The sequence below is a fragment of the Comamonas sp. Z3 genome (genome assembly GCF_008121565.1).
Classification (GTDB): Bacteria; Pseudomonadota; Gammaproteobacteria; order Burkholderiales; family Burkholderiaceae_C; genus Comamonas; species Comamonas brasiliensis.
Window position 1 is genome coordinate 967,253 of record NZ_VOQU01000001.1, and the last position, 43,894, is coordinate 1,011,146.

The window sequence follows — 43,894 nt, forward strand, 5'->3', positions numbered from 1 at the left end:
AAGGCGTGAGCGTGCACCGCTGCGATTGCTCGAATTTCCGCGAGATGATGGCCAAGAGCCCCGAGCGTGTCATCGAGGTTGACTGGGGCACCCCCAAGAATGTGGACAAGGGCGGGCCGGTTTATCCCGTGGACGTCGCAGTCGAGGCAGCCGACCGTCAAGGCCTGCTGCGCGACATCTCGGACGTGTTTGCACGCGAGAAGACCAATGTCATCGGCGTACAGACCCAGTCCGTCAAGGGGACGGCGTGGATGACTTTCACCGTGGAAGTGGCCGACTCGGGCCGCCTCAACAAGGTGCTCGGCATCGTGGCCAGTGTCTCCGGCGTTCGCTCGGCCAGAAGGCGCTGATGTAAGTCCCAATTGCAGCTGGCAGCGCTCGATGACAAGAAAATGTTAGCTCTCAAAAAATGAGTGAAAAACCCGTGCTACAATTGCTTCATCGAACAGAACAACAGGCGCGTAGCTCAGCTGGTTAGAGCACCACCTTGACATGGTGGGGGTCGTTGGTTCGAGTCCAATCGCGCCTACCAAATGTGCAGATAAAACCAGAGTCTGCAGCAAAAAATGCCCGCTGAAAAGCGGGCATTTTTGTTTCCGGCGCGTAGGACATCTGCGATGAATCTTCCGTGCGCAGGCATCATGGGCACTCTTCAAAGTCTTGAGCGCCCTTTCTGGTATGCATCGCCGAGGCTGGATTGTCGAGTGTCGTATTGGCAAGCCCTTGTCATTCCAAGATTACCGGGAACCTGGGCTCACCATCTGCATGCTTTCGTCACTCAATAGCTGATTGCCTGTTGCATCTCATCAAGAAGCCACTAAGCCAGCAATCGATGTCAACCAAGCCTCTTCGGGCTTGTCCTCTGTGTGCTCAGACGGGACCTTCTCAGGCCTGGCTACCAGGTATGCGCATAGCTGATTCGAACGACGGTGCCAGCTGCGGGAAGGCGGCTGGTGTTGTTGTTGCTTCGAAGCAGCTGGCTGTACAGCGGGAAGTAGTTGCGGTTGAACAAATTCTCCACGCCCAGTGAGACGCGGTTCTTCGGGTCGATTTTCCACTGGCTGATCAAATCTACTGTGGTGTAGCCCGTGGTGTCGTAGCGGCCGAAGCTTGTCTTGCCGTCCAGGCGATAGTCTCTGGAGGCATAGGAGGTGGCCTGGACTCGATGGCTCCAACTGGCACTGGGGCGATATTCCACGTATGCGGTCAGTTTGAGGGGCGGAATGCGGTAGCCCGTCATGCTTTGATAGGAGCTTGCACCCTGTGGGAGCTCGCGCCCTTTCATCCAGGTAAAGCTTGCGCCGGTAATCCAGCGATCGTCGTCGCTGAAATAGTCCAGGCTGGCTTCGAGTCCATGGATTTTTTCCTTGGTTCGCAGGAGTGTGAGGCCGTTGTTGAAGCTTTGCACGGCACCGAGGTCGGACTGCGATTGAAAGGCTCCCAGGTTGGCGATGACATTCGAGAACTTCCCGCGCCAGCCAATCTCTACGGTGTCGGTTTTGACAGCCTGCAGATTGGAGTTGCCGATGTTGAAGCCTGCCGTGGCATTGCGCACCACGACCCCGATGTCCGGCAGCTCGAAACCCTGGCTGTATGAGGCATAGAGTTCATGTCCCTTGGCCGGTGTGAAAACCGTGCCCAGGTTATAGGTCCACGAGCCATATTTCACGGTACCGCCTGCCACGGTTTGGGGGCTCGGCAGCTTTGATTGCGACAAAGGGCTGAAGTCGCTGAAGCTGGCTTGGGCGCGGTCGTAGCGGGCACCGCCTTCCACGGACCACTTGTCGCTGAATTTGTGCTGCAGCTGGGCAAAGGTGCCAATGCTGCGCGTGGTGACCGGCGGCATATAGATCAGGCGGCCGATCTTGTTGAACACCAGTCCTTTGCTGGCGTCATAGGCTTTGGGATCAAAGATATCGATCGGCATGTCGGTGCGCTCGTGATTGAAGTCCGCGCCCCAGATCAGCAAGGAATTTTTCTCCTGTCCCAGCGGCGTCTTGATGGTCAGGCGTCCACCGAAGACATCGGAGTTCTGCATCGATTGATCGACGTTGGCACCCCGAACCGCGACGGCTCGGGCGTCGAAGGGCGCAAAGCGCGTGTAGAAATCCCGGTAGTAGAGCTGAGCCGCGAGGGTGCTGCCTGCGAGATCGCGATTCTCGTAGTCAAGTCCCAGCATGGTGTTCTTGATCTGGTTCTGGTCTGCAAGCACCAGACCTTTGATCGGCCTGGCGGCAGCCGTGCCGGCAGGCAGGCGCGCCACCGAGGGGTCGGATGCATAGTCGGTGTCCTGGCTGGCGTTGTAGTGGCTCGCCGAGAACTGCAGCCGTTGATTTGCATCCAGCTTGAAGCCAATCTTGGCCGATGCGTTATAGATGTTGGAGTCGAACAAGTCTCCCTGGCTAGGCTCCGGGGCGATGCGGTTTCCCTTGGCATCGAATGAGCCGCCTGCCTGTTTGGCGCCCAGGCTGACCGAATAGTCGACGACGTCGCCGCCGCCCGACAGGTAATGCTGGACTTCGGCTCCAAGCCCTGCTGCCTTGGGCCTGAACAGCGGTGACGATCCGGTCACCACTGTCTCGGCCTTGGTCTCACCGGAGGGGCGCTTGGTGCGCACGGAGACGATGCCGCCTGCGGCACCACTTCCATAGATGGCGCTGCTGCCGCGCAGCACCTCGATCTGCTCGATGTCGGCAGGATTGATGTTGGCGAGGTTTCGGGAGGAGTCTCGGTTGGTGTTCAGTGGAACACCGTCGACCAGAATCAGCATATTCCGCCCGCGCAGTGTCTGACCATAGTCCGTGATGGTGTGGCTGGAGTCGGCCATGCCCGGAACCACCTTGCTGAGCATGGTGGCCAGGCTGTCGGAGCCTTGCCGAAGCTGTTGAACTTCTTCGCCTTCGAGCAGGCTGATCTGACGTGCCGGGGCCACGAGATTATTCTGGGTACGAGCTGTCACCGTAACGGCGGCAAGCTCCGGTGCGCCTGACTGGTCTGCGGATGCGGAGGCGTCGCTCCGAGGTGTGGAGGACGCCGTAGCCGCCTTGGCAGCCGGTGCAGCTTCCAGTGCGTAGTTGCCCGCGCCCAGCCGGCGGACATGCAGCCCCGAGCTTTCCAGCAAGCGCGCAAAGCCGCTATCGATGGTTTGGGGGCCCGACAGACCGGGGGTGCGCAGATTCTTGAGCAGGTCCGGGTCCATGCTGAGGTTGATGCCTGCCTGAGCGGCAAACTCCATCAGTGCGGGACCGAGCAGGCCGGCGGAGATCTGATAGGTCTGCTGCGCGGGACGGGCAATGGGCTCTGCCGCGTACGTCGCAGGCGCGTACAGGCCCAGGGTCGCGGTGCCAAGGGCAGCGACCAGAGCGCCTTTGACGGCAAGGGTGACCGGATGCAGCGGCACCGCAAGAGAATTTGTGTGGGAGTGCGGCGAGCGCAGTGCAGGCATGTTTTCAGTCCTCGTTGGCTGTCAATGAATGGGTCTTGATGTGCTTGACAGGCGAGCTGGAAAAACCGGACAGTGATGAGATAAAAAATTTGCGCTCCTGTCCGGGAACCATCGATACCGGACGGTGCAGCAGAGCCGCCTCAGGAGGATGTGACCGTCACCCAGTAAGCGGTGCGCTCTTGGGTGCGTATGGGGAGGGCCTGCGTCAGCAGCTCCAGAATGCGGTCCGTGTCGCGTAGCTGGAATACGCCGGAGACGCGTAGTTCGGCGACGCCGGGGTCGCATTGCAGGACCCCCAGGCGGTAGCGTTGCAACTCCGCCAGGAATTCGACCAGGCGCATGCTGTGCGCATGCAGGACGCCTCGGGTCCAGGCGTCTGCATGGGATGGCAGCGGGGTGACGGTGCCTGGATTGCGGACATCGAAGCTCACTTGCTGGCCAGCTTGCACGACCAGAGTCTGCGTGGAGTGGCTGGGCATCACCTGGACCGCTCCTTGCAGAACGGACAGCGTCGTGCTTTGCGCATGCTTGCGCACGATGAATCTGGTGCCCAGCGCCTTTAGTTCACCATCGCTTGTTTGGACGATGAACGGCAGGGCCTGGTAGGCGCTCGTGTGCGAGGTCTCCACCAGAATTTCACCTGCGTAGTGATGAAGCCGACGTGCTTCGCTGTCGAACTGTGCGCTGATGGCAGAGGCGGTGTTCAGCAGTACATGGCTGTTGTCTGCCAGTGTCACCTCGCGTGTCTCGCCCGTGGCTGTCCTGAAGTCCGCATGCCATATCTGCCATGGCAGATAGCGGTATGAGAACCAGCCCAGCATGGGAGTCGCCAAGGCAAGTGCCGTCGCGCGCAGCATATGCCGGCGATTTCCGGCTGAGCGTGGACGATCGAGTACGGCCATGCCAACTGCCGGGGGGACGCTGTCCATGCGAAATTGCAGCTGCTCGATGCGCTGCCAGATTTGCTCGTGCCTCGCACTTAGCTTGCGCCAGCGGGCAAGCTCGGCATTCTCCGTTTCGCTGAAGTCCGAGGCATGTCGGCGAGCCAGCCATTGGGCTGCCTCATCCAGTAGGCGGGTATCTGTTGCAGGCATTTCAGCTATCCAGCATTACACGCAGGCATTGCCGGAAGCCCTGCGCCATATAGCGGGTGACCGTGCGCACACTCAATTGCATATGCGATGCAATCTCTTCGTAAGAGAGCCCTTCCAGCTGGGAAAGCAGAAATGTGGTGCGAACTTTGGCCGGTAGCTCGCCGAGCAACTGATCCAGCTCCTCCAGAGTCTCCAGCAGGATGGCGCGAGCCTCGGCAGACAGTGCTGTTTCTTCGGGCAGCAGATGCAGGGATGCCAGATAGGCCTGCTCAAGCGACCTGCGTTCCAGGTGATTGATCATCAAGCGCCTGGCGACTGTGGTCAGATAGGCCTTGGGCTCGCGGATGTCCTCGATGGCTTGCGATTTTGCAGTCGCCCAGATGCGCGTGAATGTGTCCTGAGCGATGTCTGCTGCATCGTGACGATTGCCCAGCTTGCGCTGCAGCCAGGCGGTCAGCCAGCGGTTGTGCAGTGTGTAAATGCTGCCAAGTGCGTCACTGGCGATGCTGTTGGCAGGGGATGACACAGGAATCTCTCGGGATTGGAAATCCGCTGATTCTACAAAAATGATACCCATTCTCATTCATTGGGGCTTGCCAGGCTAACAGAGGCTGGTGTTTGAGTGTGCAGACAAGCGGTGGCGACGAATGGGCTCAGCGCATGAAGCAGTGGGCGTAGCGTCAATCCAGATCATCCGACGTGGCTATATGCGCTCTCAAGGCTTCTAGGAACTGGGTCTCGGCAAGCTGTCGATCTGCGCCCCTGCGTAGCGCGACGTACATATTGAGGTGAACGGCTGGTTCGGTCAGCATCGCAATTTTCAAGCCGTGCTGCTGGCATTCCTCCCTCATGAAAGAGGGTATGACTGCATTGCCCAGACCCGCTTTCACCATGGCAATCATGGTGCCCAGAAAATTCATTTCTGCCCGCTCATCCTGGCTGGCCTTGGCGCTGGGAAGGTGCTTGTCAATCAAGGCCTGAATCGGGTTGGAGATCGGCAGAGCGATCATGGGCAGGCCATCCAGAGACTTCCAACTGCGGCTCTGGATCGGTTTGCTGCGCCGCCTCTCGCCCGGGCTGATGCTCATGAGCCGGAACCGGCACACCGACTCTCTGAGCAGGCCTGCGGCTGGTTTCACAAAAAAGGCCATACCCATATTGGCATGTCCTTCCAGAACGGCTTGCCGAACGGTATCGAGGCTGCCATCCATGACCTGGATTCGTACTTCGGGATGCTTGCGTGCAAATTCGGCAACAACCTTCGGTAATAGGCAGGTGGCGATCACAGGCGTCGCAGCAATCGTCAGGGTCGACCGAGAGGCCGAGGAGCTGCCTTGCAAGGCCAGACCCAGTTGCCGCAGTTCCGTCACCACCCTCTCGGCATAGGGCTGCAGCAGCCGTCCTGCGTCGGTCAATGTCACTGCGCGTGTGGTTCGCTCGAATAGCCTGACTCCCAACTGGCGCTCCAGTTCCTTGACCAGCATGCTCACTCCCGACGGAGACAGGTGGATGCGCTCTGCCGCCGCAGCAAAGCTGCCGCACTTGCATATCTCGAGAAACGCCTGCAGTTGACGGCTCCCGACATTAATCAGCTTTACTGATGAATTCACCAAAAATTCCCGTTTGATTCAAATCAATGGACGCGGTGCAATTGCAGCACAAAACACAAGGAGACACCATGCTTGCACCTTCAGCAGGAGGCTTGCCCCTCAGCCGCCGCAAGGCTCTACTCACCGTGGCTGTCGCAGCAGCTGCGGGCTCCTGCGGGCTTTCGGCATTCGCGAATACGCAGGCTCCCGTGCGGCTGGTTGTGCCGTTCACGCCAGGCACAGGCATCGATCTGATTGCCCGAGTCATCGGTCCCAGGCTCTCGGAGCGCTTTCAGCGCCCCTTCATCGTGGACAACAAGCCTGGGGCATCGGGCAATATCGGTACCCTGGAGGTAGTCCGGTCAACTCCCGACGGCACGACCTTGCTTGTCACCGTGAATACGTTGGTGATGAATACCGAGCTCTACCCCAAGATGGGATATAGCCCGGTTCGCGATCTCAGCGCCATCAGCCAGACCAGCGTAGGTCAATTGGTGCTTGTCACGGGCTCTCAATCCAGGATCACGGATCTGAAGGAACTCATCAGCTATGCACAGAAAAATCCTGGCGTTCTGAACTATGGCTCGCCCGGTGCCGGAACCCCCCACCACCTGGCAACAGAGCTGCTCAAGAGCAAAGCCAGGATATCGCTCACACATGTCAGCTATCGCGGCACGGCCCCGGCCTTGACGGACTTGCTGGGCGGGCAGATTGACCTGATGTTTCTCCCTATCCACGTTGCTTTGCAGCACATCAAGGCAGGCAGGCTCCGTGCGCTTGCGATCAGTTCAGACGCGCCGTCCCCGCTCCTGCCTCAGGTGCCCTCGCTGAGGAGTCTGAACCTGGGCGATATGAATGTGGACATGTGGTATGGCTTGCTGGGCCCCAAGGGACTGCCTCCCGAGTTTGTACGCAGCATCAACGAAGCCCTGAAGAGCATTCTTGCTCAGCCTGAAGTTGCCAAAGCATTCGAGTCCCAGGGCATGACTCCCCAGCACAGCACTCCCCAAGCCTTCCAGGCCTTGATCGAAGCCGATGCCAGGCGCTGGGGCAATCTCATCAAGACCCAGGGCATTACTGCCGAATAAGCCAGCCATAACAAGAAGATCAAATGAACATGAATATGCAAGTCAATCAGACACCAGCGCCAGGCAAGGATGCAGATGTAATCATCGTGGGCGGCGGCCCCGTGGGTATGGGGCTGGCGATAGAGCTGGGTCAGCGCGGCGTTCGCTGTATCGTCGTGGAACGCTACGCCAAGCCGCAACCGATTCCCAAGGGGCAGAACCTGACCCAGCGCACCATGGAGCATTTCCACGCCTGGGGTGCGGAAAAGCAGCTTCGCGCAGCTCGTACCATTCCGCCCGAATACGGCATAGGAGGCCTGACGGCCTACAACACATTGCTGGGGTCTTATTCTTACGACTGGCTCCAGCGCGATCTCGTCAAGCCTTACTATTTCACGGCGAACGAGCGCCTGCCTCAGTACGCCACGGAAGCGGTTCTGCGGGATAGAGCCGCCGAGCTGCCATCTGTTGAGACCTTTTACGGCTGGAACTTCGATACCTTGCAGCAGGACGACGAGGGCGTCTGCGTCACGGTATCCGAAAAGAACGGATCGGATCGCAGGATGCTGCGCGCAAGCTATGTCGTCGGCTGTGATGGAGCCCGATCGGGCGTGCGTCAGCAGGCAGGCATCACCCAGACCAAGACCGACCATGATCGCCTCATGGTACTGCTCGTGTTCCGCTCACAGGGACTGCACAAGTTGCTCGAGCGCTTTCCTGGCAAGTCCTACTACAACGTGCTTCAGCCTGAGCTCAAGGGCTACTGGAAATTCTTCGGTCGCGTCGATCTGGGCAATACCTGGTTCTTCCATGCGCCAGTGCCACCGGGAACCACGGCAGACAACTTCGACTTCCAGGCCTATCTGGAAGATGCTGTCGGAGCGCCTTTCGATGTCGAGTTCGAGCATATAGGCTTCTGGGATCTGCGCTTCATGCTTGCCGACAGTTACCGCTCAGGCCGGGTCTTCATTGCTGGCGATGCAGCGCACAGCCATCCTCCCTATGGCGGCTATGGCGTGAATTCGGGACTGGAAGATGCACGCAATCTCGGGTGGAAGCTGGCAGCAGTGCTGAAAGGCTGGGGCAGCGAAACATTGCTGGACTCCTATGACCAGGAACGCCGCCCGGTATTCAGATCCACCATTGACGACTTTATTGCCAAGTCCATAGAGACCGATCACCAGTTTCTGGACAGCTTTGATCCAGAAAAGGATAGAAGTGCTTTTGAAGCCGCCTGGAGTCAGAGGGCCAATGGGGCAGCAGGCGAGGTGCATGCTTTCGAGCCCAACTATGAGGGCTCTCCCATTGTGCGCAGCACTCGGGCGTCGGCCGTCGGCGATTGCAGCGCCAAGGGCTCACATATATTCACCGCACGTGCCGGTCACCACCTGGCTCCGGCCGCGCTCGGCGATGGCCGGAATATATTCGAGCATCTGGGGCAGGGCTATACGCTGCTGGCCGCCGATACGCCCGCGCAAACGCTTGAGACATTCCGCTATATTGCCGACACCAATCGGCTGCCCCTGAGCATTGTCGAAACTACCAAAACGGATGAGTTTGCGCGCTATGAATCTGACCTGATACTGATTCGACCGGATGCATTTGTGGCCTGGACGAGTGGCGAGAAATTCCTGTCGAACGAGGAGGTGGAAAGTCTGCTCAAGGCTGTCGCCTGAAGGATCGAGGGCCGCTCGATGCCCTTCGCCCGAGTCGCTCCCGGGCCTGTGCGAGGAGCCGCCTGATGCCAGGACTGGCGTCCCGGCAGCAGGCGGCAGCGCACAAAGGACTGCCGGCCTGCAAGGCGCCTGGAAGTGCCCGGCCAGAGCGGGCAGGGTTCAGGCAATCAGCGCGCGGGTCAGCAGGTCGACTCCTGCCAGGAAATCGTCTATGTCCATGGCCTCATGCGGATTGTGAGAGCCATTTTCGTTGCGGATAAAGACCATGGCCGAGGGTACGCCGGCATTCGCAAACACTGCCGCATCATGGCCGGCTCCGCTGGCCATGCGCTCCGGTTTCATGTCCTGTCCGGCGGCTGCCTCCAGACGGTTCAGCCAATCGGCATCCATGGTGGCGGGCTCCGTGAACAGGCGCTCGTCGAACTCGAAACGCACGCCGCGGGCGCGCTCTATGGCCTGGCACTCTTCGCGCATCAGGGTATAGAAGCGCTCCAGCGTCTGGGTGTCCTGGCTGCGTACCTCGAAGCTGAAGGCCACTTCGCCGGGAATCACGGAAACTGCATGCGATTGCGCCGAGGTGGAACAGATGCCCGTGGTCATCACCATGTCCATGCCCATCTGCAGCAGCACGCGCCAGTGTTCGTCCATGCGCGACAGCAACTCGGCAACCGCCAGCAATGCATCCTTGCGCAACCAGCGCGGCACGGCGCCCGAGTGGCCGGTTTCACCGATGCAGCGGATCAGGTTGTGGCGGACGTTGCCTCGGATGCCGGTGACCAGGGCCACCGGCCAGCCCCGATTGACCATGACCGGACCCTGCTCGATATGCAGTTCCAGATAGGCTGAGACATTGGCGAGATCCAGCAGCGGCTCGGCGCGCTCAATGGCATCGACATCGGCTCCGCAGCGCGACATGGCTTCGCTCAGGATGCCGAGGCCATCGCGGTGAGGCCTCTTCAATGTGGCGGCAGGCAACTTGCCCAGCAGGGACAGAGAGCCCAGATAGGCCTTGCCGTACCAGGCGCTTTCCTCGCCACGCAGGGCCAGCACGCGCAGCGGGGGCGCCTGTTCGTGGCGGCCGCGCAGCTGAAGCAGCATCAGCATGCCGGCGACAATGCCTGCCAGTCCGTCGAAGTTGCCGCCCTGCGGCACGGAGTCGGCATGCGAGCCAACCACGACAAAGGGCTCGGCACGGTTTTCTTCTGGCAGGCTCAGCCACAGGTTGCCGGCTCTATCCCATTCATGGCTCAGGCCCAGATCTTCGGCCCGGTCCTCAAGTATGCGCAGCGCAGCAGTCTCGCCTTCGCCATAGCTTTCGCGGGTTACGCCCAGGCCGTCACGGGTGGCTTCGCGAATTTCCGAGAGCAGGGCTTGCGCCAGTGCGCTGATATCCGTCAGGGTGTTGCAGGCCATCATGCTCCGCTACCTCCGTGGCGGATGGACCAGTCCACAGGCGAGGCCGAGAAGTCCGCCAGCGTGGCTTTTTGCTCCGCATTGAGCTGTCCGCTTGCCAGCAGTGCTTCGTGCAGCTGATTCCAGGTTGCCAGGGCGTGCAGGGACAATGCGTGGTCGGCCAGCGTGCCGGCCTGGGGGGCATAGAGCGCATAGTCGAGCAGAACCAGTACATCCTCGATCACGGGGCCTGCGCGGCGCAAGGCGGCAACCGTACCGGCCTTGGAGCGGCCGTCGGTGGTGACGTCATCCACCAGCAGGACCTTGGCGTTGTCGGGCAGGCGACCTTCGAGCTGGGCCGTGATGTCCCAGCCGACGGGGCGTTTGCGCAGATAGAGCATGGGCAGCTCCAGGCGCTCGGCCAGCCATGCGGCAAAAGCAATGCCCGAGCTTTCGGTTCCCACGATGGCATTGATGCCGCGTGCAGCAATCAGAGGGCGCATGCAGCGGGCCGCGATGTCCATGATTTCACCGCGCAGTGCGACATCGGACATCAGGACTTGCGCATCCACATAGACCGGGCTGGCCCAGCCCGAGGTATAGATAAACGGTTGATGCGAAGCAATGCGTACAGCGCCGAGGCCGACCAGGGCCTGGGCAACGCGTGGCGCGTCGGAAGCGGAAAGAAGCATGTGAGTGTGTGTTTGCAAAGCGGGCATGTTAAGTAGCCAGGCCTGCGGCAAGAAGTGGCTAAAATTCCTCGAGCCGTTCCAAAACGAGATGGCTCGTGCTTTGTGCCTGGGCGTGACCGGGTACCTTTTGCCGAAATCCCCGGCTGCGCCTTCAAATGCCCGCCGGCCATTGACCATGTCCGACTTCACTTCGCCGCGCAGCTTTCTGCGTCAGATCGACCTGTCATCACTGGATCTGTTCGTGCTGATCTGCGAATGCGGCAGCATTGCGCGTGCGGCCGAACAGGGCGGCATGGTCGCGTCGGCCGTGAGCAAGCGTGTTGCCGAACTGGAATCCCTGGCGCGCACTCCCTTGCTGTTGCGCCATGCCCGCGGAGTGCGTCCGACTCCTGCCGGAGAGTTGCTGCTGGCGCACGCCCGCACGATTCTTCTGGGGGTCGAGCATCTGCGCGACGACCTGGGCGAATATGCGCGCGGCATACGCGGGCTGGTGCGTCTCAGTGCCAATGCCTCCGCCGTGGAGCAGTTTCTGCCCGAGGATATTGCGATCTTCGTGAAACATCATCCCGACATCCGCATCGATCTGCGCCAGGCGACCAGCCGCTCGGTGGCACGCGCCGTGCGTGATCACATGGCTGATCTTGGCGTCTGCAGCCCCAGTGACGAAGTCGAGGGGCTGGAGTCCATGCCGTATCGGCGCGAGCGCATGGTGCTGATCATGCCCAGTGATCACGCTCTGGCCCGGCATCCGGAACTGGCCTATGAAGAAGCGCTGGACTACGCCCAGATCGGCTTGCGCGACAGCAGCATCGTTCAGGAGATGCTCAATCGGCAAGCCCGCGCCGGCAGACGCATGCTGCGACAGCGCATCGAGGTTGACAGCCTGAGTGCCATGTGCCGAATGATTGAGTGCGGACTGGGCGTGGGCGTCATGCCCGAAGGTGCCTACCAGCGGCTGGGCGAGGCACGCGCTCTGCATGCCGTGCCGCTGACCGATGCCTGGGCAGAGCGCAGCCTCAAGCTGTATGCCAGCAGCTTTGCCGACCTGCCTGCGCCGGCCAGACATTTTGCCCAGGCCCTGATGCCCAAGGACTGAGGCCGGGCTGACATGGTCAGACGGCGCAGGCAGCCCGGTAGGTAGAGGACTGCCTAGCGTGTGACAGCCAGGTCTCAGCTTGTCCTTGTCGTCCACTGCTGCTGCGCCCACATGCCGACCAGCATGGCGGCGACAAACAGCCAGACCTGTGGTGTGAGCGTCGCGAGATTCATCAACGCGGGGCCGGGGCAAAAGCCCGCCAGTCCCCAGCCTATGCCGAACAGGGCAGAGCCCGTCAGCAGCTTGCGATCAATGACGGTGCTGGCAGGCAGCTGCATGGGTTCGCCCAGCAAAGCCGTGCTGCGGCGCTTGGCCCAGGTGAAGGCAATCAGGCCGACTGCGATGGCGCCGCCCATGACGAAGCCCAGAGAGGGATCCCAGCGACCGAAAAAATCGAGGAAGTTCTGTACCTTGGCCGGGTTGCCCATGCCCGAAAGAATCAGGCCCAGACCGAACAAAAGCCCGCAAGGCAGGGCTGCAATACTGGGGATCATGATGGTCCTTTGTGGCGACTCAAGCGATGACATGGCGCATCACGAACACGGTGATGGCGCCCGTGGCGATAAAGCACAGCGTGGCGGCCAGCGAGCGCACTGACAGGCGCGATAGCCCGCACACCCCGTGACCGCTGGTGCAGCCCGAGCCCATGCGCGTGCCAAAGCCCACCAGCAGTCCTGCGGCGATGATGATCGCCGGGCTGGATGGCAACTCCATGGCTGGCAGTGGGGCAAACAGCGACCAGAGCAGCGGAGCGGCGACCATGCCCAGGATGAAGGCCAGGCGCCAGCCCCAGTGCTTGACTGACGACCAGGTCGGCAACTGCAGCAAGGCTGCGGCGATGCCGCTGACGCCGGCTACCCGGCCCAGCAAGGCAATGAGCAGGGCGGCAGAAAGGCCGATCAGCAGGCCGCCGGCCAGCGATGCCCAGGGCGTGAACTCGCTCCAAAAGATATTCATGCGGTCTCTCCCGGTTGGCAAAACAGTTGGTACAGGGCTTGCATCAGTTGCAGGGCGCGGGCATCGGTCAGCTGATACCAGATGAACTTGCCTTCGCGGCGCGTGCTGACCAGGCCCTCGCGGCGCAGAATGCCCAGTTGCTGGGACAAGGTGGGCTGGGACACGCCGGTCAGCTGCTCCAGCTCACTGACCGTGCGCTCCTGCTGGGCGAGCTGGCACAGCAGCAGCAGCCGGTCTTCGTTGCCGAGCAGCTTGAGCATGGCCACGGCCTCGCCCGCATGGGCGCGCATGGCCTGCAGATTCAGCGCGGCTGGTGCTTCGTCAAGGCTTGATGAGGACATGACTTCTTTCGTCAAAATATTTTCATATATTATATAAAAAAGTATATTGATTGCCGAGTTTCAGAATTTCAGTTGTGCCGTTCAAGGAGTTGCCATGTCAGTCAGCGTGATGCATATCGAGCCGTTTTTTGATACCGCTACCGGCACCCTGAGCTATGTCCTGGCCGACACGGTCAACGCTCAGGCTGCCGTGATTGACCCGGTGCTGGATTTTGAACCGAAGTCGGGCACCCTGAGCAGCCGTTCAGCGGATGCACTGATCGACTATGTGCGCGGCAGAGGCTGGCAGCTGCAGTGGATACTGGAAACCCATGCGCATGCGGACCATCTCTCGGCGGCCCAGCATATTCGCCACCACCTGGGCGGCAAGGTGGCGATCGGTGCCCATATCTGCGATGTACAGGCCGTGTTTCGCAAGATCTATCACTTCGAGCGCAGCTTTCTGCCCGACGGCAGCCAGTTCGACCATCTGGTGCAGCATGGCGAGCGTCTGCCACTGGGTCAGCTGGAGCTGCTGGCCATGCATGTGCCCGGCCATACCCCGGCCGATATGGCTTATCTGGTGGAAGATGCCGTGTTTGTTGGCGATACCCTGTTCATGCCCGACGTGGGCACGGCCCGTGCCGACTTTCCCGGCGGCGATGCGTCGACGCTCTATCGTTCGATCCGGCACATTCTGGCCCTGCCTGAGCAGACCCGCATCTTTGTCTGTCACGATTACCCTCCGGCGGGGCGCAAGCCGCAATGGCAGACCACGGTGCAGGCCCAGCGCAGCGGCAATATCCATGTGCATGATGGCGTCAGCGAGGCGGAGTTCGTACAGATGCGCACTGCACGCGACGCCACGCTGGAGATGCCCACGCTGATTCTCCCTTCGGTGCAGGTCAATGTGCGGGCGGGCAAGTTGCCGCCCGCACAGGATGATGGCCGTACCTATATTCAGCTACCCATCAATGCCTTTGCCAAGAATGGGCAGCTGCCGCAGGGTCTACAACAGTGATTAATGCGCTGTGCTGCTCTGACTGGCGTTGGCCGCGCGTTTGCTGTTCAGCTCATTGAGTCTGAGCTGCAGGCGCACCATGTGCTCGGCATAGACCAGCACTTCCTGCGTGGGCAGAGGCTTGGCGACACGGCGGGCATAGACATTCAGCGCCCCTTGGGCCACCTCGGGGTCATCGCTGTCCGCATACCAGGCCCAGTCGGCCAGATGAGAGGCCAGCTCCGGATTGCTGTCTGCCAGCGCCACTGCACGCTGGATCACCTGCCTGGCACCGCCTGCCAGCTGCACCAGCTCCCTGGCTTCATGGTCCAGAGGCGCCGGGCGCCAGTGCGATGGAATATCGTCCCACCAGCCACTGTATTCGCTGACCACCATGCGGCCGATGTCCTTGGCCGAGACATAGAGCTCGCGTGCATCGCTGCGCTTGGCCAGCTGCGGCGGTAGCGCCACTTTTTCAATGACCTGATCGCGGCGCGCTCCGCTGTTCAGGCCGGCCACCACCTGGCTGGAGATGCTGTCCAGCATCTGGGCTTGCGCCGGCAAGCGATCCTGGATTTCTTCAGGCCTGGTCATGGCTGGGCCATGAGCGGGCAGCAGCAGCCGGGGCTTGAGCGCGGCCATGTCGCGCAGGGCCTGAGCCCACTCCTCGGGGTAGCGCTGGCGGCGCTTGCCATTTCCCGCATTGGGCAAAAAACCCTGGAAGTAGTCGGCACTGGCCACAATGCCGCGACCGGGTACAGCGACCCAGATCTGGTCTTCGGTCTCGCCGCGCGCATGGGTCAGCACAAAGTCTTCGCCGCCTATGGTGAGCGTGGTCTTGTCCTGGAAGGTCTGTGTGGGGCGCACTGCATCGGCCCAGGTGCGCGGCACGTCGGCCACGCTTTGCTGGTTGTTGCGCGCGATCAGACCGTTGCTGCGCATGTCCAGCTCCATCTGGGCGATGAAGCGCTGCTCGGTCACCACACGCGGCTTCTGCTCCATCAATGCCCAGGCGCCAAAGGCATGGTCGGCATGAAAGTGCGTCAGGATGACGGTGTGCAGCGGCTTGTGGCTGAGCTGCTTCAGCGTCTCGGCCAAGGCCGGGCCTGCGGGGGCGTAGCCGCTATCGACCAAGACCAGGCCTTCGTCGGTCTCGAAGACCACCACATTGACGATGGGAAAGCGCAACAGCCAGGTACGCGGAGCCACGGCCTCGACCTTGAGTCTGGCTCGGGCCTCTGCAATGGCTGTCTGGTCGGTTCGGCTGTACATGCTGTTGGCCACTGCATACGACAGCTCGGTGCCAAAGCCACCGCCTTCCATGATGGATTGGACCATCTGCGGATTGGCCTTGAACACCTGGGCGCGGGCAGCAAGCACGGCGGGGCTTTTCGCTCCCGAGCCGCCGCGGTCATCCTGATCGTGGGCGTTGGCCGTGCCCGTACCGAGCTGGCCCAGCGCCAGGGCCGTGACAAAGGCGTATCGGTAGAGACGAGATATTTTTTTCATGTTTGCCATCACTGCATTCATTGGGCGTTGATCCGTTGCACCGGCTCCAGAATCCACGAAGGATCCAGCACCTCTGGCCAGGGCTGGTAGGCGCGGGCCATCAGATAGAACAGGTTCTTCTCGGGCGTGGGCAGCCAGTTGGCACGCTTTTCAGGGCCCGGGTCCGCGGGTTGCAACCAGATGTCCAGGCTGCCGTCGGCGTTGAACTTCATGCCCTTGGTGCGGTCGCCAATGGAGTAGCGGTTGATGGGGTTGTCCACCATGTATTGGCCTCCGGTCACGAATTCATAGAGAGAGATGGACCAGAATGCATCGGCAGGCAGACGACCCTGGGGCAAATGCAGGCGATAGGCTCGGCCCTCGCCCAGTGCCTGGTGGTTGCCGTCGACGCTGGCGGCAAAGTAGGTGGCTTCCGCAGCCGCCAGGCCAAGGATGCCGCCCGACATGGCTGCCGACTGGGCACGCATGGCGTAGTTGTTGCCAAAGCCATCCGGCAGGCGATAAGGGGTCCAGCCGTTCCTGCGTCCAGGCTCAGCCGTCTTGCGAGCGGCATTCAGGCGATTCTTGAGTTCGTTTTTCTCGATCTCGGGCGCCAGGTTCAGCCAGCGCTGCTGCACGGCCTCGGGCAGCTTGTCCCAGCTGCAGGCCTTGCCACAGATGCCCACGCTGGCAAAGCGCTGCAGCAGCGCGTGTTCCGTGCCGGGAGGCGGGTTGCGGGCCAGGGCCTCATTGCTCACATCGACAAAGCGCCCCCAGTCCTGGGCTTGCGGCTTGATCTGCGGACGGTCTGCGCCGGTCCTGAGCACAGGCTCCATGCGAAAGCCGTCCTGCACGGCATGAGCGCTCTTGAGGTCATCTTCACCGGTGACCAGCACGCGCAGATTCAGATAGACATCCCGCGTGGGTGCGCGCACGATCTGGTCGACCTGAGGGATCTTGCCGCTCCAGCGCGGGCCGACCAGGGCTACCTTGCGTGCCTTGGTGCCGCCAATGCGCCGGCCCACGTAGGAGAAGGTGTTGAGATCTGCACCAATCATGGCGATCACGTAGTAGCGGCCATGGGTTTCGGGTAGGGACAGCACCAGGGGAGATTCCTCGAGATCCAGCCAGGCGGTGGAGTAGAAGGTGTCGCGAATAGGGCCGTTGGCCCAGCGGTCCTTGGGCGTGGCCAGGTGGCGCGAGTGGCGGAAGTGGTTGAGCGTGGTGGCGGTGGGGGAGTCCTTGACCTCCAGTGCTTCATGCCGCATTTTCATGAATTCCTGATAGGGGTAGGCGTAGAGCATGGCCTCGCGGATCAGGCTGTCCAGAGCCTGCTCTTCGGTGGCGGCGGGCGTCTGGGCATAGGCCATGCCCAGGCAAAGGCCCAATGCCGCAGCCGCCATGGCGCGCAGCCCGGCGCGGTTCAACTTTGACATGAGATTGAAATGGTGTGGTGGTGTTGATGACCGGGGCCGGTGCTTTCTTCATCCCGGCCCAGGCCTTTTTTGCGGCGAGCACCGCGTGCAGCGTGTGTCAGCGGCTCATGGAGGCGGCAGCTGCTCAGGTGCCGGCGTTGCGCGTGGCTTCAGGGGTGAACATGGAGGGGTTCATGTCTCCCTTGTTGAGCACGGGGCCCTTGGGGCGCTCCTGGAATAGGTTGTAGGCCACATAGCCGCCGCCGACCAGGTCATGGTAGAAGGCCGTGCCTGCATGCCAGGCGCTGGAGTCGAACGCGTAGTAGTAATTGATGAGGCCTTGCTGCCACAGATTGCCGCGTGCATCGTAGAAGTCGCTCATCACGGCGTGGCCGGTGTCTTCGTCAAGGAAAAGCACACGCTTGCCATAGAGATGGCGATAGCCTTCCTTGAGCGTGGCTTCCAGCACCCAGACGCGGCGCAGCTCGTAGCGCATGTAGTCGGGATTGGCATGGCCGGGCTTGAGCAGATCGGCGTACTTCACGGTATTGGCGTGAATCCTGTACGCGTTGGCGGGAATGTAGATTTCCTTCTTGCCCAGATTCTTCCAGTTGTAGCGCTCGGGAGAGCCATTGAAGAGACGGTCGGAGTCAATCGTCATCTTGGCGCCCACGCCGCCGCCCATGGGCTGGTCAAAGCCGTACTCGGGGATCTGGCGCACCCGGCGTGTGCCCGGGTCATAGCTCCAGCCCAGGCGCTTGTCCTTGCCGAAGTTGACTGGCTCACGGCTGACGCTGACCCCGCCTTTCTCGCGCTCGGGCAGCTTGACCGCATTCATGCCCTGGGCCATGGTGCCTTCCAGCGGCTTGCCGGCCTGCTCGGGGGAGTTCAGCAAGCTCATGCTGCGGTTGTCGGCGCGGCCAAAGACGGTGGAGCCGTCCTGCATCACATAGGCATTGTCACGCAGTGTGTGTTCGGTGAACGAGCGCAGCGGAAACAGGTTGTTGAAGGCCAGTTCCATGCCGGTCTTGGGGAAGGGGAACGGTATGGCTCCCTTGACCGCGTTGTCGGCACCCATTCCGTCGGCGCTGATCACGGCGTTCTGCGCATTGGCTTTGGCAGAGGCACAGGCAAAGTCCGGATAGCGGAAGTCGCGGTGGCCCGGATAGACGGGAATGCTGAAAGTCTTTGGGTAGCGCGCAAACAAGGCCTTCTGGCCTTCGGTCAGATTGGCGGCGTACTTGGCGACATTCTCGGCCGTGATGGAGAACAGGGGCTTTTCATTGGCATAGGGGTCCACCGGGTGCTGGCCTGCATGCGGCGTGTACTGAACTCCAGGCGGCGTTCCCAGCCATTTGCCCGTGTATTCGGGTACGCCGCTGGCGGTGCCGGCCTTTTCGGCACCGATACAGGTCAAGGACTTGCCCAGCTTTTCAATTTCTTCGGGGCTGCCTTTGGCGGCGGCTGCACCAGCCATGACGCCGGTCACGGTCAGCGCGATCAGGGCGCGGTAGCTCAGGTTGCTTTCCATCACGAATCCTCAAAGATGTATGTGTGCAGCATTTGCACTATCGATCTGCCCGCGAATCGGGCCAAGGTCTAGTCCAGGTCAGCTAGTCGCTGACTTGACGCCTGTCGATGAATTCAATGTTCAAGCGAGCTTTGCTGCTCACCATCGCTCGTTTGGACTAGCCCCTAAGGCCTAGCGAAGTCACCTCAGAGACAGACTGCCGCTCCAGCCCTGCGTTGACTCGCTTGGGTAAGGGAAAACCTGTGGCATCCGACCTCGGGAAAACCAAGATGAAAATGCGCTCGAGGGATATCGGGCGTATTGCTCTTGAAAGCAAAAGGCCGCCATGGGCCGGGCGACGTAGGCCGCAAGGACTAGCGTTGTCTGAAGACCCAGGTGGCGGAGTGCCTGCTTTGCTGTCAGGCCTTGCCGGTGCGGGAATCAGCTGTCGGGCATGCCAAACAGGTCATGCGCATCCAGCAGGGCCCAGGCAATCTCGGGCCTTCGCTCCATCCCCTTGCGGATGGCTGCGGGAATGCTCTGACGTGTTTTGCGGCATAGACCCGGCAGGTCGCCAAGCTCGATCTGGATGCCGCGCATGGTGCGCACCTCGTTGTTGCCGGGGGTGATACGTATCTCCAGGCCCAGGAGCGCGTGAATGCGTTGCTGCATATGCTCGAGATCGACCAGGCTGCTGATGCTCTCCAGACGCTGCAGCAGCTTTTTCTCTTCCTCGCGCGTGAGCTGCAGAATGCGCAGATCCGCATCCGGCGTGCTCAGCAACTGCTCGCGCCGGCAGTCGCAGGCACCGGGCGGGCATTCAACACGGATGGGCAGAGGGGGCGGCTGCATAGGGCGGCAGAGAAAACCAGGGGCAGATGCAAGCATGCTAAGGCCTGCAAGGCCGTGCCGCCAGTGGGGGCAGGCCCGGGCAGGGTCTGCGTTGGAGGGTGCGCCGGCGGTGCCATAAGTGAATTCACTTGTCCCAGTTGCTCTCAGGTTTGCCTAGACTCAGGCATTATTGAGGGTTACTACTAAAAGTAGGCTGGCTTGCTCTGCCGGCATCTACCAGAACGAAGGCCTGCATTGCCCGCTGCCAGGCAGCGCTGCGGCTGGGATGGGATCAATCACTTTTTATAGCGTCAAACGCATTGTTCATGCGTGATTCGCAATATTTTTCATGATAGAAATTCGGGATTTATCCCTGACATACCAAGGCCCCAAGGGCCCGGTGCACGCCTTGCGTGGCATCAATCTGGAAATCGCTTCGGGCGAGGTGTTCGGCATCATCGGCCGCTCCGGCGCGGGCAAAAGCTCGCTGGTGCGTTGCCTGAACCTGCTCAACCGCCCCACGGAAGGCAAGGTCATCGTCAACGGACGTGACCTCATGCAGCTGTCCGTCGGCGAGCTGCGCGCCGCGCGCCGCGACATCGGCATGGTGTTCCAGCACTTCAATCTGCTGTCCTCGCGTACCGTGTATGACAACGTGGCCCTGCCGCTGGAGCTGGCCGGTGTTTCCAAGGACGAGATTTACCAGCGCGTGACGCCGCTGCTGGAGCTGGTGGGCCTGGATCATCTGGCCGACCGCTATCCGGCCCAGATTTCCGGCGGGCAGAAACAGCGCGTGGGCATTGCCCGGGCACTGGCCAGCAATCCCAAGGTGCTGCTCAGCGACGAAGCCACTTCGGCGCTGGATCCCGAAACCACACGCTCCATTCTGGATCTGCTGCGCAAGGTCAACCGCGAGTTGGGCGTGACCGTGGTGCTCATCACCCACCAGATGCTGGTGATCAAGCAGATCGCCGACCGCGTGGCCGTGATCGACGGTGGCGAGATTGCCGAGCTGGGGCCCGTGATCGACGTCTTCACCCGGCCACAGCAGACGATCACCAAGAGCCTGATCGATGAAATCGTGCCCCAGCAACTGCCCGAGTCGGTGATGAAGCGCGTGAACCAGCTGGCCGCCCTGCTGCAGCCTGGCCAGCAAGGCCAGCTGCTGCGCCTGTCCTATGCGGGCGAGAGCGCCTATCAGCCGATTCTCTCGCACCTGATTCGCGAGCTGGGTCTGGATCTGTCGATTCTGCACGGGCAGATCGACGAGATCCAGGAGCAGACCTTTGGCTCGCTGGCGGTCTACGCCAGCGGCGAGGCCGCCAAGATTGATGCTGCCGTGGAGCACCTGCGTGCCAGCGGTGTGCAAGTGCAGATCGTGTCCAGCAAGGATTGAGAGCGATGTTTGAGAATTTTTCGGAAATGATGCTCCAGCTGCTGCTGGATTCCTTCTGGGAGACGCTGATCATGGTCGGCATCTCGGGCCTGATCGGCGGTCTGATCGGTATTCCGCTGGGCGTCTTCCTGCGCCTGACCGACCATGGCGGCATCTTGCAGAACGGTCCGGCCAACAAGGTCGTGGGCTGGATCGTGAATGCGCTGCGCTCCACCCCCTTCATCATCTTGCTGGTGGCCATCATTCCGCTGACGCGCCTGATCACGGGCTCCTCCATCGGCACCTGGGCGGCCGTGGTGCCGCTGACGATTGCGGCGGCGCCGTTTGTGGCCCGTCTGGTGGAAACCGCCTTGCGCGAGGTCGATGGCGGCCTGATCGAGGCGGCCCAGTCCATGGGCGCAACCACCGGCCAGATCGTCTGGAAGGTGCTGCTGCCCGAGGCGCTGCCCGGCATCGTCGCGGGCCTGACCATTAGCTTCGTCAGCCTGACCGGCTACTCGGCCATGGCGGGCGCCATTGGCGGCGGCGGCCTGGGCGATCTGGGTATCCGCTACGGCTACCAGCGCTTCTTGCCCGACGTGATGCTGGTCGTGGTGATCATTCTGATCTTCTTTGTGCAGGCCATTCAAAGCCTGGGCGACTGGGCCGTGCGACGCCTGAGCCATCGCTGAGCCGCGGTGCACATTACCAAAAATTAAGAAAAGGGGGGCTGCCCGGAAACAGGCTGCCCCCTCTAAAATGCAGGTTCAAGATTTTTTGAAAGGCCGCTCTTGATCAAGGGTGGCCATGATTTTTTCTGGGTAGATAACAGCAAATGATGGATGGTTTGATAACCGGCCGACTCACCGGCGTTCCCGAGAGTCGCGTAGACCGCAACCGCCGCCCCTATATGGTGGCTCGCATGCGGGCCAACGCAGGCGACGGCTCCTCGATTCCCGTGAATATCGTCGCTTTCGACAACGCACCTTGCGCCGTGCTGCGCAGTCTCTCCGAAGGCGATGCGATTGCCCTGCGCGGCAGCTTCACGCCCAAGGTCTGGATCGACAGGCAGGACGAGTCCCATGCCGTGCTCGACGTGGTGGCACAGCAGGTGCTGGCTGCGCCCTCGATGTCCGACCTCTGATGGCCTGCACCGCGCCACACAAGCCCGCTACCGTGAAGGAGCGGGCTTTTTTGTGGGCGCTCTGCCTGCTGCAGTCAGCGCATCCGGGCTTGCATGGCCAATCCGTAGTTTGCATCTGAGCAATCTGTCTAAGAAACAGCGCTCGGGCAGCTGAAACTGGCGCTACAGTCTTAGCCACTCTCAATCTTCCGTACAAGGAATCTGCATGTTGAACAAGCGCTCGCTTTTGCGCACCACATTGGCCGTGGCTGCTGCGGCCACGCTGGGCTTTGCCGCCCAGGCCCAGGACAAGACCATCAAGATCGGCGTGACCGCCGGTCCTCACGCGCAGATCATGGAAGTGGTGAAGAAGGTCGCCGCCAGGAACGGCCTGAACCTCAAGGTCATCGAGTTCGGCGACTATGTCCAGCCCAATGCGGCACTGGCCGCCGGCGATCTGGATGCCAACAGCTACCAGCACCGTCCCTATCTGGATGCCCAGATCAAGGATCGCGGCTACAAGATCGGCTGGGTGGCCGACACGGTGAATTTCCCCATCGGCATCTATTCCAAGAAGATCAAGGCCTTGTCCGAGCTGTCCACGGGCGCCAAGTTCGGCATTCCCAACGATCCCACCAATGGCGGCCGCGCGCTGCTGCTGCTGCAGACCCAGGGTCTGATCAAGCTCAAGGAGGGCGCGGGCCTGAAGGCCACACCGCTGGATGTGGTCTCCAACCCCAAGAAGCTCAGGTTTGTCGAGCTGGATGCGGCCCAGCTGCCACGTTCGCTGGACGACCTGGAGGCCTCCACCGTCAACACCAATTTCGCGATCTCTGCCGGTCTGAATCCCAAGAAGGATGCGATTGCGCTGGAGTCGGCCAAGAACCCCTATGTGAACATCATGGTGGTGCGCGATGCCGACAAGAACCAGCCCTGGGTCGCCCAGCTGATCAAGTCCTATCACTCCGACGAGGTGCGCCAGTTCATCGACAAGGAGTTCAAGGGCTCGGTCTTCCCGGCGTTCTGATGACCTCCTGAGGCGCTTTGCGCCGGCGCCTCCGAGGGGGACGACAGCCTCGCTGCGCGGCGGCGCTTGCAGGCTGTCTCCTTGATGGGGCGGTCGGGCATCGAACCAGGCGCTGCACTTGCAGCGTTTTTTTACTGCTCTTCATTGCATAGCTGCTAACGCCTGTTGTTATTGGGTTTCAGGTAGAAAACAAACTGAAATCCTTTACTGGATTGCGTTGGCTGCTCATTTATTCAAGAGTCTGAAACCACTCGGCGATAGGGGCACGGGTCGTGCGCGTCTGGTTGACGGGGGCGGACTCGTCGGCCCAGCCCAGGGCCAGGCCGCAGACGATGTGCTTGCTGTCGGCCAGGCCCAGCACGCGGCGCACGGTGGCCGGGTACGAGGCCAGGGCGCCGATGGCGCAGCTGCCCAGGCCCATGGCGGCGGCGGCCAGTTGCAGGCCGTAGAGCGTCATGCCCAGGTCCATATAGCCGCCGGGGCCGTAATGGGCGTCGATGGTGACGACCAGCGCCACGGGCGCATCGAAGAAACGGTAGTTGCGCGCAAATTGCGCTTCGCGTCCGGCGCGGTCGTCGCGCGCCACGCCCAGGGCGCCGTAAAGCGCCTGGGCCGAAGCCACCTGGCGCTTACGCAGCTGCATGGGCATGGGGCGCGGAAAGTAGGCGTAGTCCTCGCATTCGGGCACCTGGCTTTCAACGTCCTGCAGCAGGGCGGCAGTGAGTTGCTCGCGCAGCTTGCCACGCACCGCGATCAGCTGGCCTGGCTGCAGATTGCCGCCGCTGGGCGCCTGGCGCGCCGTCAGCAGCAACTGATGCAGCAGCGCATCTGGCACGGCATCGGGCAGGAAAGCACGTGTGGAGCGGCGCTGCTGCATCAGCGCCATGCCTGCCGGCAAGTCGAAGTCTTCAGATGTTTTTGCGACTGAACCGTTGCTGGACATGAGGTAATAGCTATCAAAAATGAATTCAGGAAGAGGCTTGCAGCCATTGCACCAGGGTTGCCGCGCCAATGCCGCCGGCTCCGGCAATGGCCGCCAGGCCGAGTGTGGCCTTGGGTGTCGATGACTGGGCCTGATACTCAAGCTGGGCCAGGCAGCGCACCAGAGCAATCGCGCCTGACGCGCCGATCGGGTGGCCGCGCGCCAGGCCGCCGCCCGCGCTGTTGATCTGCTCGGGCGCAATGCCCATGGCGGTGCAAAAAGCCAGGCCTTGCACGGCAAAGGCGTCATGCAGTTCGATGGCCGACAGCTCTCGCGCCAGCAACGGTGGTTTGTGCGACCCGGCCAGCGCATGGCTGCCTCGGGCCAGCACCATCTGGGCTGCTGCAATGGCGGCCAGCAGTGGAGTTTCCGGCGCGGCGCCCACGCTGGCGCTGGCCAGCCATTGTGCGCGGGGCTGCAGATTCCAGCGGGCGCAGGCCTCGGGCGTGGCCAGCAGGACCAGGGCCGCACCATCGGCCTTTGCAGAGACGGTCAGGGGGCTGAGGGCGTGGGCGGTGATTTCGTCGACACTCGCACCCTCATGGCTGCCCCGGGCCAGCACCGGCATGCGCGCGGCACGAGCGGGCTGCAGCGCACGCGGATAGGCGTCGGCCGCAAGCCCTGCCACAGGCACGATTTCCTGGGCGAGCTGCGCCTGGGCCGCCAGGGCCCGGCTGTGGCTCAGCAGCGCATACTGCTCCTGCTGGCTGCGGCTGAAGCCATGCGTGAGCGCATAGTCGGCCGCCGATTGCAGCATATCGGGATCGCGCTCGGGATCGGGGGCAAAGGGAGGGCGCTCGTAGCCCTGGGGTTGCTCGCCGGGGTGCAGCGGGCGGGTCTGGCGAATAGGGGCGCGGCTCCAGGCCTCGATGCCACCGGCAATCATCACCTCGGCCTGACCCGATTGCAGCAGACCCACAGCCATGGCCACCGCATCCAGGCCCGAGCAGCACTGGGTATCGATGGTGTGCGCGGCGCAGCCGTCGGGCAGGCCGGCGGCCAGTGCCAGCATGCGTGCCGGGTTTCCGCCAGCGCCCAGAGCGTTTCCGATCACGACCGCGTCGACGGCGTGGGCCGGCAAGCCGCTTTGCTGCAGCAGTGACAGCAGCAGCGGCCGGCCCAGTTCATGGGGGCTGAGCCGAGCCAGGGCCGAGCCGATCGGTGCCACCGGGCTGCGGGCCCAGGCAATGATGGGGGTCGTGCTTGGCATGGGCCTCAACTCTGCCACGGCCGCAATGCGGGGAGCCGGGCAGGGGATATGCCAGCGTCGGCAGGCGCTGTCATCCGGGCGCGCAGGGCCTGGGCCAGCTGGCCGTGGTCGGTCTTGCCGCTGGCTGTCTGTGGCCAGTGCTCGCAGATCCACCACTGGCGCGGCACCTTGAAGGCTTCGGTGCGCTCGCGCAGCCACTGGTTCAGCTCCAGGGCCGAAGGCGCCTCGGTCTGGGGCCTCCATTGCAGCACCGCGTGTACCTGCAGACCGCGCAGCGCATCGGCCTGGCCGTGCAGCGAGACCTGGGCAATCGCCGGGTGGCTGGCCAGCAGGTTCTCCACTTCCTCGGGAAACAGGTTCTTGCCCTGGGTGACGATCATGCGGCTCTGGCGTCCTGCCAGGCACAGCATGCCGCGTTCGTCGATATGGCCCATGTCGCGCACGGACAGCCAGTCACCGTCGCGCAGCACGGCCGTGGCGTCATGGGCATCGCCCACATAGTCCATGAACAGCATGGGGCTGCGGATATAGATCAGGCCGTCGCTGGCGTGGCTGGTGCCATGCTCGGCCAGCGCATTCTCGGCGGCATCGCTGCCGGTGGGGCGAATGGATAGCTCCACATTGCTGAATGGCCTGCCCACGGCCTGCGGGCCGCTGGCTTCGTCGGCATCCATCCAGGCCACAAAACTGGCCTCGGAGGCTCCGTAGAACTCGATGATGCGGGCCTGGGGGAACAGGGCGCGCAGCGCCGGCGTGTGGGCGCGCATCCAGCGCGCGCCGCTGATGGTGATCAGTTCGACCTCGGGAATGGGTGCGAGCTGGCGATGCTCCGCCCATTGCAGCATCAGCAGCAACTGGCTGGGCACGGCGACAAGGCAGGGCGTATCCCCGCCCGCCAGGGTCGCGAGACAGCGCGAGGCAGAGAACTTTTCCTGCATGACGGCGCCGCAGCCATACCAGATGCCTTGCATGGCCCCGAACAGAAACAGCGAGTGCGAGATGCGCCCTGGTGCCAGCGTGCGCTGGGCGACGACAGGGCCGAAATCCTGCAGGCCGACGCGAAAGCTTTCCGTCCACGACAGATGGTGGCGCTTGAAGCCCTTGGGCAGGCCGGTGCTGCCCGAGGTAAAGCCGGTATAGAAGGCGGCTGTCGGTGCTGCCGATTCCAGCTCACAGGGCTGCCCGGGCAGCCAGCCTTCAATGCGCTGGCGCACGGCCGGCTGCCAGTCGGGGTCGGCGACCGCCGCGCAGCGGCCGCTGCGGATCACGGCCAGAAAGTCCACCAGTCGCTCCAGGGTGGAGCGGCTGGCATCCAGCAGCAGCATCTGCGGCGCGCGTTGCGCCACCAGGCGTGCCGAGCGCAGCTCGACCTCCGTGTGCAGCCGGCCAAAGGTCCAGGAGTCGGCCTCGCTCTGCAAGGCCACCACATCGGGTCGCTGCTGCGCCCAATAGGCCAGCGGGCCATGCACCAGTTGCCAGAAGCCTTGCAGCGGCGCGGCAGCGGACAGCGCCTTCATCGGCGACCGCCAAAGCGCCAGTCCGGCAGACCGCGTGCCACTGTGTGAACAATCAGTGCGCAGAGAATGCATTTGATGAAGTCGCCGGGCACAAAGGCCAGCGTCACGGCAAAAGCCTGGTTCAGGCTCATCTTGGCGATCAGCATCAGGCCCAGCACGCCAAAGGCATGCAGACACAGCAAGCCACCGAGCACGGAGGCGATGAAGGCGCTCAGTGCCGTGCGGCGCGGCGTGCTTTGCGGCAGGGCGGCCATGATGGCGCCTGTCACGGCGGCGGCCAGCGCATAGCCGATCAGATAGCCGGCAGAAGGTGCCATGAAAACGCCGATGCCGCCGCGGCCGCCCGACAGCAGGGGCAGGCCCACGGCTACGGCCGCGAGAAACAGCACCATGGATTGCATGCCGCGCCAGGGTCCGAGCATGACGCCTGCCAGCATCACGCCCAGCGACTGGATGGTGATGGGCACGCCGAACGGCAGGTCGATCTTGGGAATCAGGCCCATCACGGCCATCAGCGCCGCAAACAGCGATACCTGGGCCATGGAGCGTGCGCCGCCGCGCGATACGGTGTGAGAGGGAGTGGTGGTCATCAACAGTCTCCTAGAAACCCAGTCTTGCCCAGAGGGCGTCGGCTACACGGCGCGTGGCCTGCAGCATATGAATCGTCAGCGGTGCAATCAGACGCAGGCCGCCGCTTTTGCCGGTGCGCAGCCGGTATGCTTCGTCCAGCTTCTTCCATTGCACAAAGAAATGCTCGGTAAAGCGCAGCATCAGCGCAAGCTGCATGGCCACGCGCTCGGTGGGGATGCCCAGGCGGGCCAGCGGGGCCAGCAGCCATTCCAGCACCTCGACCAGATCGCTGGGGCGAGTGGTCACGGTCAGCACAATGCCCAGAGTCGAGGCGCAGACCAGCCGAAGGCTGCTGACGGCCGCCAGCACCGGATTGCCCATCAGCACATGAAAGCCCGCCACCAGCAGCGCCGCGACGATGACCGAGCGCATCAGCCGGCGTGCCACCTGGGTGGCCTGGCCCAGCGATATCCAGAGCAGCAAGCAGGCTGCGCCACAGCCCGCCAGCACCCAGGGGCTGGCTATCAGGAACAGCAGCGTGCCAAAAACCGCCAGCAGCAGGAGCTTGAGGCCGGCCGACCAGCGATGCAGCCAGGTCGCCACTTCGCTGTAGAGGCTACCCATGCAGGTCTCCGTGGGAGGTTTTCTGCATCAGCTGCTCCCGCACGGAAGTCTCGTAGGCGCTGCAGATGTCGCGGCCCGGGCCGTCGCCGCGCAGCCGGCCCTGCTCCAGCCAGATCACGCGTTCGAAGTCGCGCACATGATCGAGCACATGGGTGGAGACCAGCACCTGTTGCGGTGCGGCAGCGATATCCTGGGCCAGGCGGGCCTGACCGGGCAGGTCCAGGCTGGCAAAGGGCTCGTCCAGCAGCAGCAGCTGGGGGGCGGCAATCAGCAGCGAGAGCCAGCACACGAGCTGGCGCTGGCCCTGGCTCAGGCTGCTGACGGCCCGCTCGGCCCAGTGGGCCAGACCGCGTGCGGCCAGCAGCTCGCGCGCCCTGGCTCTGGCCTGCTGCTTGTTCAGACCCTGGGGGCGCAGCCCCAGCGCCAGTTCTTCCTCCACGGTGGGGAAGATGATCTGATCGTCCGGGTTCTGGAACATCAGGCCGATCAGGCCCGGCCGGTTCTGGCGCGCCTGCAGCAAGGGCATGCCATCCACCAGCACCTGTCCGGCCTGAGGCAGATCGAGCCCGCAAAGCAGGCGGAACAGGCTCGATTTGCCTGCGCCGTTGTTGCCGATCACGCCGATGCGCTTTTGCGTCAGGCTCAGGTTCAGGCCGTCGAACACCTGGGTCTGGCCGCGCTGCAACCGTATGTCGACCAGCTGCACGCCCTGTTGGGTGGGGCTTTGCAAACTGTCGCTCATGCGCCAGCTCCTGCTGCAGCAAGGGCAGGGCTGAAAGACGCCGGGCTGGAATGTGGATGGCAAGGAGCGAAAAGGGCTGACATACGGGGAGAGTCTGAAACTGTGCCTCGGCTTCAAACATGCGAGGCAGCGTTGGTGGCGGATTCTAGCGCTGTGAATTTGCTTTCAAAAGACTGCCATCTGAGCTCTTTTTATGTGAATTTCCTATAAGAAATGATTTCTTTACCTGCGGCGGCTGTCTGTTTCCATTGGGGCCGCATTTCGTCGCAGTTGTGTGCCTGATGACAGCGTGTTGCAGAGTGAAGAGTTCTGCGTGCCGTTCTTGCCTGCTTCAGAGGCTAACTTCGCTCAAGCTGCGCGAGCGCTAGCGAGAAGATTCATGAGGTTGGCCGTGGATAGCCATGTTTTGGCGTGGTTTGCACTGCTGATGAGCGCAAGCTGCAGTGGGCCGTTGCCGTGAGGCAATCAAGCCGGCGCGAGATTGGCGGTTTTCGGACTCAGACAGGCAGATTGCCAGTACCCAAATTTTTCTGAAAAAAATCGCTTTTGAGCCGCCCGGATATAAAAAAGCGGGCACTAGGCCCGCTTGTTGCTGTCCGACTATGCGGATGACCTGCCTAGAACTGGTAGCTGAGGCTGGTTCCGGCCATCCATTGGCGCCCCGGGGCCGGTTCGTAATAGCGTCCGTTGCCTTCGTTGACGATGACCGAGCCCACATAGTTCTTGTCCGCCAGATTGTCGATGCGGGCAAAAGCACTGAGTTTCCAGGCGCCCAGGCGCTTGGTGTAGCCCACGCTCAGGCTGGCCACGTTGTAGCTGGGGGCGTAGACCTGGTTCTTGTCGTCAGCGGCAATACGGCCCACATGACGCCAGTCCAGGCCCACACGCCAGTCGGTGGCGGGAAGCCATTCCAGTTCCAGGTAGCCCAGATGCCTGGCCGTGCCGGCAATGCGGTTGCCGGAGGGAATGCAGTCCTGGCCTTTGCTGTCGCAATAGCCGCTGCGCAGGCTGGCGTCGAGCAAGGTCAGCGCGCCGTTCAGGCGCAGCTGGGGCATCAGCCAGGTGCTGGTGCTCAGCTCCATGCCGCGGCGGCGGGTTTTGCCTGCGTTCTGATAGGAGGCGCGGCCACTGTCGTTGCTGGCCACCACGATTTCATTGTCGGTCTGGGTCTGGAACAGCGCGGCAGACCAGTCGCCGCGCAGGCCGGCCACATTGAAGCGTTGCTTGATGCCCAGCTCGGCACTGGTCGATACCGCAGGCTTGAGGCCGAAGTTCAGGCCGCCCACCAGATCGGGGCGGTACGAGATCTCGTTGAAGGTCGGTGTCTCCATGCCGCGACCCAGAGAGGCATAGATATTGGTGTCCTGGTTGAGCTCGTGCTGCAGCGAAACCACCGGTAGCAACTTATGGAATCCGGCATTGCCGCTATCGTCCTTGTCGGCCAGGAAATGGTCGCGCGACTGGAACTGCACATTGCTCCAGCGCAGGCCGGCATCGAGTTTCCAGCGCGGGGCAAAGGCCCAGGAGGCTTGCAGATAGGGGTCGATGCTGGTGAGGGTATTGCGCTCGTCGCGCACCAGCTCGCCGACCACGCCCAGCTGGTTGCCCACAAAGTTCTTGTAGCCCTGGCGATCTTCCCTGACGGTGTTGGCGGACAGGCCGGCAATCAGGCCCAGGCTGCCGCTGCCCAGCTCGTACTTGCCGCTCCAGCGTGCATCGATGCCGCCATAGTCGCGCTTTAGGCCGATCACCCCGCCTTTGTACTTGTCCTCAAGTTTGCTGCTGGGAGGGATAGACTGAAACTGCATCATTTCACGCTGACCGGCATAGGCCATGAGGCGCAGCGCCTGGCCTGCACCAAGCTCGCGCTCATAGGTCAGGCCGGCCTGGGTCTGCTTCACGCTTTTGCGCGAGTTCATTTTGATCGCATTGGCGTTGACGTCCTTTGGATTGAGGGCCCATTCGCTGGGTTTGATGCCGCCGGGGTCCTTGGCGTCGATGTCCACATGGTTGGCGACCAGGGTCAGCCGGCTGTATTCGTCGGGCCTGACATCGATACGGGCGTTGAACAGGTTTTTGTCCGCTGCGCTCTGGGCCCGGTAGCCGTCGGTGAGAAAACGGCTGGCGCTGAGTACATAGCCAATCCCATTGGCTTCGCCCTTGGCTTTAAGGCCCAGTCGCTTCTGGCCGTCGCTGCCCAGCGCAAAGCTGCTTTCCACCGAGGGCGCACCCTCGCCACGTTCGGTATAGGCATTGATCACGCCGCCAGAGGCGTTGCCATAGAGCGCGGAATAGGGGCCGCGCACCACTTCTACGCGCTCCAGCGAGGCGATATCGATATTGTTGGTCTGGCCCTGGCCATCGGGCATGGTGGAGGGGATGCCGTCCACATAGATCTGTATGCCGCGCACGCCGAAGGTGGAGCGTGCGCCAAAGCCGCGAATCGACAGCTGCAGGTCTTGCGCGTAGTTCTGGCGGTTCTGCAGTTGCAGGCCCGGAGCTGCGCCCAGGGACTCCGAGAGATTGACCTGCAGATTGCGCTCGCGCATGCGCTCGCCATCGAGCACGGTGACGGAGGCTGGGGTCTGCTCCAGTGCAGACTGCTGCAAGGTGCTGCGCACGGTGACTTCGGACAGCTGGGGCAGGTCCGGCTGGGCGGCGGCTTGCTGGGCCAGTGCGGACTGTGCCGTCAGCAGCAGTCCGGCGGCGGCCACAGGCCAGCCTGCCAGATGGCAAAGACGCGAAAAATGCATGTGAATATCTCTGGGGCTTGGGGTGGGCGTTGGCTGCCCTGGATGATTTGCAAGCGTCTGCTGACACAGTCCATTACCGCGACACGCCGCGCTTTCAGGCATGGCGCATATGCGCCATTGCCGGCGCCGTGGCAGGTTGCGTCTCAGGCAGCTTGCGGTGCTGGGGCGATTGTATTTGGGCAGCAGTGTTTTGATGTTTTTGCCCTGGATGTCCTTCTTGCCCGTGCTGGAGCCTTACCCCAGGTTACAAGTGACGCGACTTTCATGCACCGGCTCCGGGCCCTTGAAGCGATGCCGTTGGGGTAAGATGGCGCCGCGCTCCGGGGTGCACGCCAGTGCTGAGATCTACACCCGCGAACTTGACCCGGTTCATACCGGCGGAAGAAGAGCTTGCAAGCTGACCTCAGGGCAGTGCGTTCTCGCATGGTCAGCAAGCCTTCGGAGCATGATGTCCCCGCTCTCGAAGGAATTTCATGGACAAGGCCGCTTCGCTGGTCGCCGATCTGCTTGCTTTCATCGCAATGGATGACTGCACCGACGACCAGTTCAATCAACTCGCCCTGCGCCTTTTCGCCTACCAGTACGAATGCAATGCGCCGTTTCGCAGCTTTTGCCAGCGACGCGGTGCCACGCTGCGCAATGTCAGGAGCTGGCGCGATGTTCCGGCCGTGCCCATCGATGCCTTCAAGGCCATGGAGCTGCGCAGCGAGCCGCCATCGCCCGCCGAGCGTGTGTTCATGACCAGCGGCACCACAGGCCGCGCCGCACGCGGACGTCATTTCCATCCGCAGCTCGATGTCTACGACCTGTCCATGAAGCGCTATTTCGCCAGACGTTTCATGCAGGGTATGGAGCGCATGCCCATGGGCATTCTGTTTCCCGATGAGCAGGCCATGCCCAATTCCTCGCTGGCCCACTATCTGGCCCTGGCGCGGTCCGAATTCGGCTCGGCCGGCAGCCGCTACTATCTGAACTCGGAAGGGCTGGACATGCCGGCCCTGTGTGCCGCGCTGGAGGCGTCCGAGCGCAGCGGCCAGCCGTTTGCGCTGCTGGGCGCGAGCTTCAGCCTGGTCCATGTCATGGATGCCCTGCGTGAACAGGGCCGCAGCTTTCGCCTGCCTGCAGGCAGCCGGGTGCTGGATACGGGCGGCTACAAGGGGCAGTCGCGCGAGCTGCCGCTCGAGCAGTTCTATGCCGGGCTTTCACAGCTGCTGGGCGTGCCGCGCAGTCTGTGCATCAATATGTATGGCATGACGGAGCTGAGCACCCAGTTTTATGACGATGGCAATGCGGTACTGCCTTCGGTCAAGTCTGGACCGCACTGGATTCGCTCGCGTCTGGTCGAGCCGATCACCGGCCGTGACGTGGCAGCTGGTGAGCGCGGCATTCTGGTGCATTGCGATCTGGCCAACTACAACGCGGTGACCACCATCCTGACCGAGGATGTGGGCCTGTGGGCCGGCACGCAGGAAAAAGACGGCTTTTTGCTGCTGGGGCGCGCCGAGGGCGCCGCCGCCAAGGGCTGCTCGCTGGCGGTTGAAGAGTTTGTGAAAGCTGCCGGCGCATGAGCGAGCAGCGCAAGCTACAGCGTATCAAGGCAGGCTATCTGCCAGGCCTCGCCGACGATGAAGTGCAGTGGCAGACGCTGGGCTTCGAGTCCCGCGACGGCCAGAGGCTGGAAGTCAGCGTGCCCGTGCTGACGGCGCCGCAGATGCGGGCTCTGGCTGCTCGCGTGCGCGCGGCTGCGTGTGTCCATCTGCGCTCCATGCCAGTGGCCGAGATCATCGATGCCGTCGATCGTGCGATGGCCCGCCTGCTGGATCGCAACGACATCTACCGTCAGCAGGCCGAAGCCTGGCTGCCTGTGGTCAGCGGCTATGACGCCGATATGGTGCGGCTGGGACTGACCGGATTTTTCAAGACCTTTCGTGCAGCGCAGCTCAGGCGCTTTGTGGCCGAGGATTTCGCCAATCCGGCAGTGCTCGATGGCTTTCAACCGGCAGCCAAGGGCGGCGCCGTACGTGCTTTCGGCCCGGACCTGCTGGTGCACAGCTGGGCCGGCAACGTGCCTGCGCTGTCGCTGTGGAGTCTGGTCTGCGGCTTGCTGGTCAAGGCCCCTGCGATCGGCAAGCTAGCCAGTGCCGAGCCCTTGTTTGCGGGCTGGTTCGCGCGCCTGCTGGCCGAGGTGCATCCGCCGCTGGCCGATTGCCTGGCCGTGGTCTGGTGGCGCGGCGCAGGCGGCGAGGAGGCCGACGCGCTCTATGCCGAGGCCGATACGGTGCTGGCTTACGGCGGCAACCAAACTCTGGATGCACTGCGTCGTCGCCTGCCCGTGACGACGCGCTTTTTGCCCCATGGCCACAAGCTGGGCTTCGGCCTGATCGGGGCGCAGGCGCTGGATACGCTCAAGGCTGCGGGCATGGCAAGGCTGGCCGCCTGGGACGTGATGCGCTACGACCAGCAGGGCTGCTACTCGCCCCATGTGTTCTATGTGCAGCGTGGGGCGCCGGTTTCGCCGCGTGCTTTTGCCGATTATCTGGCGGCCGAGCTGGCCAATCTGCAGCGACGATTCGCACGCCGCGAGCTGGATCTGGAAGAAGGGGCGGCGCTGGCCCGCTGGCAGCAGAACATGGAGTGGGGCGGCGAAGCTCACGAGCTGCTGGGGCCTGTGGATGCGCCCTGGAGCGTGGCCTACAGCGAGAGTCTGCAGCCCCTGGCACCGACCGCGCTGTATCGCACGATTGCAGTGGTGGCTGTGGACCGGCTCGATGCCGTGCTGCCCGTGGTGGCCGCTCAGCGCGACTATCTGCAGACCGCCGGCATTGCGGCCGGCCCCGAAGAGCTGTACCGCCTGGGCGGGCTGTTGGGTGCGGTTGGCGTCACGCGTATCAGTGCCATCGGCTCCATGAGCATGCCCGAAGCGGGCTGGCATCATGACGGGCGCTTCAACCTGCTGGATCTGGTGCGCATGACGGAGATCGAGCAGTCGGCAGAACTGGCGGCCCAGCCGCTGGCCTCTTATGCGGACTGAGGGAGTGGATACAGCCGTGGCATTCATGGAGTTCAAGCAGGCCCGATACAGCTACCCGGGACGAGCGCCCGTGGTGGATGGCGTGGACTGGCAGATCGGGGCCGCAGAGATCCACTGCCTGCTGGGGCGCAGCGGCTGCGGCAAGACCACGCTGCTCAAGCTGGCGGCAGGTTTGCTCAGGCCACAGTCGGGCCATGTCTTGCTGGGCGGCAGCGAACTCGCGGCGCCGGGCCCCCAGCTGGGCTTTATGTTCCAGGCGCCGACCTTGCTGGACTGGCATACGGTGATAGACAACGTGCTGCTGCCCGTGTCGTTGCAGCGCAAACCTGGGCTGCAGGATCAACTGGCGGCCATGCAGCTGCTGGAGCAACTGGGCCTTGTCGAACATGCTTCGCTCTATCCGCGCCAGCTCTCGGGCGGACAGCAAAGCCGGGTGGCGCTGGCGCGCGCCCTGATTCTGGAGCCGCCTTTGCTGCTGCTCGACGAGCCTTTTGCGGCACTGGATGCCATCACGCGCGCCGAGCTGCAGGATGATTTGCTGCGCACCTGCCAGCGGCATGGCACGACGGTGCTCTTCGTCACCCACGACATCAACGAGGCCGTCTATCTGGGTGACCGCATTGCACTCATGCATGGTGGCCGCATCGTGGACGACTGGTCGATAGAGCTGCCACAGCCGCGCCAGCAGAGCCTGCGCCACGGTACGGCGTTCAACGACTATTGCGCGCGCATTCGCGCATCCATGGACCGGGGGGGCGCATGAGCGGCCTGCTGAACAAGACACACTGGCTGTCTGCCTCGCTTTTGATAGCTGTCATCGCAATATGGGAGCTGGCTGCGAGGCAATTAGGCTTGTCGGCACTGGTCTTGCCTGCGCCCTCGGCAGTGGCGCTGTCACTGTGGTCGGGTCTGGCGTCCGGCTATTTCTGGCCGCATCTCTGGGCCACCTTGCAGGCCTTGCTGCTGGGCCTGCTCATAGGCAGCGCCGTAGGCCTGCTGGCCGGCATGGCGCTGGCCGAGTCCGAGCTGCTGGAGCGCGTGCTCAAGCCCTATGTGGTGGTCAGCCAGGTCGTGCCCAAGCTGGCTCTGGCGCCGCTGTTCGTGCTCTGGTTCGGCTTCGGCATGCTGCCCACGGTGCTGATCACGGCGCTGATCTGCTTTTTCCCCTTGATGGAAAACACATTGATGGGTCTGCGCCAGGCCGATGCCCAGCGCCTGCAGCTGTTTCGCATGCTGGGGGCTACCAGACTGCAGACTCTGCTGCGCCTGAAGCTGCCGACGGGGCTGCCTGCGATTCTGGCCGGGCTGCGCGTGGCCGTGGTGCTGGCGCTGGTCGGCGCCGTGGTGGCCGAGTTCATGGGCGCCAGCCAGGGCCTGGGGGCCGTGGTCATTGCCGCCCAGGGAATGATGGACACCACGCTGATGTTTGCGGCGCTGGTGCTGATTGCCGCCATGGGCCTGCTCCTGTATCAGGCCTGTCTTGTTCTGGAGCGCCGTTTGCTGCGCTCCCATCACTTTTCAACCTCGCAGTCGGGCGACAGGGCCTGATCGCATCTTCAAACCATTTGTCATGCACAACAGCAACCAGACTTCGTTCATCTCCCGCCGCAGCCTGCTCGGCGCCTGTGCAGGCCTGAGCGGCCTTGCCATGACCGGCACCAGCATGGCGGTTCCTCTGCAGGGCAGGATTCGCCTGGCGGGCTGGAGCAAGCCCATCAGCGAGATCACCAATATTCTGGTCGAGCCCGAAAAAGGCTTTTTCAAGGCGAATGGCGTGGAGCTGGCCTATCTGCCCGGAGCAGGTGGTGGCGATGCGATCCGCAACATCCTCAGCGGCCAGGCCGACGTGGCCTTCACCGACCCAGGCTCCTTCTTCATGGCACTGGACAAGGGCGAGAAGCTGGTGGCCATCTACGACATCTATCCGCAGAACGTGTTCAACGTGGTCTCGCTCAAGTCCTCGGGCATTCGCAAGCCCGCAGACCTCAAGGGCAAGAAGATCGGTGTCTACAGCCTTGCCAGCGGCACGCGCCAGAACCTGCTGGTGATGCTGCATCAGGCCGGCCTCAAGGAGTCGGATGTGAGCATTGTCGTGACCGGCCTGCTGAACTTTGCTCCCCTGATGCAGGGACAGGTTGACGCCACGGCCGCCACGGATACCGGCCTGGCCGTGGGTCTGCGCAAGGGCATCGGCGATGTCAACGTGATGCAGGTCAGCGACCACCTCAATATGTCCAGCGACATGTTTGTGGTGCGCGAAGAAGTGTTCCAGCAGAAGAAGGATTTGCTCAAGGCCTTCATCAAGGGCTACCGCGAAAGCGCAGCCTGGATGATGGCGAACCCCGAGGAGGCCTCGGTGCTGGCCAGCAAATATGCCATCGACGGCACGCGCCGCGACATCAATCTGGATGTGATACGCCTGCGAAACGCCTCTTCCATGCCCGCCGTCCAGGGGCAGCCGCTGGGCAGCTTTGATATGGTTGCGCTGCAAAAAGGCGCCGATGCCTATCGTGCGCTGGGCATGGTGCAGCGTCAGATCAAAGTGGCGGATGTGGTTGTTTCGCTGTAAATCTTCCTCTGAGGCGCGTTACTTGGGCGGCCCCGCGCCTTTGCCCTCTCTTTGCGGGAGGGACGACAGCATCGCTGCGGGGCGGCTTAGCCGTCAAGGCCCCCGTTTGCTGTCCCCTGCCTGGGGCCTGTCAGTGTTGGAGCGGAAATCGTGAATATGAGTCAGTCTTCTTCAATGGGCTTGCGCGGCAAGGTGGTGCTGGTGACGGGAGCCAGCCGTGGCATTGGCGCGGCGATTGCCCTGGCGTTTGCGCGCGAGGGCGCGACGGTGGCCGTCAACTACCTCTCCAATGACAAGGCTGCAGCCGGCACTGTGGATGCCTGCCTGGCCGCAGGCAAGGACTCGGGCGGCGATGCCTGGGCGGTCAAGGCCGATGTGGGCTCGCCAGAGGCGGTGCAGGGCATGGTGGACAGCATAGTGCGCGAAGCGGGGGGCATCGACATCGTGGTCAACAATGCCTTCAGGCCCTATGCCTTCGATCCCGAGCGGCGCAGCCGGTTTGACGATCTGCAATGGGCGGACTATCAGGCCCAGTTCGATGGGGCCGTGGGTGCAAGCTTCAATGTCTGCCGTGCGGTGCTGCCGTTGATGCGCCAGCGCGCGCGCGGCAGCATTGTCAACATCGTCAGCAATCTGGTGGAGCAGCCTGTCGTCGCCTATCACGACTACACGACATCCAAGGGCGCTTTGCTGGCCTTCAGCCGCAATCTGGCCAGCGAGCTGGGGCCTGTGGGCATCCGTGTCAACTGTGTGGCGCCCGGGCTGGTCTATCCCACGCAGGGCACACAGGGCAGCAAGGAGTCTTTCCGGGAATCGCTGATGGCGGCCACGCCGCTGCGCCGGCTGGCGCGGCCCGAAGATGTGGCGGGGCCGGTGCTGTTTCTGGCCTCGGAACTCAGTGGCTTCATGACCGGGCAGCTGCTGCTGGTAGACGGCGGTCTGGTCATGCGCTGAGCTGGCGTGGGGCAAGCAGGGCTTTTCTGCTGGCCTTGGCTTACTGTTTGGCGGTTGCCTGGGCGTGGTCCATCGCATCGATGATGGCCACACCGGTCTGCTGTACGCCCGGAGCGTTGAAGCCTGGGCCTGGTGTGACGGCAGGGTGGCTGAGCAGCTTCTCGGCCATGCTTGGCGCTGAGGCAGGCGCGCTGGCCTGTACGGGGGAGGGCGGGTTGGCGGCAGGCTTGGCAGTTGCTTGTTCGGTGGAGTCCAGATAGTCGTTATAGCGCTTGTAGGCCTGACGCTCGTTACGAGTCTGTTCCTGCTGCTGCTGTGAATGCTTGAAGTACCGATAGGCGACCGTACCCAGAATCAGTGCTGCCACCAGAAATACGGCAATAGCGGTGACGACGAGGTTTTCGTCGGAGCGCTGAGGCGATTGACGGACGGCGGTGGGCATGGGACGGGAAGCTGGCATCTGGGAAAACGTGACCGGTGGGGCCTGATAAGTATCTAACTGTTTTCAGCGTATCAAAAACAGCGCGTTCAGGCTTTCAGATCGGCATTTTTTTCGAGAACTTCAGTCGGAAATGTCCGAAACCCCGGAGGGGCCCTATCTTGTCGCGCAAAAAAGCCGGTATGCGCTGGGCGAGACCGGCTTTTGCAGCTCAGTCAGCTATCAGGCAGCGACAGCTTGTGCCTGCTCGATCTGAGCCTTGGCCGCTTCCATGGCCGCAGCCTTGGCGTCGGGACCCATGGCCACGCCTTCAGCACGAACAATGGTCACGTCGGTCACGCCCATGAAGCCGAAGATCACCTTCAGATAGCTTTCCTGGTGCTCCATGGCCTGGCCTGCTTCGCTGGTGGAGTAAGCACCGCCGCGAGCGGAGGCCACGATGACCTTTTTGTCGCCGGCCAGACCCACGGGGCCGGTGGCGGTGTACTTGAAGGTACGGCCGGCCTGGGCGATACGATCCAGCCATGCCTTCAGCTGCGTGGGAATGGTGAAGTTGTAGAAGGGGGCGCCCACGACGATCACATCAGCGGCCAGGAACTGGCTGACCAGAGCTTCGGAGACAGCATTTTCCTGGCGTTCGATTTCGGTGGCAGCAGCCTGGCCGGTGCGAAAACCCAGGGATTGTGTGCTCAGGTGGCTGGGGGCGCTCACGGCCAGATCCAGGTAGTCGACCTTGGCTTCGGGGTTGGTCTGCTTGAGGCTGGCAACGATATCGGCCGTCAGTGCGCGGGTCACGGAATTGGAGCCAGTGATGGAAGAGTCGATGTGCAGGATTTGCATGTTGGTATCTATACCTCTAAAAATGAGTCAGAAAACACTTCTTGCCCAGCCCCGATGCTGCGTTGCGGCAAAACAGTGATTGGTTTTGAATTGCAATGGAATAGATTGTAGATTTGTTTATATTCGCCAATAAGTCTGCAAAAATGCGATAGATTGTTCCAAATATCAATTCAATCGATTCCAAGGAAATGTGCATGGTGGATCTCAACGACATGCTGTACTTCGTCGAGGTGGTCGAGCGCGGCGGCTTTGCTGCTGCCGGGCGGGCGCTGGGCATCCCCAAGTCGCGCCTCTCGCGCCGCGTCGCCGAACTCGAGGCCCACCTCGGAGTGCGTTTGCTGCAGCGCACCACCCGCAAGCTGTCTCTTACTCAGGTCGGTGAGACCTTTTTGCGCCATGGTCAGGCCATGCGCGATGCTGCCCTGGCTGCCTCGGATGCCGTGGCCGAAGTCCAGACCGAGCCGCGCGGCACCATCCGCGTGACCTGCCCGGTGACGCTGGCGCAGACGGTGCTGGGTGAGCTGATGCCCGAGTTTCTCAAGCGCTGCCCGCTGGTGCAGGTGGAGATGCAGGTCACCAACCGCCCCGTCAATCTGGTCGAGGAGGGTGTGGATGTCGCATTGCGCGTACGTGCCACGCTGGAGGACAGCGGCTCCATGGTCGTCAAGCGACTCGACAGCTCGCGCCAGATCCTGGTGGCCAGCCCCGATTTGCTGCAGCGCCAGGGGACGCCCCGCACGCTGGAGGACCTGCAACTGCTGGACAGCATGGCGATGACGGCGGTCGACGGCCATTCCAGCCTGCTGCTGGTCGGACCCGAAGGCAAGGAACACCGGCTGCAGCTGCAGCCGCGCTATGTGGTCGATGATTTGCTGACCCTGAAATTTGCCGCACTGGCCGGCAGCGGCATGTGCTGGCTGCCTGACTATATGTGCCAGGATGCCTTGAACCAGGGCACGCTGGTGCAGCTGCTGCCGCAATGGGCGCCCCCGCGCGGCATCGTGCATGCGGTGTTCCCCTCGCGGCGCGGGCTGGCACCGGCAGTCCGGCACTTTCTGGATTTTCTCGGGGAGCGCATGCCAGGCAGCAGCATTTCCGCCGTGCAGAAGGCGGCTGCATCAGTTCCGGTGACGAATTAGCTTCTGCATCGCAAGATACCAAGCTATTGAGGTCATCAGCCGTAGCAGAGCAGATGATTCGACCAATCGTCAGGGGTGACGCTGCTTTTCACCACTCAGAGTCTTCTGCTGCTGCGCCAAGGCTGGTGATTGCCGGGATGGGGGCGGGTTGCTTGGCCTGTGTCGCATACGGATTGGAGCGAGGCGGGTTTATCCATGGACTTGCTACCGACAGAGAAAGCAGAAGCCAGGCGAGTACCAGAAAGCCCTTGGGCCATGCACTCTTTGCACGAGGGTTCGGAAGCAGGGCATATAGACCATATGCGGCAAGCGCCAGTGCAAGAGGCGACAGCCAAGTCTCAAGCCACGCACGCGTCGGATTGTGGCTGTAGTAGATCAACGGGTTGACCAAAGCCACGACGCCCATGCCGGTCAGATGATGAGGAAATGAGAGCGGCTTGGATATCGGCTGTTCGACGGCAGTTGTTTGCATGTTCACTCCTGTGAATGAATGTAACAGAGGCATGTGACACCGTTGAAATTTCGTGTCGTCTACCGGCGAGCAGGCGAATCAAAGAAAGGCGGTTCAGACGCTTGTTCAGGCGCGCCTGGTACTGTTGGACAAGGCGCGGCATGCTTTGAGGCATGCCGTGCCTGACACCGGCCAAGATCTTGCTGAAGCCTCAGAGTTGCTGGATCACAGCCATGTGAGCGTGACGCGCAGGCGCATCGGAGTTGGGCAACATGGTTGAAAGCCGTCCCTCGAAGGCGCCAGCCCTGTGCGGCTGAGCATTGCTTATCAAAAAGCGTCCTGTCAAATATTTCAAATCTCAATACAGGTTAAGTACATTCTGTAGGCCAAAGCGCTGTTGTCGGCCCAAAGCGTTTGAATATTCGATTCTTTCAAATGATGCCTTTCAATACTGCATACCTGACGGCTTGGGCTCTGGTCCTTACCTGCATCTTTCGGTAGATGTTTTTCACATGCGTTGATACAGTCAATGCACTTATTTCCATGTAGTCCCCAATCTCATGGGTTCTTTTTCCTTGAGCAATCAATCGTAAAACTTCTTTTTCCCTATCCGTCAGCTTTTCGAATTTCTTGTGTTCAAGAGGAATTTCGTTGGGTGCAGAGTATTGAAATATCTTTGGCAGAATTTTCTTCGCAACAATCGGAGATATGGATGCCCCGCCATTGGCCACTTCCAGTACCGCTTGCGAATAACTTCCAAACCATGAATTCTTTAATAGATATCCAACCACCCCTTTTTTGAAAGCATCCATGGCGGCATCGCCTTTTTCGCTGGAGGAAATGGCGATGCTCAATACATTGGGCATTCTCAATTGGACTAACTCCAGCAAATCGGCTCCTTGTCCTTCGCCAAGAGACAGGTCCACGAGAAGCACGTCGAACTCCTCGGCCAAGACACCCTTGCGCGCTTCCCGATAGGAGGAGGCCTGCCCGATCAGGATGGTCCGAGGGTCACGCATGAGCTCCTGCGAGATCACGCTCCTGCTATGTCTGTCTTCGTCAGCCAGGAAAACCCGCACGGGCTGGTTCTTCTGACCTTTCATGTCGGATGGCCAGGTGTATCCCGTGGCAGAGGATGTGACTTCGATGCTGCCCGCATCAAAGTATGGCCCCTTGGGCAAGTCGGAGAGATACATGTGACACCCGATCTGTGTAATGGGAATTGGAAAATCTGCTGAAAAATAAAATTTCATCTCGTAAAAATCTATTAAAAATCCATAAGGAAAAGTATGGTTTAAATTTTTACATTTATTCACTTCAATATTGGGTAGAGAATTGAAAAGCAGTCATGGAAGTTAGATGAAAACCCTTTATTTTTGAAACATAAGAGAAATAATATAAATAGAAATGTGGATTACTTTTTTTAACATTGTAGGAAATTTTCCATAATGCTACTTTTTCAATAGCGCACCATTCATCAAGCACATCGTACTAATCATTCTCCGCAATTATCTGAGTGGGTGAAATAATAATTGCAAATAGGGTATTACTGTTTCCCAGACATTTTCTGAAACTGCTGCTACCGAAATCATGTTGTGGACCGTGAAAATTTAATCCAGAACTTGAAGACGGTTAAAACCGGCCTTTGCTTAATAATTGGCACAGGTCTCTCTCACATACTTCAGTTGTCTACAAACTCGCTATTCAAAGGAACGATCATGAAAAAGTCTCTGATTGCCATGGCGGTTATTGCGTTGGCTGGTGTTGCATCTGCTGCCGTGAGCAGCTCCAGCATTGCTGCAACTAATACGACGTCAAGTGCATCGTCTGCAACGCTGTCGGGCGCAGCCAGCTCGGGCAACGGAAGTGCGCTGAGCATGAATAGCGCCACCTCCGGCGCAACCTCGAATGCAAACGCTGCTGGCGGCGCTATCGGTGCAGGCAGTTTTGGCATCGGTGGGGCAGCTGTCGGTGGTAGCGCAACGACCTTCGGCAACGTCAAGAGCCTTTCCGCAACCACCGGCAACGGTGTTGCAGGCGGTGTGGCAGCAACCAATGCCAATGCAGGCTCGGGCGCTGCAGCTGGCTACAGCGCCGGCCCGGTGAGCGGCACAGCCTTCGGTGGAGCTTCTTCGCAGACCGCGAATGTCGCTGCAACTGGCGCCGGCCCTGGCGGTGGCCTGGCTTACATCAACAACAACGCGGGCACCACCTCTGGCTACAACGCCACATCGGGAGCCGTTTCCTCACCCTGGGGCGCGCTGACCAATACGACATCGAACGCTGGCTCTGTGGGTACCGTCCACCAGAACGCCGGGGCATGGGGTAATGCCGGCTACCTCTCCAACGGTGGCGGCACTTCCGGTACTGCTGGTGCAGGCTCTACCGCCAATGCCAACTAAGCAAGCTATCCCAAGATAGCTGTGTTTGTCCCGGGCCTGGCCAGCCAGGCTCGGGCGACGTAGGAGCCAAGCATGAAACTCTCAATAGCTCTGTTAAGTCTTTGCGTTCCTTTGTGCAGCTATGCGCAAAGTGCTGGCAGCAGCGCGCAAAGCTCCTCCGAGTCCTCTTCCGTGGGGGCCCAGCAAAATCAATCGGTCACCATTGTCAATCCTGTGGTTGCGCCGATGGAGAGCCGTTCCACGGGTACGATGGAGAGCAGGTCCACCTCGACTTCCGACCAGAACATTACAACGAACGGAACGACAACCCAGAATCTGAACAGCACGGTGTCCGGGACTTCCAAGAACATCGTGGAGTACACGGGCACCTACACCATGAAGAACGTTCCCAGCGTGAACGGCCCCAACCTCACGACCAGCAACGACACCTGCATGGGCAGCAGCAGTGGCAGTGCCAACGGACCCGGCTTTGGCGTGAGCTTCGGCACGACCTGGACGGACGAGCATTGCAAGCGCCTGAAAATGAGCCGCGAACTCTGGAACAAGGGCATGAAGGCCGCCTCGCTGGCGATGG

The 43,894-nt window shown here is 61.8% G+C and carries 43 protein-coding genes, 1 tRNA gene and 1 riboswitch (1 of these 45 only partly in view); of the genes, 19 read left to right on the forward strand and 25 right to left on the reverse strand.

The genetic code is table 11. The features are described 5' to 3' along the window. Both FSY59_RS04520 and FSY59_RS04525 read left to right on the forward strand, forming a co-directional pair. Nucleotides 1-350, forward strand: the end of a protein-coding gene (locus FSY59_RS04520; protein WP_003055808.1) for a bifunctional (p)ppGpp synthetase/guanosine-3',5'-bis(diphosphate) 3'-pyrophosphohydrolase. It extends 1,882 nt beyond the left edge of the window; the window shows 350 of its 2,232 coding nt (coding positions 1,883-2,232); its start codon lies beyond the left edge, outside the window; the stop codon is at nt 348-350. A gap of 105 nt (nt 351-455) precedes the next feature. Then, a tRNA-Val gene (locus tag FSY59_RS04525) sits at nt 456-532 on the forward strand. Nucleotides 533-895: 363 nt separating this feature from the next. Here the strand turns inward: FSY59_RS04525 and FSY59_RS04530 are convergent. From FSY59_RS04530 to FSY59_RS04545, 4 genes are all read right to left on the reverse strand, one after another. Further along, a complete protein-coding gene (locus tag FSY59_RS04530) occupies nt 896-3,445 on the reverse strand; it encodes a TonB-dependent receptor (RefSeq protein ID WP_148728535.1) in 2,550 nt (849 codons plus the stop codon). Nucleotides 3,446-3,585: 140 nt separating this feature from the next. Continuing rightward, nucleotides 3,586-4,539, reverse strand: a complete 954-nt coding sequence (locus tag FSY59_RS04535; protein WP_148728536.1) for a FecR domain-containing protein — start codon at nt 4,537-4,539, stop codon at nt 3,586-3,588. Nucleotide 4,540: 1 nt separating this feature from the next. Continuing rightward, nucleotides 4,541-5,020: a sigma-70 family RNA polymerase sigma factor gene (locus FSY59_RS04540; RefSeq protein WP_050785846.1), complete on the reverse strand. Its 480-nt coding sequence runs from the start codon at nt 5,018-5,020 to the stop codon at nt 4,541-4,543. Nucleotides 5,021-5,219: 199 nt separating this feature from the next. Next, nucleotides 5,220-6,149 (reverse strand): LysR family transcriptional regulator, encoded by a 930-nt coding sequence (locus tag FSY59_RS04545; RefSeq protein ID WP_255439150.1) that lies wholly within the window; start codon nt 6,147-6,149, stop codon nt 5,220-5,222. Between the two features lie 68 nt (nt 6,150-6,217). Here FSY59_RS04545 and FSY59_RS04550 point away from each other — a divergent pair, with 68 nt between their 5' ends. Next, nucleotides 6,218-7,216, forward strand: coding sequence for a tripartite tricarboxylate transporter substrate binding protein (locus FSY59_RS04550; protein WP_148728538.1), 999 nt, complete (start codon nt 6,218-6,220; stop codon nt 7,214-7,216). Nucleotides 7,217-7,245: 29 nt separating this feature from the next. Continuing rightward, nucleotides 7,246-8,871 (forward strand): FAD-dependent monooxygenase, encoded by a 1,626-nt coding sequence (locus FSY59_RS04555; RefSeq protein ID WP_148728539.1) that lies wholly within the window; start codon nt 7,246-7,248, stop codon nt 8,869-8,871. Nucleotides 8,872-9,030: 159 nt separating this feature from the next. Here the strand turns inward: FSY59_RS04555 and FSY59_RS04560 are convergent, their stop codons facing one another. Beyond that, entirely contained in the window at nt 9,031-10,287 is a 1,257-nt protein-coding gene (locus FSY59_RS04560; RefSeq protein ID WP_148728540.1) for a hydantoinase/carbamoylase family amidase, read from the reverse strand. Next, nucleotides 10,284-10,955 (reverse strand): orotate phosphoribosyltransferase, encoded by a 672-nt coding sequence (locus tag FSY59_RS04565; RefSeq protein WP_003055759.1) that lies wholly within the window; start codon nt 10,953-10,955, stop codon nt 10,284-10,286. Before FSY59_RS04565 ends, FSY59_RS04560 begins: the two co-directional genes overlap by 4 nt. 175 nt (nt 10,956-11,130) lie before the next feature. On the opposite strand from FSY59_RS04565, the gene FSY59_RS04570 reads away from it, so the two are divergent. Beyond that, nucleotides 11,131-12,051 carry a LysR family transcriptional regulator gene (locus tag FSY59_RS04570; protein WP_043372351.1) on the forward strand — a complete coding sequence of 307 codons (921 nt, stop codon included), beginning with the start codon at nt 11,131-11,133 and terminating at the stop codon, nt 12,049-12,051. A 74-nt stretch (nt 12,052-12,125) separates the two neighbouring features. Here the strand turns inward: FSY59_RS04570 and FSY59_RS04575 are convergent, their stop codons facing one another. Genes FSY59_RS04575 through FSY59_RS04585 form a run of 3 tightly spaced genes read right to left on the reverse strand, consistent with a single transcriptional unit; the run spans nt 12,126 to nt 13,349 of the window. Then, nucleotides 12,126-12,545 carry a YeeE/YedE family protein gene (locus tag FSY59_RS04575; protein WP_003055755.1) on the reverse strand — a complete coding sequence of 140 codons (420 nt, stop codon included), beginning with the start codon at nt 12,543-12,545 and terminating at the stop codon, nt 12,126-12,128. A gap of 19 nt (nt 12,546-12,564) precedes the next feature. Beyond that, entirely contained in the window at nt 12,565-13,008 is a 444-nt protein-coding gene (locus FSY59_RS04580) for a YeeE/YedE family protein (protein WP_043372355.1), read from the reverse strand. Beyond that, nucleotides 13,005-13,349, reverse strand: a complete 345-nt coding sequence (locus FSY59_RS04585) for a helix-turn-helix transcriptional regulator (protein WP_148728541.1) — start codon at nt 13,347-13,349, stop codon at nt 13,005-13,007. Before FSY59_RS04585 ends, FSY59_RS04580 begins: the two co-directional genes overlap by 4 nt. 94 nt (nt 13,350-13,443) lie before the next feature. Between FSY59_RS04585 and FSY59_RS04590 the strand changes: the two genes are divergently transcribed. Further along, the gene (locus FSY59_RS04590; RefSeq protein ID WP_043372357.1) at nt 13,444-14,349 is read left to right on the forward strand and encodes an MBL fold metallo-hydrolase; all 906 of its coding nucleotides are present in this window, start codon (nt 13,444-13,446) and stop codon (nt 14,347-14,349) included. Here the strand turns inward: FSY59_RS04590 and FSY59_RS04595 are convergent, their stop codons facing one another. The 4 genes from FSY59_RS04595 to FSY59_RS04610 all read right to left on the reverse strand — a co-directional run bounded on the left by FSY59_RS04595 (nt 14,350) and on the right by FSY59_RS04610 (nt 19,593). Beyond that, nucleotides 14,350-15,837 (reverse strand): MBL fold metallo-hydrolase, encoded by a 1,488-nt coding sequence (locus tag FSY59_RS04595; protein ID WP_255439153.1) that lies wholly within the window; start codon nt 15,835-15,837, stop codon nt 14,350-14,352. It abuts the gene before it with no gap. Nucleotides 15,838-15,854: 17 nt separating this feature from the next. Next, on the reverse strand, nt 15,855-17,252 hold the full coding sequence (locus FSY59_RS04600) for a DUF1254 domain-containing protein (protein WP_148728543.1): 1,398 nt from the start codon (nt 17,250-17,252) through the stop codon (nt 15,855-15,857). Between the two features lie 124 nt (nt 17,253-17,376). After that, nucleotides 17,377-18,762 (reverse strand): DUF1329 domain-containing protein, encoded by a 1,386-nt coding sequence (locus tag FSY59_RS04605; RefSeq protein ID WP_148728544.1) that lies wholly within the window; start codon nt 18,760-18,762, stop codon nt 17,377-17,379. A gap of 420 nt (nt 18,763-19,182) precedes the next feature. Beyond that, on the reverse strand, nt 19,183-19,593 hold the full coding sequence (locus FSY59_RS04610; RefSeq protein ID WP_003055734.1) for a hypothetical protein: 411 nt from the start codon (nt 19,591-19,593) through the stop codon (nt 19,183-19,185). A gap of 328 nt (nt 19,594-19,921) precedes the next feature. Here FSY59_RS04610 and FSY59_RS04615 point away from each other — a divergent pair, with 328 nt between their 5' ends. From FSY59_RS04615 to FSY59_RS04630, 4 genes are all read left to right on the forward strand, one after another. After that, nucleotides 19,922-20,968: a methionine ABC transporter ATP-binding protein gene (locus FSY59_RS04615; RefSeq protein ID WP_003055732.1), complete on the forward strand. Its 1,047-nt coding sequence runs from the start codon at nt 19,922-19,924 to the stop codon at nt 20,966-20,968. A gap of 5 nt (nt 20,969-20,973) precedes the next feature. Continuing rightward, nucleotides 20,974-21,639: a methionine ABC transporter permease gene (locus tag FSY59_RS04620; protein ID WP_003055731.1), complete on the forward strand. Its 666-nt coding sequence runs from the start codon at nt 20,974-20,976 to the stop codon at nt 21,637-21,639. Nucleotides 21,640-21,785: 146 nt separating this feature from the next. After that, nucleotides 21,786-22,091, forward strand: coding sequence for a single-stranded DNA-binding protein (locus tag FSY59_RS04625; protein ID WP_230629988.1), 306 nt, complete (start codon nt 21,786-21,788; stop codon nt 22,089-22,091). 205 nt (nt 22,092-22,296) lie between these two features. Next, a complete protein-coding gene (locus tag FSY59_RS04630) occupies nt 22,297-23,097 on the forward strand; it encodes a MetQ/NlpA family ABC transporter substrate-binding protein (RefSeq protein WP_043372372.1) in 801 nt (266 codons plus the stop codon). Between the two features lie 229 nt (nt 23,098-23,326). On the opposite strand, the gene FSY59_RS04635 is transcribed toward FSY59_RS04630, so the two are convergent. From FSY59_RS04635 to FSY59_RS04665, 7 genes are all read right to left on the reverse strand, one after another. Then, entirely contained in the window at nt 23,327-24,040 is a 714-nt protein-coding gene (locus tag FSY59_RS04635) for a nitroreductase (protein ID WP_051962168.1), read from the reverse strand. Nucleotides 24,041-24,065: 25 nt separating this feature from the next. After that, the gene (locus tag FSY59_RS04640) at nt 24,066-25,289 is read right to left on the reverse strand and encodes a thiolase family protein (RefSeq protein WP_148728545.1); all 1,224 of its coding nucleotides are present in this window, start codon (nt 25,287-25,289) and stop codon (nt 24,066-24,068) included. Nucleotides 25,290-25,294: 5 nt separating this feature from the next. Further along, on the reverse strand, nt 25,295-26,806 hold the full coding sequence (locus tag FSY59_RS04645) for an AMP-binding protein (RefSeq protein ID WP_050871963.1): 1,512 nt from the start codon (nt 26,804-26,806) through the stop codon (nt 25,295-25,297). Then, nucleotides 26,803-27,396, reverse strand: a complete 594-nt coding sequence (locus tag FSY59_RS04650) for a biotin transporter BioY (RefSeq protein ID WP_003055723.1) — start codon at nt 27,394-27,396, stop codon at nt 26,803-26,805. Before FSY59_RS04650 ends, FSY59_RS04645 begins: the two co-directional genes overlap by 4 nt. A gap of 10 nt (nt 27,397-27,406) precedes the next feature. Further along, on the reverse strand, nt 27,407-28,000 hold the full coding sequence (locus tag FSY59_RS04655) for an energy-coupling factor transporter transmembrane protein EcfT (protein ID WP_003055722.1): 594 nt from the start codon (nt 27,998-28,000) through the stop codon (nt 27,407-27,409). Next, on the reverse strand, nt 27,993-28,742 hold the full coding sequence (locus FSY59_RS04660; RefSeq protein ID WP_148728546.1) for an energy-coupling factor ABC transporter ATP-binding protein: 750 nt from the start codon (nt 28,740-28,742) through the stop codon (nt 27,993-27,995). The genes FSY59_RS04655 and FSY59_RS04660 overlap by 8 nt, the downstream gene beginning before the upstream one ends. A 617-nt stretch (nt 28,743-29,359) precedes the next feature. After that, nucleotides 29,360-31,495 (reverse strand): TonB-dependent receptor, encoded by a 2,136-nt coding sequence (locus FSY59_RS04665; RefSeq protein WP_148728547.1) that lies wholly within the window; start codon nt 31,493-31,495, stop codon nt 29,360-29,362. Between the two features lie 311 nt (nt 31,496-31,806). After that, a riboswitch (TPP riboswitch) is annotated at nt 31,807-31,898 on the forward strand. 70 nt (nt 31,899-31,968) lie between these two features. On the opposite strand from FSY59_RS04665, the gene FSY59_RS04670 reads away from it, so the two are divergent. The 6 genes from FSY59_RS04670 to FSY59_RS04695 all read left to right on the forward strand — a co-directional run bounded on the left by FSY59_RS04670 (nt 31,969) and on the right by FSY59_RS04695 (nt 38,049). After that, a complete protein-coding gene (locus FSY59_RS04670; RefSeq protein ID WP_003055716.1) occupies nt 31,969-33,063 on the forward strand; it encodes a long-chain-fatty-acid--CoA ligase in 1,095 nt (364 codons plus the stop codon). Beyond that, nucleotides 33,060-34,526 (forward strand): acyl-CoA reductase, encoded by a 1,467-nt coding sequence (locus tag FSY59_RS04675; protein ID WP_003055715.1) that lies wholly within the window; start codon nt 33,060-33,062, stop codon nt 34,524-34,526. The genes FSY59_RS04670 and FSY59_RS04675 overlap by 4 nt, the downstream gene beginning before the upstream one ends. A gap of 25 nt (nt 34,527-34,551) precedes the next feature. Beyond that, the gene (locus FSY59_RS04680) at nt 34,552-35,289 is read left to right on the forward strand and encodes an ABC transporter ATP-binding protein (protein WP_235214392.1); all 738 of its coding nucleotides are present in this window, start codon (nt 34,552-34,554) and stop codon (nt 35,287-35,289) included. Then, the gene (locus tag FSY59_RS04685; protein WP_148728548.1) at nt 35,286-36,074 is read left to right on the forward strand and encodes an ABC transporter permease; all 789 of its coding nucleotides are present in this window, start codon (nt 35,286-35,288) and stop codon (nt 36,072-36,074) included. The genes FSY59_RS04680 and FSY59_RS04685 overlap by 4 nt, the downstream gene beginning before the upstream one ends. 22 nt (nt 36,075-36,096) lie before the next feature. After that, a complete protein-coding gene (locus FSY59_RS04690) occupies nt 36,097-37,095 on the forward strand; it encodes an ABC transporter substrate-binding protein (protein ID WP_003055708.1) in 999 nt (332 codons plus the stop codon). Nucleotides 37,096-37,251: 156 nt separating this feature from the next. Further along, a complete protein-coding gene (locus FSY59_RS04695) occupies nt 37,252-38,049 on the forward strand; it encodes an SDR family oxidoreductase (protein WP_003055706.1) in 798 nt (265 codons plus the stop codon). 40 nt (nt 38,050-38,089) lie between these two features. Here the strand turns inward: FSY59_RS04695 and FSY59_RS04700 are convergent, their stop codons facing one another. Next, nucleotides 38,090-38,491, reverse strand: a complete 402-nt coding sequence (locus FSY59_RS04700; RefSeq protein ID WP_148728549.1) for a hypothetical protein — start codon at nt 38,489-38,491, stop codon at nt 38,090-38,092. A gap of 219 nt (nt 38,492-38,710) precedes the next feature. Beyond that, nucleotides 38,711-39,328 carry an FMN-dependent NADH-azoreductase gene (locus tag FSY59_RS04705; protein WP_003055701.1) on the reverse strand — a complete coding sequence of 206 codons (618 nt, stop codon included), beginning with the start codon at nt 39,326-39,328 and terminating at the stop codon, nt 38,711-38,713. 194 nt (nt 39,329-39,522) lie between these two features. On the opposite strand from FSY59_RS04705, the gene FSY59_RS04710 reads away from it, so the two are divergent. Next, the gene (locus tag FSY59_RS04710) at nt 39,523-40,467 is read left to right on the forward strand and encodes a LysR family transcriptional regulator (protein ID WP_003055699.1); all 945 of its coding nucleotides are present in this window, start codon (nt 39,523-39,525) and stop codon (nt 40,465-40,467) included. An 88-nt stretch (nt 40,468-40,555) separates the two neighbouring features. On the opposite strand, the gene FSY59_RS04715 is transcribed toward FSY59_RS04710, so the two are convergent. The 3 genes from FSY59_RS04715 to FSY59_RS27645 form a co-directional block, all read right to left on the reverse strand. Next, on the reverse strand, nt 40,556-40,939 hold the full coding sequence (locus tag FSY59_RS04715; protein ID WP_003055697.1) for a hypothetical protein: 384 nt from the start codon (nt 40,937-40,939) through the stop codon (nt 40,556-40,558). A 410-nt stretch (nt 40,940-41,349) separates the two neighbouring features. Further along, entirely contained in the window at nt 41,350-42,114 is a 765-nt protein-coding gene (locus tag FSY59_RS04720; RefSeq protein WP_003055695.1) for a response regulator transcription factor, read from the reverse strand. A 485-nt stretch (nt 42,115-42,599) separates the two neighbouring features. Further along, complete coding sequence (locus tag FSY59_RS27645; protein WP_232536166.1) at nt 42,600-42,779, reverse strand: hypothetical protein; 180 nt, start codon at nt 42,777-42,779, stop codon at nt 42,600-42,602. Between FSY59_RS27645 and FSY59_RS04730 the strand changes: the two genes are divergently transcribed. Further along, nucleotides 42,697-43,320 carry a hypothetical protein gene (locus FSY59_RS04730; RefSeq protein ID WP_232536044.1) on the forward strand — a complete coding sequence of 208 codons (624 nt, stop codon included), beginning with the start codon at nt 42,697-42,699 and terminating at the stop codon, nt 43,318-43,320. The genes FSY59_RS27645 and FSY59_RS04730 overlap by 83 nt on opposite strands. Before the next feature lie 72 nt (nt 43,321-43,392). Then, nucleotides 43,393-43,894, forward strand: a 502-nt coding sequence (locus FSY59_RS27335) for a hypothetical protein (protein WP_187427892.1), incomplete at its 3' end; no start/stop codon positions are given.

What these genes read in the sequence shown, in the direction of transcription:
- FSY59_RS04705 (WP_003055701.1), bottom strand. Translation starts at nt 39,328, where the DNA reads ATGCAAATCCTGCACATCGACTCTTCCATCACTGGCTCCAATTCCGTG.
- FSY59_RS04710 (WP_003055699.1), top strand. Translation starts at nt 39,523, where the DNA reads ATGGTGGATCTCAACGACATGCTGTACTTCGTCGAGGTGGTCGAGCGC.
- FSY59_RS04605 (WP_148728544.1), bottom strand. Translation starts at nt 18,762, where the DNA reads ATGGAAAGCAACCTGAGCTACCGCGCCCTGATCGCGCTGACCGTGACC.
- FSY59_RS04590 (WP_043372357.1), top strand. Translation starts at nt 13,444, where the DNA reads ATGTCAGTCAGCGTGATGCATATCGAGCCGTTTTTTGATACCGCTACC.
- FSY59_RS04615 (WP_003055732.1), top strand. Translation starts at nt 19,922, where the DNA reads ATGATAGAAATTCGGGATTTATCCCTGACATACCAAGGCCCCAAGGGC.
- FSY59_RS04660 (WP_148728546.1), bottom strand. Translation starts at nt 28,742, where the DNA reads ATGAGCGACAGTTTGCAAAGCCCCACCCAACAGGGCGTGCAGCTGGTC.
- FSY59_RS04565 (WP_003055759.1), bottom strand. Translation starts at nt 10,955, where the DNA reads ATGCTTCTTTCCGCTTCCGACGCGCCACGCGTTGCCCAGGCCCTGGTC.
- FSY59_RS04680 (WP_235214392.1), top strand. Translation starts at nt 34,552, where the DNA reads ATGGAGTTCAAGCAGGCCCGATACAGCTACCCGGGACGAGCGCCCGTG.
- FSY59_RS04695 (WP_003055706.1), top strand. Translation starts at nt 37,252, where the DNA reads ATGAGTCAGTCTTCTTCAATGGGCTTGCGCGGCAAGGTGGTGCTGGTG.
- FSY59_RS04665 (WP_148728547.1), bottom strand. Translation starts at nt 31,495, where the DNA reads ATGCATTTTTCGCGTCTTTGCCATCTGGCAGGCTGGCCTGTGGCCGCC.
- FSY59_RS04650 (WP_003055723.1), bottom strand. Translation starts at nt 27,396, where the DNA reads ATGACCACCACTCCCTCTCACACCGTATCGCGCGGCGGCGCACGCTCC.
- FSY59_RS04685 (WP_148728548.1), top strand. Translation starts at nt 35,286, where the DNA reads ATGAGCGGCCTGCTGAACAAGACACACTGGCTGTCTGCCTCGCTTTTG.
- FSY59_RS04555 (WP_148728539.1), top strand. Translation starts at nt 7,246, where the DNA reads ATGAATATGCAAGTCAATCAGACACCAGCGCCAGGCAAGGATGCAGAT.
- FSY59_RS04570 (WP_043372351.1), top strand. Translation starts at nt 11,131, where the DNA reads ATGTCCGACTTCACTTCGCCGCGCAGCTTTCTGCGTCAGATCGACCTG.
- FSY59_RS04560 (WP_148728540.1), bottom strand. Translation starts at nt 10,287, where the DNA reads ATGATGGCCTGCAACACCCTGACGGATATCAGCGCACTGGCGCAAGCC.
- FSY59_RS04675 (WP_003055715.1), top strand. Translation starts at nt 33,060, where the DNA reads ATGAGCGAGCAGCGCAAGCTACAGCGTATCAAGGCAGGCTATCTGCCA.
- FSY59_RS04610 (WP_003055734.1), bottom strand. Translation starts at nt 19,593, where the DNA reads ATGCAGCCGCCCCCTCTGCCCATCCGTGTTGAATGCCCGCCCGGTGCC.
- FSY59_RS04530 (WP_148728535.1), bottom strand. Translation starts at nt 3,445, where the DNA reads ATGCCTGCACTGCGCTCGCCGCACTCCCACACAAATTCTCTTGCGGTG.
- FSY59_RS04655 (WP_003055722.1), bottom strand. Translation starts at nt 28,000, where the DNA reads ATGGGTAGCCTCTACAGCGAAGTGGCGACCTGGCTGCATCGCTGGTCG.
- FSY59_RS04630 (WP_043372372.1), top strand. Translation starts at nt 22,297, where the DNA reads ATGTTGAACAAGCGCTCGCTTTTGCGCACCACATTGGCCGTGGCTGCT.
- FSY59_RS04600 (WP_148728543.1), bottom strand. Translation starts at nt 17,252, where the DNA reads ATGTCAAAGTTGAACCGCGCCGGGCTGCGCGCCATGGCGGCTGCGGCA.
- FSY59_RS04620 (WP_003055731.1), top strand. Translation starts at nt 20,974, where the DNA reads ATGTTTGAGAATTTTTCGGAAATGATGCTCCAGCTGCTGCTGGATTCC.
- FSY59_RS04580 (WP_043372355.1), bottom strand. Translation starts at nt 13,008, where the DNA reads ATGAATATCTTTTGGAGCGAGTTCACGCCCTGGGCATCGCTGGCCGGC.
- FSY59_RS04700 (WP_148728549.1), bottom strand. Translation starts at nt 38,491, where the DNA reads ATGCCCACCGCCGTCCGTCAATCGCCTCAGCGCTCCGACGAAAACCTC.
- FSY59_RS04640 (WP_148728545.1), bottom strand. Translation starts at nt 25,289, where the DNA reads ATGCCAAGCACGACCCCCATCATTGCCTGGGCCCGCAGCCCGGTGGCA.
- FSY59_RS04635 (WP_051962168.1), bottom strand. Translation starts at nt 24,040, where the DNA reads ATGTCCAGCAACGGTTCAGTCGCAAAAACATCTGAAGACTTCGACTTG.
- FSY59_RS04690 (WP_003055708.1), top strand. Translation starts at nt 36,097, where the DNA reads ATGCACAACAGCAACCAGACTTCGTTCATCTCCCGCCGCAGCCTGCTC.
- FSY59_RS04535 (WP_148728536.1), bottom strand. Translation starts at nt 4,539, where the DNA reads ATGCCTGCAACAGATACCCGCCTACTGGATGAGGCAGCCCAATGGCTG.
- FSY59_RS04715 (WP_003055697.1), bottom strand. Translation starts at nt 40,939, where the DNA reads ATGCAAACAACTGCCGTCGAACAGCCGATATCCAAGCCGCTCTCATTT.
- FSY59_RS04625 (WP_230629988.1), top strand. Translation starts at nt 21,786, where the DNA reads ATGGATGGTTTGATAACCGGCCGACTCACCGGCGTTCCCGAGAGTCGC.
- FSY59_RS04575 (WP_003055755.1), bottom strand. Translation starts at nt 12,545, where the DNA reads ATGATCCCCAGTATTGCAGCCCTGCCTTGCGGGCTTTTGTTCGGTCTG.
- FSY59_RS04585 (WP_148728541.1), bottom strand. Translation starts at nt 13,349, where the DNA reads ATGTCCTCATCAAGCCTTGACGAAGCACCAGCCGCGCTGAATCTGCAG.
- FSY59_RS04645 (WP_050871963.1), bottom strand. Translation starts at nt 26,806, where the DNA reads ATGAAGGCGCTGTCCGCTGCCGCGCCGCTGCAAGGCTTCTGGCAACTG.
- FSY59_RS04595 (WP_255439153.1), bottom strand. Translation starts at nt 15,837, where the DNA reads ATGAAAAAAATATCTCGTCTCTACCGATACGCCTTTGTCACGGCCCTG.
- FSY59_RS04670 (WP_003055716.1), top strand. Translation starts at nt 31,969, where the DNA reads ATGGACAAGGCCGCTTCGCTGGTCGCCGATCTGCTTGCTTTCATCGCA.
- FSY59_RS04720 (WP_003055695.1), bottom strand. Translation starts at nt 42,114, where the DNA reads ATGTATCTCTCCGACTTGCCCAAGGGGCCATACTTTGATGCGGGCAGC.
- FSY59_RS04550 (WP_148728538.1), top strand. Translation starts at nt 6,218, where the DNA reads ATGCTTGCACCTTCAGCAGGAGGCTTGCCCCTCAGCCGCCGCAAGGCT.